We start from the raw sequence: 57671 nt of genomic DNA, 5'->3' as shown, positions 1-57671 counted from the left end.
CACGTAGACTGGCGCTTTCCTTGGGGAGGAGCCAGATGACCACGGTCTATTCGTTCACCGCGCAACCGCTCGGCGGCAGCGCGCCAGTGAGCCTCGAACACTACGCGGGCAAGGTCCTGCTGATCGTCAACACCGCGAGCGAATGCGGCTTCACGCCGCAGTACGCGGGCCTGCAAAAGCTCTACGACCAATACGCCTCGCGCGGCCTCGCGGTGCTCGGTTTTCCGTGCAACCAGTTCGGCAAGCAGGAGCCGGGCGACGCCACGCAGATCGGCGCGTTCTGCGAGAAGAACTTCGGCGTGACGTTTCCGATGTTCGAGAAGATCGACGTGAACGGCGCGAACGCGCATCCGCTCTACGACTGGCTCACCGGCGAGGCGCCGGGCCTGTTGGGGCTCGAGCGCATCAAGTGGAATTTCACGAAGTTTCTGGTCGACCGCAGCGGCAAGGTCGTCAAGCGCTATGCGCCGGTCACGAAGCCCGACGCCATCGCCGCCGACATCGAAAAACTGCTGTAACGCTGCGCCGGGCGGATCAAAGGATCGGCGCGAACAGGCGCGCGACGTGCATGGCGATCTTGCGCCACGCGGGCGCGTCGCGATACTCGCCGCGATCGATTTCCAGGCTCGCTTCGAAGTCGCGCAGCAGCATCGCTTCGACTTCCGAGGCGAAGCCGGCATGCACGGTCAGCACCATGATCTCGAAGTTCAGGCGGAACGAGCGGTTGTCCAGGTTCGCGCTGCCGATGGCGGCCGCCGTGTCGTCGATCAGCACGACCTTCTGGTGCAGGAAGCCGGGCTGGTAACGGAAGATGCGGATACCCGCGCGCACGGCGTCATAGGCGTAGAGCGTGGAGGCTTCGAACACTACAAAGTGGTCGCGGCGGCTCGGGATCAGGATGCGCACGTCCACGCCGCGCAGCGCGGCCAGACGCAGGGCGGCCAGCACGGCGGAATCGGGCACGAGGTAGGGCGTGGTGATCCAGATGCGCGTGTTCGCTGCGTTGATCGCTTCCACGAAAAAGAGCGAACAGGTCTCCTGACGATCGGCGGGGCCGGTGGGCATCACGAGGCAGGCCATGTCGTCGCCGTCGCGGGGCTTGGGCGCGGGCGCTTCGCTGCCCGGCAGTTCCTGGGTGACCCAGTACCAGTCCTCGGTGAACGCGAACTGGATGTTGGCCACCACGGGGCCGCGCACTTCGATGTGCGTGTCGCGCCACGGCGAAAGCGGTGGCTTCGCGCCCAGGTATTCGACGCCCACGTTATGGCCGCCGACGAACGCACGTTCGCCGTCGACGACGACGATCTTGCGGTGATTGCGGAAGTTGAGCTGGAAGCGGTTGACGAAGCGGCGTTTGGTCGAAAACGGATGCACTTCCACGCCGCCCGCGCGCAGTGCGCGCACGTAGCTCGCGGGCAGGTCGAAGCTGCCGATGCTGTCGTAGAGGAAATGCACGCGTACGCCGCGCGCGGTGCAGCCGAGCAGCAAGTCCTTGAGCATGTCGCCCAGGGCATCGGCGCGCACGATGAAGAACTGCACGATCACGTAGTGCCGGGCCTGCTCGATGGCGTCGAAGATCGCCGAGAACGTCGCCTCGCCATTCACGAGCGTACGCACCGTGTTGCCGGGCACGAGCGGCATGCCGCCCAGGTGCGAGAGCGTGCGGATCACGCGTGGATTGAGCGAGTCGGCGGCCCCGTGCGCTTCTGCGGCAAGGCGGTCGCCGGATGCGCTCCCTAAGTGCCCGAGACCGGGCGCGCGCGAGCGCAGCGTTTCATTGCGCAGCCGTCGGGCGTCCGCGTAGCCCGCGAACTTGCTGCGGCCCAGAAACAGGTAAGGGATGAGCGTGAGGTAAGGCATCGTCGCGAGCGAGACGGCCCACGCGATCGCGCCTTGGGAGGTACGGGTGACGAGGATGGCGTGACACGCCGCGATCAGTCCAAGCAGGTGGATGATCGCAAGCAGGGTGCCGAGGGTTGACCAGTCGAATCGCATAAAGACGCGGGACGCTCCTGAAGCCGGACGGCTGGCTTGAGTCGTAAGCTGTCAGCCTCAAGTCAAAAGGCCGGGAAGCGTCCATCTTACCGAAGCCCGCGCAACGGGGGCTGTCCCGGTAGCCGGCCGGGGCCGGTGGGGGGCATCGGACGCGCGCGCCGCCTCAACGGGCGACGCGCGAATCAGCGTGGCCGCCTGATTAAACCGGCAGGTCGCAGGCCTGGATCAGGAACACCTGATCGTCGCCTGCGCTCGTCGAGAGCCAGACGAGATCGAGGCCGCCAAACGCGGCTTCGACGTTTTCGCGCTCGTTGCCGATCTCGACCACGAGCACGCCGTCATCGGTGAGCCAGTTGCGCGCTTCCTTGATGATGCGGCGCACGATGTCCATGCCGTCCGCGCCGCCTGCGAGCGCCATCTCCGGCTCGTGGCGGTATTCGGGCGGCAGCGCCTCCATCGAACCTGCGTTGACGTAGGGCGGGTTGGTGATGATGACGTCGTAGCGGCGCTCGGCCAGCGGTGCGTACAGGTCGCCTTCAAACAGCGAAATGCGTGCGTCCAGCTCGTGCTCGTGCACGTTGCGCCTGGCCACTTCGAGCGCGGGCGCGGACAGGTCGACGGCGTCGATATCGGCGTTCGGGAAGGCGTGCGCCGCGAGGATCGCGAGGCTCGCCGAACCCGTGCAGAGTTCGAGCACGGCGGTGACCTGTTCGGGATCTTCCACGTACGGCTGCAGGCCGTCGGCCAGCAATTCGCCGATGAACGAACGCGGCACGATCACGCGTTCGTCGACATAAAAGCGCAGGCCGTGCATCCACGCTTCCTGCGTGATGTAGGCGGCGGGCACGCGCTCGGTGGCGCGGCGCTCGATCACGGCGAGCACCTTGTCGATTTCCTCGCTCGACAGGCGCGCGTCCAGGAACGGATCGAGCAGGTCAAGCGGCAGGTGCAGCGAGTGCAGGATCAGATACGCGGCTTCGTCATAGGCGTTGCTCGAGCCGTGGCCAAACGCAAGCTGTGCGGCCGAGAAACGCGAGACGCCGTAGCGCAGCAGGTCGCGCACGGTTGAAAACGTCGTGGAAAGCGGATGGGTCATGAATGGGACTCCAGCGTGAGCGCAGGGCGCTTACGCGATCAGTTGTTCGAGCACGCGGCGGTACACGTTCTTGAGCGGGTCGATGAACTTCACTTCGATGTGCTCATCGATCTTGTGGATGCTGCCGTTGGGCGGGCCGAATTCCACCACCTGCGGGCACATGCGCGCGATGAAACGGCCGTCGGAGGTGCCGCCCGTGGTGGAGAGTTCGGTGGTCACGCCGGTTTCGTCGAGGATGGCCGTCTCAAGCGCGTTCGAGAGCGCGCCGCGCGGCGTGAGGAAGGGCAGGCCGCTCACGCTCCAGTGCAGGTCGTATTCGAGGCCGTGCTTGTCGAGGATCGCATGCACGCGCTGTTGCAGGCCTTCGACGGTGCTGGCGGTCGAGAAGCGGAAGTTGAACAGCACGTCGGCGTGGCCGGGGATTACGTTGCTCGCGCCGGTGCCGCTGTGCAGGTTCGATACCTGCCAGGTGGTGGGCGGGAAGTATTCGTTGCCGTCGTCCCATTTTTCGGCGACGAGTTCGGCCAGCGCTGGGGCGAGCAGGTGCACGGGATTCTTCGCCAGGTGCGGATAGGCGATGTGGCCTTGCACGCCCTTGACGACGAGCTTGCCCGACATCGAGCCGCGGCGGCCGTTCTTCACGCAGTCGCCCAGCGTTGCCGACGAAGTGGGTTCGCCGACAATGCAGTAGTCCATCTTTTCGCCGCGCGCCTGGAGCGCCTCGACGACCTTGACCGTGCCGTCGGTCGCGGGGCCTTCTTCGTCGCTGGTGATGAGGAACGCAATCGCGCCGCGATGCTGGGGATGTGCGGCGACGAACTCTTCGCTGGCCACGACGAAGGCGGCGAGCGAGGTCTTCATGTCGGCGGCGCCGCGGCCGTAAAGGATCCCGTCGCGGTGATGAGGTTCGAACGGCGGCGAGCTCCATTGCTCGAGCGGGCCGGTCGGCACGACGTCGGTGTGGCCAGCGAAGGCGAGCAGCGGGCCGTCGGTGCCGGCCGTGCCGCGTTTGACGGCCCACAGGTTGGTCACGCCGTTGGATTCGATCGTTTCGCACGCGAAGCCGAGCGCGTTGAGGCGTTCGGTCATGATGCGCTGGCAGTGCTGGTCGTCGGGCGTCACGGACGCGCGCGCGATCAGGGCTTCGGTAAGGGCGAGGGTGGCGGACATGGATGGACCGGTTGCAAATGAAAATGCCGGCACCGCTGACGAATCAGGGGCCGGCAACAGCTTGTGATGGCGTTGATCTCCGACGTGCGTGGAACGCTCATCGGAGTCACGCGAACTTCAGGCAAAAATCGCTTCGAGCTGCTCGGCGGCGAAACCGAGCGCCTTCACGCGGCCGTTCACGGCGATCACCGGACGCTTGATGATCGACGGCTTATGGCTCATCAGCGCGATCGCGCCAGCAGTGGTGTCGGCTTCGGCCTTGTGCACCTCGGACAGGCCGCGCCAGGTCGTGCCGCGCTTGTTGATCAGCTGATCGAGCGACACGTCCTTGAGCCAGTCCTGCACCAGCGCGTTCGACACGCCGGCCTTCTTGAAGTCGTAAAACTCGAACTCGACGCCGTGCTCTTCCAGCCACACGCGGGCCTTCTTCACGGAGTCGCAGTTCGGAATGCCGTAGACGACGACGGTCTTTGAGGCCTTCGCCATCAGTCGCCTCGCAGCAGCTCGTTCAGGCCGACCTTGGCGCGGGTCTTGGCGTCGACCTTCTTGACGATCACGGCGCAGTACAGGCTGTGCGAGCCGTCCTTCGAGGGCAGGTTGCCGGCCACGACGACCGAGCCAGCCGGGATGCGGCCATACGAGATTTCGCCGGTTTCGCGGTCATAGATCTTGGTCGACTGGCCGAGGTACACGCCCATCGAGATGACCGAGTTTTCTTCGACGATCACGCCTTCCACGACTTCCGAGCGCGCGCCGATGAAGCAGTTGTCTTCGATGATGACCGGGTTGGCCTGCAGCGGCTCAAGCACGCCGCCGATGCCGACGCCACCCGAAAGGTGCACGTTCTTGCCGATCTGCGCGCACGAACCGACCGTCGCCCACGTGTCGACCATCGTGCCTTCGTCGACGTAAGCGCCGATGTTGGTGTACGACGGCATCAGCACGACGTTCTTGCCGATGAACGAGCCGCGGCGCGCGATGGCCGGCGGCACGACACGGAAGCCGCCTGCGGCGAAGTCTTCAGCGGTGTAGTTGGCGAACTTCGACGGCACCTTGTCGAAGAACTGCGTGAAGCCGCCTGCGGCCATCGGCGCGTTGTCTTCCAGGCGGAACGACAGCAGCACGGCCTTTTTCACCCACTGGTTGACGACCCAGTCGCCGTCCTTCTTCTCGGCGCAGCGCAGGGCGCCCTTGTCGAGTTCCGCGATCACGTGGGCGACGGCTTCACGCACGTCGTTCGGCGCGGACTTGGGCGAGAAGTCGGCGCGGTTTTCCCAGGCGGTGTCGATGATCTGCTGAAGTTGTTGCGACATGGTGGTGATTTCGTGAGAGTTCGGTGAAAAAGCGCGCCGCAAGGGCGCGATCGGCAAAGCGTGGCACGCGCGGCAAGGCGCGCGTGCGGGAGAGTGGTTCTGGCCGTTGATGCCATTCAGGCGGCTTGTGGCCGCTGACTAGCCGCTGTCTAGCCGTTAGCTTCGACGTTAGCTTCGAGCGAGCGGCAGAAGTCGACGATGCGCTGCGCGCCCTCGATGCACTCCTCGACGTCCGCGACGAGTGCGAGGCGCACAAAACCGGCGCCGGGATTCGTGCCGTGCGCTTCGCGCGCGAGATACGAGCCCGGCAGAACGGTCACATTATAGTCGGCGTAGAGGCGCTGGGCGAACGCGGCGTCCGACAGGCCCGTGCGCGCGACGTTGGCCCACAGGTAGAAGGCCGCGTCGGGCAGCTTCACGTCGAGCACGTCGGCGAGCATCGGCGTCACCGTCGAGAACTTCTGGACGTATTTCGCGCGGTTCTCGCGCACGTGCGCTTCGTCGCCCCAGGCCGCGATGCTAGCCGATTGCCAGACCGGCGACATCGCCGAGCCGTGATACGTGCGATAAAGCAGGAACTGCTTGAGGATCGCAGCGTCGCCCGCGACGAAGCCCGAGCGCATGCCCGGCGCGTTCGAGCGCTTGGACAGGCTCGACAGCATCACGAGGCGCTCGAAACCGCGGCCCAGCTGGTGCGCCGCTTCCAGTCCGCCAAGCGGCGGCCTGGTTTCGTCGAAATAGATCTCGGAATAGCATTCGTCGGACGCGATCACGAAGCCATACTTGTCGGACAGCGCGAACAGCTCGCGCCAGTCGTCGAGCGTGAGCACCGCACCCGTCGGATTGCCCGGCGAGCAGACGAACAGCAGTTGCGTGCGCGCCCAGACTTCCTCGGGCACCTGCGAATAATCGCAGGCGAAGTTGCGGGCCGGATCGCTATTCACGAAGTACGGCTCGCCGCCCGCAAGCAGCGCGGCGCCTTCATAGATCTGGTAGAACGGATTGGGGCAGAGTACGATCGCCCGCTTCGCCGGATCCTTTGCGCCCGCCGTCGGATCGACGACCGCCTGGGCGAGCGCGAACAGCGCTTCGCGCGAACCCGAGACCGGCAGCACCTGGGTGCTGGCGTCGATCGCGGGCAGGTCGTAGCGCTCGGTCACCCATTTCGCGATCGCCTCGCGCAGCGCGGGCGTGCCGCCCGTGGCCGGGTACACCGACAGGCCGTCGAGCGAAGCGACGATGGCTTCGCGAATCAGCGTGGGCGTCGGATGTTTCGGCTCGCCGATCCCGAAGCTGATGTGGCGCAGGCCGGCATTGGGCGTGACGTCCTTGAAGAGCACGCGCAGCTTTTCGAAGGGATAGGACTGGAGAGTGTCGAGTAGCGGATTCACTGGCTTGGCGGGCGGAGGCGAAAAACAGATGAAAAGCGTGGCAGCGCAGCAGCGTGGACGTGCATGAGCGCGGCGGGGCCGGAAACGGTCGCTGCGCAACTGCTGTGGCTGGAAAAGCGTGAATTATAACTTGGCGACGTCCGGACGTTGCGGGCCCGCCGGGCTCGCAAGTCAGGCCGGACGTGCGCTGGAGACAGAAAGGGCTAGAGATGCAATCGATGAAGGGGATCGCGCAAGCGACGTGGCGAACGTGGCGCAGCGCGCAGGGGGCGCAATGAACGCAAGCTTGAAGGCCGGCTGGCCTACGCTCGCCATCCTGATCGGCGCTTCGGTGTGGGGCGTGATCTGGTATCCGCTGCGCACGCTCGCCAGCTTTGGTCTGACCGGCACGGCGGCCGGTGCGGCCACGAGCGCGGCGGGTTGCCTGTTCGTGCTGCTGCTGCGCCGACGCTCGATTGCCACGGTGCGCTGGCACTGGATCCTGCCGATGCTGGGGCTCGCCGCAGGCGTGACCAACATCGGCTTCGTGTGGGGCGCGATCCACGGCGAAGTGATGCGCGTGCTGCTGCTGTTCTATCTGACGCCCGCATGGACGGCGATTTTCGCGCACTTCATCCTGCATGAGCGTCTGTCGTGGTCGGGCGCGGCGCTTGCCGGCCTGTCGCTGCTGGGCGCGGTGATGATGCTGTGGTCGCCGAAGCTCGGCGTGCCGCTGCCGGGCAGTGCGGCGGAGTGGGCGGGGCTGATCGCCGGGATGGGTTTCGCGATGAGCAACGTGCTGGTGGTCAAGACGAGCCGCGTCCTGCCGCAGATGAAACCGGAAATGCGCACCGCCGTGATCTTCGGCGGCGCGGCGATTTTCGGCGCACTGGCCTCGTGCTTCGAGCCGCTGCCTGTGCTTCACGCGGGCGAGCCGGTCGCGCAGGTCGTGTTGCTGGTGTTGGTGCTCGGCCTGCTGCTCAGTTCGAACAACATGCTCGTGCAGTACGGTCTCGCGCGCGTGCCCGCCAACCGGGCTTCGATCATCATGCTGTTCGAAATCGTTGTGACGGCGCTCTCGTCGTGGCTGCTGGCGGGCGAGACGCCGGGCCCGCGCGAATGGGCGGGCGGCGCGTGCATCGTGCTGGCTTCGCTGCTGTCGAGCTGGGTGCATCGCACGCAGGATGCGAAGCGCCAGGACGAGTCGCCCGCGCACGAAAGCGCCGATGCGAGCGCAATCGCCCACGCGCAGACCAGCCGGATCGACGAAGCCGCTGCCAACGCGCGCGATCGCACCGGAAACGACGCAAATGCAGCCGTCAACGCAGCCGCCAACGCCGACGAAAGTGCATCCCAGGAAGCCGACGCGCCCGAAAGCGACGCGAAAGACAGCGCCGCACCCAACGCCAGTCCGCGCAGCGGGCGGAATGGCTCGCGTGCGATGGTATGATTGCCGCTGATCCTCGCCGGCCGGGGCGCGCATGCAGTGAATGAAGCGCGTGGTGCGGCGAGCCGTGGCGGCTGCCCGAGATGCTTGATGTATGCCTGATGCGGCGCGCCGCGCCGTCGTGCGACCGGTCTGACGGTCGGCGGCGCGCGGCCTGCGACCAGCGGCGCGGGCGGTCCCGTTCACTCTCCCTATTCAAACAGCGATATCGCCGTGCGTCTGACCTCGATTAAACTCGCTGGCTTCAAATCATTCGTCGATCCCACGCATTTCCAGGTTCCGGGCCAGCTCGTTGGCGTGGTCGGGCCGAATGGCTGTGGCAAATCGAACATCATCGACGCCGTGCGCTGGGTGCTCGGCGAATCCCGTGCCTCCGAGCTGCGCGGCGAGTCGATGCAGGACGTCATCTTCAACGGTTCCACGGCGCGCAAGCCCGGTAGCCGCGCGAGCGTCGAACTCGTGTTCGACAACGCGGACGGCCGCGCCGCCGGCCAGTGGGGCCAGTATGCCGAGATTGCCGTCAAGCGCGTGCTCACGCGCGACGGCACCTCCAGCTACTACATCAACAATCTGCCGGCGCGCCGCCGCGACATTCAGGACATCTTCCTCGGCACGGGTCTTGGGCCGCGCGCTTACGCGATCATCGGTCAGGGCATGATTGCGCGCATCATCGAGGCCAAGCCCGAAGAGCTGCGCGTGTTCCTCGAAGAAGCCGCGGGCGTGTCGAAGTACAAGGAACGCCGCCGCGAAACCGAAAACCGCCTGCACGACACGCGCGAGAACCTGACGCGCGTCGAAGACATCGTGCGCGAACTGTCTGCGAATCTCGACAAGCTCGAAGGCCAGGCCGTGGTAGCGACGCGCTATCGCGAACTGCAGGCGGACGGCGAAGAAAAGCAGCGTCTGCTGTGGCTCTTGCGCAAGAACGAAGCGGCGGCCGAACAGCAACGCCAGCAACGCGCAATCGAGCAGGCGCAGATCGACCTCGAACGTCACACGGCGCAACTGCGCGAAGTCGAGGCGCAGCTCGAAACGCTGCGCGTCGCGCATTATTCGGCAAGCGACGCCATGCAGGGCGCGCAGGGCTCGCTTTACGAGGCGAACGCCGAGGTGAGCCGCCTCGAAGCCGAGATCAAGTTCATCGTCGAGTCGCGCAACCGCGTGCAGGCGCAGATCGCCGCGCTCACCGCGCAGCGCGAGCAATGGCAGGTGCAGGCGCAGAAGGCCCAGGACGACATCGAGGACGCCGAAGAGCAACTGGCGATGGGCGAGGAAAAAGCCGCCGTCGCCGAGGAAGAGGCCGCCGCGAAACAGGAAGCCTTGCCCGCGCTCGAAAACCGCTGGCGCGATGCGCAGTCGCAGCTCAACGAGGAGCGCGCGGGCATTGCGCGCACCGAGCAGGCGATCAAGCTTGAAGCTGCGCATCAGCGCAACGCCGACCAGATGCTCCAGCAGCTTCAGCAGCGCGAAGAGCGCCTGAAGTCGGAAGCGAGCGGGCTCGACGCGCCGGATGAAGTGCAGCTCGAAGAGCTGCGCATGCAGCTGGCGGAGCAGGAGGAGATCCAGCGCGACGCGCAGGATCGACTGAGCGACGCACAGGAAACCGTGCCGCGTCTCGATGCAGAGCGCCGTGCCGCGCACGAGCGTGTCAACTCGGAAAGCGCGCAGACCCACCAGCTCGAAGCGCGTCTCGCGGCGCTCAAGCAGCTGCAGGAAAACGTCCAGACCGAAGGCAAGATCCAGCCGTGGCTCGAGCGTCACGAACTGGGCGCGCTGCCGCGTCTGTGGAAGAAGCTGCACGTCGAAGCCGGTTGGGAAACGGCGCTCGAAGCCGTGCTGCGCGAGCGTCTCGCTGCTCTTGAGGTGTCGAACCTCGACTGGGTGAAGGCTTTCGCAAGCGATGCGCCGCCGGCCAAGCTCGCGTTCTATGCGCCGCCGCTCGCGGCTGCGACGCCTGTCGCGCCCGCGGGTTTCACGCCGCTGCTTTCGCTCGTGCGGATCGACGACGCCGGCCTGCGCGCCGTGCTGACCGAATGGCTCGGCACGACGTTCGTAGCGACGGATCTCGCCGATGGTCTCGCCAGACGCGCGCAGCTGCCGGAAGGCGGCGTGTTCGTGGTGAAGGCGGGCCATATGGTCACGCGCGTGGGCGTGCAGCTCTACGCCGCCGATTCCGAACAGGCCGGCATGCTGGCGCGCCAGCAGGAAATCGAAAACCTTACGCTGCAACTGCGCGCCCAGGCGCTGCTCGCCGACGAAGCGCGTACGGCCGTGGTGCGTGCCGAAGCGGCGCACACCCAGGCAGCGGCTCAGCTCGCCGAGCTGCGCCAGCAGGCTGAACGCGCGACGCAGCGCGTGCACGCCTTGCAGATGGACGTGCTCAAGCTCACGCAGGCGCACGAACGTTACACCGCGCGCAGCACGCAGATCCGCGAGGAGCGCGAAGAGATTCGTGCGCAGACCGAAGAGCAGCGCGCGCTGCGTGCGGAGTCGGAAGCGAATTTCGAGCGTCACGACACCGAACTGGCCGAATTGCAGGCGCGCTTCGAAGACAACCAGCTCGCGTTCGAAGCACTCGACGAAGAACTCGGCACGGCGCGCAACCAGGCGCGCGATCTCGAACGCGCTGCGGGCGATGCGCGCTTTGCGGCGCGCAACATGGCCAACCGCATTGAAGAGCTCAAACGCAACGTTCAGGTCGCGCACGACCAGAGCGAGCGCGTCGCCGCGTCGCTCGAAGACGCGCGCGCCGAACTCGAAACGATCAACGAGCAGACCGCGCACACGGGACTGCACGACGCGCTGGAAATTCGCGCGGAAAAGGAAGAAGCGCTGCGCAACGCACGTGCCGAACTCGACGATCTGAGCGCCAAACTGCGCGCCGCCGACGAGACGCGCCTGAACGCCGAACGCGCGCTGCAACCGCTGCGCGACCGCATCACCGAATTGCAGTTGAAGGAACAGGCCGCGCGCCTGAACGGCGAGCAGTACGTCGAACAGTTGCAGGCCGCGGGCGTTGACGAAGTCGCGCTGCAGGAAAAGCTCACGCCGGATCTCAAGGCGCCGTACCTGCAAGGCGAAGTCACGCGCATCAACAACGCGATCACGGCACTTGGCCCGGTCAACATGGCCGCGCTCGACGAACTGGCCGCCGCGAAGGAGCGCAAGACCTTCCTCGACGCGCAGTCGGCCGACCTGACGAGCGCCATCGAGACGCTGGAAGACGCGATCCGCAAGATCGACCAGGAAACGCGCACGCTGTTGCAAGGCACGTTCGACCAGGTGAATTACCATTTTGGCGAACTGTTCCCGCGTCTGTTCGGGGGCGGCCAGGCGAAGCTCATCATGACCGGCGACGAGATTCTCGACGCGGGCGTGCAGGTGATGGCGCAGCCGCCCGGCAAGAAGAATTCGACCATTCACCTGCTGTCGGGTGGCGAGAAGGCGCTCACGGCCACGGCGCTCGTGTTCGCGATGTTCCAGCTCAATCCGGCGCCGTTCTGTCTGCTCGACGAGGTGGACGCGCCGCTGGACGACGCCAATACGGAACGCTTCGCCAACCTCGTGCGCGCAATGTCCGACAAGACGCAGTTCCTCTTCATCTCGCACAACAAGATCGCGATGGAGATGGCGCAGCAGCTGATCGGCGTGACGATGCAGGAGCAGGGCGTGTCGCGCATCGTGGCCGTGGACATGGAAACGGCCGCGGGTTTCGCACAGAATATCGGCTGAGTCGGTTAAGCAGTCAGGACGTTTCAGGAACTTAAGGGACGGCGCGCGGTGCGCGTCCGGCAGCGCCTCATGAAGGCGCTGCCGGCGCAGCAGATGCCCGCGACGCCACGCTTGCGGCAGGCGCAAAGGCACAGGCCGATGCGTGCCGCCGGAAAAGAATTGCAGATGGAGCATGCATGGATCAGTTGACTCTCGGGTTGATCGGCGCGGGTGCCGTAGTCGTCGGGGGCGTGGTGGTGTACAACGCGTGGCAGGGCGCCAGGGTGCGCCGCCGTATGCCGCGTCCGATGCCCGAGGAAGCGGTCGAGACCGCCCAGCGCGACGAATTGCAGGAGCCGAGCCCGTTCATCGAACCGGCTCGCGCGCCTTCGCGGCGCGAGCCGTCGCTGGCGGGCGCCGCTGCCGAAGAGACCGCCGTGCGCGTGGAGCCGGGGTTCGGTACGGCTGCGCCGGCTGACACACCTGTCGATATCCAGGCCGAGAGCACCGTGCCGAACGGTTTCGCCCAAGCCGACGAAGCGGCGCACGCAGAGGGCGAGACGCCTGTTGCGACGTCGGCTGAGCACGCCGAGGCCGCGGCTGACGAAGCGGTCGAAGCCCCTGCACAGGCGGCTGCTGGCGAAGACGAGCGTGTCGAGCCGGTGCTGCCGGCCGCCACGACGATCTCGTCGGCGCCGCCGGCGATCGTCGATCGCCGCATCGATTGCATCGTGCCGATTCGCCTGGGCGGCGCGCTGCCCGGCGAGCGCGTGATTCCGCTCGCCCAGCGCCTGCGCCGCGCGGGCAGCAAGCCCGTCCACATTGAAGGCAAGCCGGAGGGCGGCGATAGCTGGGAGCTGCTGCAAAACGGCGTGCGCTATGAAGAACTGCGTGCGGCTGCGCAGCTCGCGAACCGCAGCGGCCCGCTCAACGAGCTGGAATTTTCGGAGTTCGTCGCGGGCGTGCATCAGTTCGCCGATGCGCTCGACGGCATGCCCGAGTTTCCGGACATGACCGAGACGGTCGCGATGGCGCGCGAGCTTGACGGCTTTGCGGCGCAATGCGACGCGCAGCTTTCGATCAACGTGCTCTCGGACGGCGCGCCGTGGTCGGCAAATTACGTGCAGGCAGTATCGGCGCAAGACGGGCTGCTGCTGTCGCGCGACGGCACGCGTTTCGTGAAGCTCGACGCGAAGCAGAGCCCGGTGTTCATGCTGCAATTTGGCGACACCAACTTCCTGCGCGACGACCTCACGTACAAGGGCGGCCAGATGATCACACTGATCCTCGATGTGCCGGTCGCCGACGAGGACATCCTGCCGTTCCGCCTGATGTGCGACTACGCGCGTTCGCTCGCCGAGCGCATTGGCGGGCGCGTGGTCGACGATCAACGCCGCCCGCTGCCGGAATCGGTGTTGCAGAACATCGACAAGCAGCTCATGACGCTCTACGCAAAGCTCGAACAGGCCGGCATTCCGGCGGGTTCGGCGGCGACGCGCCGGCTTTTCAGCCAGTAATCGAGCCGGTAAAAACAACCGGATTCGAATGCGCGCAAAAGGCGCGGTGCCAGCAAGGCATCGCGCCTTTTTGCTTTTGGGCGTCGGGCGGCCCGCCTGGGGCGCGAATGTAGCGAGCAGCGTATTCATCTGGCATCGAAGTGAGGCGCGGCATGCGTGTTGTGTTCCTTTCACGCTCGCATCTGGCGCTTGCCGGGTCAATGGCTTGCGGCCAACGTTAGCCGTTTGGCCAGGACGCTCGGAAGACGCGTTCGCAGGCGCACGAAGTTAGCCGTTCGGCCGATGCGACAGGCACGGCTTCCTGAGATAATCTGTCTCCTAAATCACTCGTCAGAAGCCGCAACCAGCATGGTCCAGCATCCCGTCCGCCCCCCCGAAGCAAACTCCGCGACCGAGCGCGCGGCGTGGCTGCGCGCCGAACTCGAGCGCGCCAATCACGCGTACTACGTGCTCGACCAGCCGGAATTGCCCGACGCGGAATACGACAAGCTGTTCCGCGAACTTCAGCAGATCGAGTCGGAGCATCCCGATCTGATTGCGCCGGATTCACCGACCCAGCGCGTGGGCGGCGAGGCCGCAGCAGGCTTCGAGCAGGTCGTCCATGACGTGCCGATGCTTTCGCTCAACAACGGTTTCGCCGACGAAGACATCGCCGCGTTCGACAAGCGCGTGCACGACACGCTCGGCAAGGCCGAGGGCGACGAAGTCGAATATGCCTGCGAACTCAAGTTCGACGGGCTGGCCATTTCGCTGCGTTATGTCGATGGCGTATTTGTGCAGGCTTCCACGCGCGGGGACGGCACGACGGGCGAGAATGTCACTGAAAACGTGCGCACGATCCGCTCGCTGCCGCTGCGCCTGAAGGGCAATCGCGTGCCGAAGGTGCTCGACGTGCGCGGCGAAGTGTTGATGTTCCGCCGCGATTTCGCGCGCATGAACGAGCGTCAGCGCGAGGCCGGCCAGAAGGAATTCGCCAATCCGCGTAACGCGGCGGCGGGCAGTCTGCGCCAGCTCGATTCGAAGATCACTGCGCAGCGTCCGCTGTCGTTCTTCGCCTATGGCATTGGCGTGCTCGAAGGCGAGCCGATGCCCGCCACGCATGGCGAACTGCTCGACTGGTACGCCGAAATGGGCCTGCCCGTGAATGGCGAGCGTGCGGTCGTGAAGGGTGCTCAAGGCCTGCTCGACTTCTTCCGTGCCGTGGGCGAGAAACGCGACGGGCTGCCGTATGACATCGACGGCGTGGTCTACAAGGTCAACCGTCGCGACGAGCAGGACGCGCTCGGCTTTGTCTCGCGCGCGCCGCGCTTTGCGCTGGCGCATAAATTCCCGGCACAGGAAGCCCTGACGACGCTGCTCGCTATCGACGTGCAGGTGGGCCGCACCGGCGCCATCACGCCGGTCGCGCGCCTTGAGCCGGTGTTCGTGGGCGGCGCGACCGTCACTAACGCCACGTTGCACAACGAAGACGAAGTGCGCCGCAAGGACATCCGTATCGGCGATACGGTGATCGTGCGCCGTGCAGGCGACGTGATCCCGGAAGTGGTGAGCGCGCTGCTCGAACGCCGTCCGGAAGACGCGCGCGAATTCGTCATGCCGACCGAATGCCCGGTGTGCGGTTCGCGTATTGAACGGTTGCCCGACGAGGCCATCGCGCGCTGCACGGGCGGACTGTTCTGTCCTGCACAACGCAAGCAGGCGCTCTGGCATTTCGCGCAGCGCCGTGCGCTGGACATCGACGGACTGGGCGAGAAGATCATCGACCAACTGGTCGATCAGAACCTCGTGCGTACGCCCGCGGATCTGTTCAACATCGGCTTCGCGACGCTCGCGGAACTCGACCGCATGGCTGACAAGTCGGCGCAAAACCTGCTCGATTCGCTGGAGAAGGCCAAATCGACCACGCTTGCGCGCTTCATCTACGCGCTGGGCATCCGTCAGGTGGGCGAATCCACCGCCAAGGATCTGGCCAGATACTTTGGCTCGCTCGACCCGATCATGGACGCGAGCATTGAACAGCTGCTCGAAGTGAAAGACGTGGGGCCGATCGTCGCGGAATCGATTCACCAGTTCTTTGCGGAAGAACATAACCGCACCGTAATCGAGCAACTGCGCGCGCCCGGCAAGGTCACATGGGTCGAAGGGCCGCCCGCGCCCAAGGCGCCGGTGGGCGTGCTCGCGGGCAAGACGGTCGTGCTCACGGGCACGCTGCCCACGCTCACGCGCGATGCGGCGAAGGAAATGCTGGAAGCGGCCGGCGCGAAGGTAGCCGGTTCGGTGTCGAAGAAGACCGATTACGTGGTGGCGGGCGCCGACGCGGGCAGCAAGCTCGCGAAAGCCGAGGAACTCGGCGTGCCGGTGCTCGACGAAGAAGGGTTGCACAAGCTCCTGGAGGGGCATTCAACATGATTCGCGAAATTCTCAGGATGGGCGATCCGCGCCTGCTCGGCATCGCCAGACCCGTCGATCATTTCGACACGCCGGAACTGCACGAGCTGATCGCCGACATGTTCGACACCATGCACGCCGCCAACGGTGCGGGTCTCGCCGCGCCGCAGATCGGCGTAGACCTGCAGGTGGTGATCTTCGGTTTCGAGCAGAACGAGCGCTATCCGGAAGCGCCGGCCGTGCCGCAAACGGTGTTGATCAACCCCGTCATCCATCCGTTGTCGCACGACATGGAAGAGGGCTGGGAAGGCTGTCTGTCGGTGCCGGGGATGCGCGGTGCGGTGAGCCGCTATTCGATGATCCGCTACAACGGTTACGACCAGTACGGCAAGCCAATCGAGCGCGTCGCGGAAGGCTTTCATGCGCGCGTGGTGCAGCACGAGTGCGATCATCTGATCGGCAAGCTGTATCCAATGAGGATTACCGATTTTTCGAAGTTCGGCTTCACCGAGGTGCTGTTCCCCGACCTCGATCCGAATAGCGACGACTGAAGCGGTAAACGACGAGAGCGACGAAAGCGTCGAGCCACGAAATTGACGCGCAAGAAAAATGGGAGCCAGCGGCTCCCATTTTTTTATGGCCCGGCGCAAGGTCGCGCCGGTGTCAGGTCGGCGGTCAGAATCCCTCGTCCGCCGACAGATAGCGCCATTGGCCTTGCGGCAGCGCGCCCAGCAGCACCTGGCCCATGCGCACGCGCTTGAGGCCCACCACATGCAGGCCGACCAGTTCGCACATGCGGCGGATCTGGCGCTTCTTGCCTTCACGCAGCACGAAACGCAACTGCTCGCCGTTCTGCCAGCTCACTTGCGCGGGCTTGAGCGGCACGTCGTCGAGCGACAGGCCGTGGCGCAGCTTCGAAAGCAGTTCGGCCGGGAAGTGCTGGTCGACTTCGGTTTCGATGTCGCCGTAGGTGACGCGTACGAGATATTCCTTGTCGATGTCCGAGCTTTCGCCGATCAGTTGCTTCGCGACGCGGCCATCCTGCGTGAGCACGAGCAGGCCGGTCGAATCGATGTCGAGGCGTCCGGCCGGGGCGAGCGTGCGCAGATGTTGCGCCGAGAAACGGATGCCCGAACGATCGCCTTCCCAGTGGTTCTCACCGTTGATCAGCGTGACGGCGGGCTCGTAGCCGTCTTCGGCCTGGCCGGAGACATAGCCGATCGGCTTGTGCAGCAGGATCGTCACCTGGCGCGCCTGGGCAGCGAGCGCGGCGGGATCGACTTCGATGCGCTGCTCGGGCGTGACCTTGGCGCCGAGCGTGTCCACCACGACGCCGTCGACGAAGACCCAGCCTTTCTCGATCCATTCATCGGCTTCGCGGCGCGAGCACAGGCCCAGCTCCGACATGCGCTTGGACAGGCGCAGTGCGTTGTCGCCGTCCACTTCCTCGCGCTGGGCGCGTTGCGGCGCGCCTTCGCGGCGCGGGGCCTTGTCGAAGGACTTGCCGGCCGGCTTGCTGTCGCCGAATTTGCGCGCAGGCGCGCTGTCGCGGTCGCTGCCGTAGGTCGACTTCACCGGACGGGCGAAACGGCGCTCGCCGCCATCTTCACGCGGGCCGAACGAACGGCGCTCGCCATCTTCACGACGCGCGGGACGACGATCGCCGCCATCTTCGCGCGCACGGAACGGGCGACGTTCGCCGCCTTCGTCGCGGCGCGGGAAGCTGCGTTCGCCGCCTTCTTCACGCGAGCGGAACGGGCGGCGTTCGCCACCTTCGTCTCGACGCGGAGGACGACGATCACCGCCATCTTCGCGAGCACGGAACGGACGGCGTTCACCCCCTTCATCACGACGCGGGAAGCTGCGTTCACCGCCTTCCTCACGCGAGCGGAACGGGCGGCGTTCGCCACCTTCGTCTCGACGCGGGAAACGGCGTTCGCCACCTTCATCACGCGAACCAAACGAACGGCGCTCGCCGCCATCTTCACGCGCACGGAACGGACGGCGTTCGCCGCTTTCGTCTCGGCGCGGGAAACGGCGCTCACCGCCATCTTCACGCGGGCCGAACGAACGACGCTCGCCGCCTTCGTCTCGACGCGGGAAACGGCGCTCACCGCCATCTTCACGCGGGCCGAACGAACGACGCTCACCACCTTCGTCGCGGCGCGGAGGACGACGATCACCGCCTTCTTCACGCGCACGGAACGGGCGGCGTTCGCCACCTTCATCGCGACGCGGGAAACGGCGCTCGCCACCCTCGTCACGCGAACCGAACGAGCGACGCTCGCCCCCTTCGTCACGACGCGGAGGACGACGATCGCCGCCCTCGTCACGCGAGCGGAACGGACGGCGTTCACCGCCTTCGTCGCGCGAACCGAACGAGCGACGCTCGCCGCCTTCATCGCGGCGCGGGAAACGGCGTTCGCCACCGTCCTCGCGCGACATCGGCTTGCCGGCGCGCACCGGCTTGCCGCCCGCGGGTTTGGAGGTCGCCGGACGCGCGTCAGCGGGCCGCGCCTCAGCCGGCCGTACCGGTTTGCGGGCGGTCGTGCTGCCGCGTCGGACGGGGGAGCGCTCCGGCGTGGCCGGGCGCGGGTGTTTGGCTGTGAGTTTGGCTCGCATGATTCAGGTAATTCGCTTTGACTTTCACACTGCTATCGCGCGCAGCAGTTCGGTTTCGACACGGATCTGCAGGCGGTTGTCGGAGAGACCCGAACCGTCCAGCAGGAATACGTCTTCGACGCGCTCGCCGAGCGTGTTGATCCGCGCCGCGTGGACGCCGACCCGGTGCTCGGCCAGCACGCGCGCGATCGAATAAAGAAGGCCCGGCCGGTCGTTGGCCGACACGGACAGGATGTAGTACTGGCCGCGCTCGTCGGCCCGCAGGTCGACGCGCGGCGTCACCGGGAAGGTGCGCGACAGTCGCGAGAGCCGTCCCTTCGACGGTTCCGGCAGCACGTGGCTTTCGGCCGCGAGGCGTTCTGCGAGTTCCTGTTCGACCAGGTTCGCGATGTCGCGGTAATGCACGTCGCCCTCGGTGTGGGCGACGATGAAATTGTCCAGCGCGTAGCCATGACGCGTCGTACTCACGCGGGCGTCGAGCACGGACAGGCCGCTGCGGTCGAAGTACGCGCACATCGTCGCGAACAGATCGGGACGATCCTTCGCGTAGACGAGCACCTGCAGCGCTTCGCCGATCGGCGAGGGCCGCGCGCGCACGACGGGCGAGGGCGTTTCCACATGCCGGTAGAGCACGCGCGTCTGCCAGGCGATATCGGCGGCGTCGTGACGCAGGAAATAGCCGACGTCGAGCTTGTCCCAGAGTGCGCGATGCGCGTTCTCCGGCACGGTTTCGAGGCGCAGCAGCGCGAGCGCCAGTTCCTGGCGCGTCTTGAGTTCCGAATGCGTATCGGGGCGCGCACCGCCGAGCACGGCCAGCGTCGACCGGTAGAGGTCTTCGAGCAGCTTGCCTTTCCAGTTGTTCCAGACCTTCGGGCTGGTGCCGCGAATGTCGGCCACGGTCAGCAGATATAGCGCCGACAGCCGCCGCTCCGAACCCACCAGATCGGCGAAACGCTTCACCACTTCGGGATCGCTCGTGTCCTGCTTCTGCGCGACCTGGCTCATGGTCAGATGCTGCTGGACGAGCCAGACGATCAGGTCGGCGTCTTCGTCCTCGATGCCGTGTTCGCGGCAAAAGCGCCGCGCGTCCGCCATGCCGAGCTGCGAGTGATCGCCGCCGCGCCCCTTGGCGATGTCGTGAAAGAGCGCTGCTACGTACAGCACCCAGGGCCGCTCGAAGTTGGCGATCAACTGGCTGCAGAACGGATATTCGTGCGCGTGTTCGGCCACGGCGAAGCGGCGGATGTTACGCAGCACCATCAGGATGTGCTGGTCGACCGTGTAGACGTGATAGAGGTCGTGCTGCATCTGTCCGACGATGCGGCGGAAATTCAGCAGGTAGCGGCCGAGCACGCTCGTCTGGTTCATCAGCCGCATGGCGTGCGTGATGCCGGCCGGCTGCTTCAGGATTTCCATGAAGAGGCGACGGTTTTCCGGATCGCGGCGCCACTCCAGACCCATCGTCTCGCGCGCGTTGTAGAGCGCGCGCATGGTGCGCGCCGACAGCCCCTTCACGCCGGGCACCTGCTCGTAGAGCAGGAAGGCTTCGAGGATCGTGTGCGGTTCGCGCTCGAACACGTCGTCGGTCACGATTTCGATCATGCCCTGTTTTTCGACGAAGTGTTCCGACAGCGTGCGCGTGATGCCGCTCGTGCTCGGGAAGAGCTGGGCTTCGATGTTCTGGATCAGGATGCTGGCCAGCTGGGTCACCGCTTTGGCGGCCCAGTAATAGCGCCGCATCAACTGCTCGCTGGCGCGCCGCGCGCTGCTGGCCTTGAAGCCGAAGCTTTCCGCAACGGGCGTCTGCAGGTCAAAAACGAGGATGTCCTGGCGACGTCCGGCGATCACGTGCAGACGCGCACGCAGCGCCTTCAGGAACGCCTCGTTGCGGCGCAGTTCGCGCGCTTCGCGCGTGGTGATGAGGCCGCGCTGGTCGAGTTCTTTCCAGCTGCTGCCGAATGCCGCGGCTTCCGTGATCCACAGGATCAGTTGCAGGTCGCGCAGGCCGCCGGGGCTTTCCTTGACGTTCGGTTCCAGTGCGTAGGGTGTGTCCTGGAAGCGCGCATGGCGCTGGCGCATTTCCAGCACCTTGGCCTGGAAGAACGCGCGCGGGTCCATGGCGTCCCGGTAGCGCTGGGCGAAGTCGCCGAACAGCGTGGTGCTGCCGGTGATACGGCGCGCTTCGAGCAGTGACGTGCGCACGGTCACGTCATTGGCCGCTTCTTCGAGGCATTGCGAGACGCTACGCACGCTGCTGCCGATTTCCAGCCCAAGATCCCAGGCGAGGCCGATAAAGCGCTCGATGCGTGCTTCGAGCGGCGTGAGCGCTTCGTCATCGGGCAACAGCACGAGGATGTCGACGTCGGAGAACGGCGCGAGTTCGCCCCGGCCGAAGCCACCCACGGCGACCAGCGCCAGCGACGCGGGCAGCTCGCACAGGTTCCAGGCGCGGCGCAATGTCTCGTCGGTGGTGCGGGCCAGCGCGCGCATCAGCGAATCGACGTTGGACGTGCTCTTGAAGCGTTCGAGCAACTCGGCCTTGGCGGCCTTGTAGTCGGACTTCAGCGACGACGTATCGGGTGCGGCGACGGCGAGAACGCTCATGGTCTGGTGATGGTGGCGCGGTTGGTCGGGCAATCTCTTGCGACGAGGGCGCTCGCAGGGCGAGCCTTTCGGGGTGGGGTGCCGCTTTGCCGGCATTTCGGCCGGTTTTCGCCGGGCCGCAGCCTTGTCATTCCCCGTGTCATTACGATAGTGCGGGTAATGCGCTGTCTGCTGCTGTGTCTGCTGTGTCTTGTGTTGCCTGTGCAGGCTTCCCGCGCGCTGCGGGAAGCCTTGAACCGCCTTCGTCTGGACACGGCCCGATTAAACGGGCAAATGGGCAAACGGGCCGCGAGCGGCGGTTCGGTCTTGCCAGCCGCTTTAAGCCGGCGCGCCCGCCGTCTGGGCGACGATCGCCGGCTTCGCGGGGGTGCCCGCCGAAACCGTCAGCACTTCGTAGCCGGTTTCCGTAACGAGCACGGTGTGCTCCCACTGCGCCGACAGGCTGCGATCCTTGGTCTTGACCGTCCATTGATCCGGCATGGTGCGGATTTCACGGCGGCCCGCGTTGATCATCGGCTCGATGGTGAAGATCATGCCGGGCAGCAGTTCCGCGCCCGTGCCGGGGCGGCCGTAGTGGAGCACCTGCGGCTCGTCGTGGAACACCGTGCCGATGCCGTGGCCGCAGTATTCGCGCACCACGCTATAGCCCTGGGCTTCCGCATAACGCTGGATCGCGTGGCCGATGTCGCCCAGATGGCCGCCCGGACGCACCTGGTCGATGCCGAGCCACATACATTCATAGGTGGTCTGCACGAGGCGCTTTGCGAGGATCGAGCCCTCGCCGACGATAAACATGCGGCTCGTGTCGCCGAAGTAGCCGTCCTTGATGACGGTGACGTCGATATTGAGCGTGTCGCCGTTCTTCAGCGCCTTGTCGCCCGGAATACCGTGACAGATCACGTCGTTGATCGACGTGCAGATTGCCTTCGGGTAGGGCGGATAGCCGGGCGGCTGGTAGTTCAGCGGCGCGGGCACCGTGCCTTGAACGTTGGTCATGTACTCGTGGCAGAGCCGGTCGATTTCGCCGGTCGTGACGCCCGCAACCACGAAGGGCGTAATGTAGTCGAGCACCTCGCTCGCCAGTCGGCAGGCGACGCGCATTTGCGCGATGTCGTGTTCGTTCTTGATCGAAATGGCCATGGTGTGCGCCCGAAAATGCAGTCGAATATCGAATTATCGCACCTTATCCCTACGGTCGCTGGCTTTTGAAAAGGCGCGTGCGAAAGCACGATCGAATCGATCGCTGGGTTGGCGGGCAGTTGACGGTCACTCGGCGGCCTTTGTCCGAGGGTATTAGCCGTCTTGAGGCATGCACACTTTGCGTGCTATACTCTTGGGCTAAGTCGCTCCCGTCCCGTTCGAAAATAGAATGGTTGCGTGTGGGTGGCTGGGCCTGATGTTGCTGCAGGCCATAAACAATGAATGGCAACGGTAGTGCAATTTGAAATCGCGAGCCGGCGCACCCAGGGTGTCGGGCGCGCCAGTCCCGGATCCTCATAAGGCGGGGCGGCGCACCGATACGGCAGTCGGCTTAAGAAACCAACCCTAGCGGAGAATTGAAACATGGCAGTTACCATGCGCCAAATGCTGGAAGCAGGTGTCCACTTCGGTCACCAGACGCGCTTCTGGAACCCGAAGATGGCCCCCTTCATTTTCGGTCATCGCAACAAGATTCACATCATCAACCTCGAAAAGACGCTGCCGATGTACAACGACGCACTGAAGTATGTGCGTCAGCTGGCATCGAACCGTGGCACGATCCTGTTCGTCGGCACGAAGCGTCAATCGCGTGACACGATCGCTGAAGAAGCGCAACGCGCTGGCATGCCGTTCGTGAACGCGCGCTGGCTCGGCGGTATGCTGACCAACTTCAAGACGCTGAAGGTTTCGATCAAGCGCCTGAAGGACATGGAAGCAGCAGTCGAGGCAGGCGAACTCGAAAAGATGAGCAAGAAGGAAGCGCTCCTGTTCGAACGCGAAATCGCCAAGCTGCAAAAGTCGATCGGCGGCGTGAAGGACATGGGCGGCATTCCGGACGCAATCTTCGTGGTTGACGTCGGCTACCACAAGATCGCTGTGACGGAAGCCAACAAGCTGGGCATCCCCGTCATCGCCGTGGTCGACACGAACCACTCGCCGGAAGGCATCGACTACGTCATCCCGGGTAACGACGACGCCAGCAAGGCAGTCGCCCTGTACACGCAAGGCGTGGCAGACGCGATCCTCGAAGGTCGTGCTAACTCGGTGAACGAAGTGGTCGCAGCCGCGCGCGGCAACGAAGGCGACGACGAGTTCGTCGAGGTCAGCCCGGAGGCGTAAGCTGCCCCCGGTGTCCGGCAAGAAAAGGGGGCTTTCCATAGGCCCCTTTTTTTTAAGCCGTGGCATTCGACGCCCGTCATATGGGCGGCACCGTAGTCCTGTAGAAGCAGCTGTAAAAAAGCGTTTCAGCACGGGCAAAAACGGAAACGAATTCCTGCCGGTTGCATCGAATCATGCGGCCGGCGCGTACCAGACAGACTCAAGGAGCGAATGATGGCGGCAATTACCGCAAGCATGGTGGCAGAACTGCGCGCGAAGACCGACGCGCCGATGATGGAATGCAAGAAGGCGCTGACGGAAGCCGACGGCGACCTCGCACGCGCTGAAGAACTCCTGCGCGTCAAGCTCGGCAACAAGGCGAGCAAGGCTGCATCGCGCGTGACGGCTGAAGGCGTGATCGCTTCGTTCATCGGCGGCAACGCTGGCGCCGTGGTTGAGCTGAACTGCGAAACCGACTTCGTCGCGAAGAACGACGACTTCCTCGCGTTCTCGAACACGGTGGCCGAACTGGTCGCAACGCAAAACCCGGCTGACGTCGCTGCCCTGTCGGCTCTGCCGCTGGAAGGCTCGACGGTCGACGCAGTGCGTCTGGCACTGGTCGGCAAGATCGGCGAAAACGTCTCGATCCGCCGCTTCGCGCGTTTCGAAACGGCTAACAAGCTGGCAGCGTACCTCCACGGCACGCGCATCGGCGTGCTGGTCGACTACACGGGCGCTGATGAGCAGGTCGGCAAGGACGTCGCAATGCACATCGCGGCAATGAAGCCGGTCTCGCTGTCGTCGGACGACGTGCCGGCCGAGCTGATCGCCAAGGAGCGCAGCATCGCCGAGCAGAAGGCTGCCGAATCGGGCAAGCCGGCTGAAATCGTCGCCAAGATGGTCGACGGTTCGGTTCAGAAGTACCTGAAGGAAGTCTCGCTGCTGAACCAGCCGTTCGTTAAGAACGACAAGCAGACGATCGAACAGATGCTGAAGGCTGCTAACAGCTCGGTGCAGAAGTTCGCGCTGTTCGTCGTCGGCGAAGGCATCGAGAAGCGTCAAGACGACTTCGCAGCCGAAGTGGCCGCGCAAGTCGCTGCTGCAAAGCAGCAATAAAGGCCGCGCAAGCCTTTAGCAAGTGTCAAAGCAGCAAGCTTCAAAGCAGTAAAAGCCGTACCGCAGTACCGTAGCAAGCCGCGGCGGTGTTTCACCGCCGCGGTGGGCAGCGTAGCGACGCCCGAATTAGCGACGCCGGGCATGGCGTAATACCGCCGTGCCTCGTGGCGCAAATCTTCGCTATTTCTGGTGGCGCTTGCCCCAAGCCGTATTTCACCCCTACAGTTTCAAGTTATTGCCCTGTTAGTGCCTTTTGCGCGCGATCCTGGATACCTCCATGCCCACACCCGCCTATAAACGCGTCCTGCTCAAACTTTCCGGCGAAGCCCTGATGGGCGATGATGCCTTCGGCATCAACCGCGCCACGATCGAACGTATGGTGGCAGACGTGGCCGAGGTCGTGCGCCTGGGCACCCAGCTCGCAGTCGTGATCGGCGGCGGCAACATTTTCCGCGGCGTCGCGGGCGGCGCGGCCGGTATGGATCGCGCAACCGCCGACTACATGGGTATGCTCGCGACCATGATGAACGCGCTCGCGCTGCAGGACGCCATGCGTCACGCCGGCATCGAAGCGCGCGTGCAGTCCGCGCTGCGTATGGATCAGGTGGTCGAGCCTTATATCCGCCCGCGCGCGATCCGTCAGCTCGAAGAGGGCAAGGTCGTGATCTTCGCGGCCGGTACGGGTAATCCGTTCTTCACGACCGACACTGCTGCCGCCCTGCGTGGCGCGGAAGTGGGCGCGGAAGTGGTGCTCAAGGCCACCAAGGTGGACGGCGTCTACTCGGCCGACCCCAAGAAGGATCCGACGGCCACGCGCTACTCGACGATCAGCTTCGACGAGGCAATCGGCCGCAACCTGCAGGTCATGGACGCCACGGCGTTCGCACTGTGCCGCGACCAGAAGCTGCCGATCCGGGTTTTTTCGATCGTCAAGCCGGGCGCGCTCAAGCGCATCATTCAGGGCGAAGACGAAGGCACGCTCGTCCACGTGTAAACTCTCGTCTCACGCGAGATCGATCTCGGGCCGCGCCGCCCACTATGCGCGCAGGCGGGCCCGTACCGTAATGAAGGTTCGGAGGTATCAAAATGGCTGTGGCTGACATCAAGAAGGGCGCTGAGCAGAAAATGCAGCGTTCGATCGACGCATTCAAGAGCGACCTGGCGAAGATCCGCACGGGCCGCGCACACACCGGTCTGCTCGACCACATTCAGGTCGATTACTACGGTTCGCCCGTGCCCATCTCGCAGGTCGCGAACATGACGCTCGTCGATGCACGCACGATCGGCGTCCAGGCCTGGGAAAAGAAGATGGTTCCGGTGATCGAAAAAGCGATCCGCGACTCGGAGCTCGGCCTGAACCCGGCAACGCACGGCGACCTGATCCGCGTGCCGATGCCCGCACTGACCGAAGAGCGCCGCAAGGAACTCACCAAGGTCGTCAAGAACGAAGGCGAAACGGCCAAGGTCGCCGTGCGTAACCTGCGTCGCGACGCCAACGAGCAACTGAAGAAGCTCGTCAAGGACAAGGAAATCTCGGAAGACGACGAGCGCCGCGGCAGCGACGACGTCCAGAAGCTGACGGATCGCTTCGTGGCCGAAATCGACAAGCTCGTCCAGACGAAGGAAGCGGAAATCATGACGGTCTGAGGCCGCAAGGCTTCCAGTCCCGCCAGGGTTTTCTTTCCTTATTGCAGTCTTAGTCCGACGGCCATGACCTATACCAGCTCAACCGTTCACGTGCCCGACGTGGCGGCCGTACCGCGCCACATCGCGATCATCATGGACGGCAACGGCCGCTGGGCAACGCAGCGCCGCCTGCCGCGCGTCGCTGGCCATACGCGCGGCGTGGACGCCGTGCGTTCGGTCGTCGAGGCGTGCGTCGCGCGCGGCGTCGAGTTCGTCACGCTGTTCGCTTTCAGTTCCGAGAACTGGCGGCGTCCGACCGACGAAGTCTCCTTCCTGATGCGTCTGTTCGTCACCGCGCTCGAGCGCGAAGTGGCGCGCCTGCACGCGAACGGCATTCGCCTGCGCGTAGTAGGCGATCTGTCGATGTTCAATGAACGCATCCAGGACCTGATTCGCCGCGCGGAAACCAAAACCGCGCGCAACACCCGTCTCACGCTGACGATCGCCGCGAATTACGGCGGTCGCTGGGACATCATGCAGGCCACGCGCAAGCTGGTCGAAGCGTCGGTGGCGGCAGGCGAAGCGGTGCCGGTGACCGAAGACACGGTCAGCCAGTATCTCGCCATGAACTACGCGCCGGAGCCGGATCTCTTCATCCGCACCGGCGGCGAGCAGCGCGTGAGCAATTTCCTGCTCTGGCAGCTCGCATACGCAGAATTTTATTTCACCGACACGTATTGGCCGGATTTCGATGCGGACGCGCTGAACCGCGCCATCGAGTCCTACACCGATCGTGAGCGCCGCTTCGGCCGTACGAGCGCCCAGCTCGTCAAACAAAACCAGAACGCCGACTCGCTTTCATGCTAAAGACCCGTGTCATCACGGCGATCGTCCTGCTGGCCGTCTTCCTGCCGGTTACGCTGTTCGCGCCGGTGGCCGCCTTTGGCGCGCTGATCGGCCTCGTGGTGGTGTTCGCCGCGTGGGAATGGGCGCGCCTGCTCAAGGCCGGCAAGGTCGGCTCGATCGTCTACGCGGCCATCGCCGCCGTTCTCGTCTTTGCCAGCACCCGGCTGGAATCCGCTCGGCCGCTTTACCAGGCGGCGGGCATTTTCTGGCTCGTCGCCGGCCCTTATGTGCTGGCCCGCAAGCCGGTGCTGGCCGCAGGCGCCTGGCGCGCTTTCCTGCTGGCCGCCGGCTTCATCCTCTTTGCCGCCTGCTGGCATGCGCTCGTCGCCGCCCGCGCGCTGGGCGTGAGCTTCGTACTCTCGCTTCTGCTCGTGGTCTGGCTGGCCGATATCGGCGCATACTTCTCGGGCAAGGCATTCGGAAAGCATAAACTGGCTCCCGCGATCAGTCCCGGCAAGACCTGGGAAGGCGCCGTGGGCGGCTGGGCCGCCGTGATGGTCGTGTCGGTCGCCGCGCTCGTGCTGCAAGCGTTCGAGCCCACCTTGTATTCGGCGCTGGCTGCCCAGTTGGGCGTTGGCCGTGCGCTCTTCGTGCTGACGGTGCTGGTCGCGTTCAGCGTGATCGGCGATCTGTTCGAGTCGATGCTCAAGCGCCAGGCCGGCGTGAAGGATTCGAGCGGCCTGCTGCCCGGTCACGGCGGCGTCCTCGACCGCATCGACGCGCTGTTGCCGGTCTTGCCGCTGGCCATGCTGCTGCTCGGCTAACGCCAAACGCGCCCGGTTAGAGAAATGAAAATGCAAAAACGACTCACCCTGCTCGGTTCCACGGGCTCGATCGGAGACAGCACGCTTGACGTGGTCGCACGTCATCCGGATTGCTTCTCCGTCTACGCGCTCACGGCGCACCGCAACGGCGACAAGCTCGTCGATCAATGTCTGCGTTTCGCGCCCGAAGTGGCCGTGGTCGGCGACGCCGCAACGGCCCAGGACGTCGAGCAAAAGCTGCGCGCGGCCGGTTCGAAAACGGTCGTGACCTACGGCCCGCAGGCGCTCATCGACGTCTCGAAGAGCGATAGCTGCGATACGGTGGTGGCGGCCATCGTCGGCGCGGCAGGCCTTGAGCCTTCGCTCGCGGCGGCGAGAGCCGGCAAGCGCATCCTGCTCGCCAACAAGGAAGCGCTCGTGATGTCGGGCGACATCTTCATGGACACGGTGCGCGACAGCGGCGCCGTGCTGTTGCCGCTCGACAGCGAACACAACGCCGTGTTCCAGTGCATGCCGCACGACGGCGCGCATGGCGGCGTCACGAAGATCATCCTGACCGCCTCGGGTGGCCCGTTCCGCACGCGCGAGCCGTCCACGCTCGTGGACGTGACGCCGGAGCAGGCCTGCAAGCACCCGAACTGGTCGATGGGCCGCAAGATTTCGGTCGATTCGGCGACGATGATGAACAAGGGCCTCGAAGTGATCGAGGCGCATTACCTGTTCGATCTACCGGGCGATCGCATCGATGTGCTGATCCATCCGCAGAGCGTGATCCACTCGATGGTCTCGTACGCGGACGGTTCGGTGCTCGCGCAACTGGGCAACCCCGACATGCGCACGCCGATCGCGCATGCGATGGCGTATCCGGATCGTATCGATTCGGGCGTGGCGCAGCTCGATCTCGCGCAGGTCGCGACGCTCAATTTCGAGAAGCCGGACTACCAGCGCTTCCCGTGCCTCGCGCTGGCGATGAAGGCGCTGGCCGAGGGCGGCGTGGCGAGTGCGACGCTCAACGCGGCGAACGAAGTCGCCGTGGAAGCGTTCCTGAACCGTCGTATCGGCTTCATGGCGATCGCGCAGACGGTCGACGCCGTGCTGAACGCGCTGCAAAACCGCAGCGCCACCAGCCTCGACGTCGTGCTCGAAGCCGACGCAGCCGCGCGCCGCGCGGCCAACAAGATCATCGACAGCCTGCCAGTGCCGGCCTGAGGCGTTTCAGCCTTTCGGGCCCCGCCCGGGACAACGGCGCAGCGACGGCGGCGTCCCGGCGGCTCACAAGATCCGGCCTGATGGCGAGGCCGCTCCCCGCACTGGCGCGCTGCTTCCCGCATAGGAGGCGCATATGAATCTGCTCACCGAACTGGTGGCTTTTGTCGTAGCGATCGGCATTCTTGTCGTCGTCCACGAATATGGGCACTACAGTGTCGCGCGCTTGTGCGGCGTCAAGGTTCTGCGATTTTCCATCGGTTTCGGGCGTCCGCTTCTGCAGTGGGTCAGCAAGAAGACCGGCACTGAGTGGACTATCTCGGCGCTGCCGCTCGGCGGCTACGTCAAGATGCTCGACGAGCGCGAATTCGCCGACCGTCCCGGTGCCGCGAGTGCCATTTCCCCCGACGATCTTCCGCATGCCTTCAACCGTCAATCGGTCGGCAAGCGCATTGCGATCGTCGCCGCGGGCCCCATCGCTAATTTCATTCTTGCCATTGCATTGCTCGCGGTCGTGTATGCGAGCGGTGTCACTGAGCCCGCTGCGGTCGTAGCCGCACCGCCTGCACAGTCCGTCGCGGCGCGCGCAGGTTTCCTGGGCGGCGAAACCGTGTTGTCCATCAGTGCGGCCAACGGCAACGGCATGGAGCCGGTGCGCTCGTGGGCCGACCTGCGCTGGAAGCTGCTCAATGCGGCATTCGACCATCGCCATGTGGTGCTGGCCGCGCGTGACGCACATTCCGCTAGCGCAAGTTCCGACTACTCGCTCGACCTTTCGCGCCTCGACAGCAAGGATCTGGACGACGACTTCATGTCGCGGATCGGCTTCGAACCGGGTGGCGGTACGCTGCGCATCGCGGGCGTGGAAGCGGGTAGCGCGGCTCAGCAGGCGGGCCTGCAAAAGGGCGATCGCCTGAGCGCCATCGACGGCCGGCCCGTTGACAGCGCAAGCAGTTTTATCGCGTATGTGAAAGCGCACGCGGGCAAGCCAGTGCAGTTGCAGATCCAGCGCGGCGGTGCGGCGGCGAGCGGGGTTAAAGACTCCGGCAAGGACACGAGCAAGGAAGACGAACAGGGCGCCGCACAGAACAGCGCACAGAGCACGCCGTCCAGCGTGCAAACGCTGACGGTCGCCGTCACGCCCGCCGTGCAACGCGACGAAGAAACCGGCGAGCAGGTGGGGCGTATCGGTGCGGCGCTTGCCGCGCAGGGGCCGTCGGTGGAAGTGCGTTACGGGCCGCTCGAAAGTGCGCGCATGGGTGCGCATCGCACGTGGGACATCGGCGTGTATTCGCTGAGGATGTTCGGGCGCATGCTCACCGGCGAGGCCTCGCTGAAGAATCTTTCGGGGCCGGTGACGATTGCTGACTATGCGGGCAAGAGTGCAAGACTGGGGCCGTCGGCTTTCCTTTCCTTTCTCGCCCTTGTCAGTATTAGCCTCGGAGTACTCAACCTGCTCCCAATTCCGGTATTGGACGGGGGCCATCTGTTATATTATGCGGTTGAAGCCGTAACGGGCAAAACCGTCTCGGATCGCTGGCAGATGGTGCTTCAGCGGGCGGGACTTGCCTGCATCGTCGCGCTGTCGGCGATCGCGTTGTTCAACGACCTGGCTCGGTTAATCCATTTTTAAAGATGTCTGGCGGCGTCCGTGGGCGGGCCGCCTGATCTGATGCAGCTATACACACTGGGGAAGCACGTTGTTTAGACCTCATCGCTTGGTTCCAAAAACGGTTGCGGCCGCGGCGCTTGCCGCACAGGGGCTTGTGGCCCACGCTGCAACGGCACCGTTCGTGGTACAGGACATCCGTATCGAAGGGCTGCAACGCGTAGAGCCGGGCACGGTGTTCGCGTACCTGCCGATCAAGCAGGGCGATACGTTCACCGACGACAAAGCCTCCGAAGCCATTCGCGCATTGTATGCGACCGGCTTCTTCAACGACGTGCGCATCGCCAGCGAAGGCGGCGTGGTCGTCGTGCAGGTGCAGGAACGCCCCGCGATCGGCACGATCGATTTCGCCGGCATTCACGAGTTCGACAAGGACAACCTCACCAAGGCGCTGCGCGCAGTCGGTCTCTCGCAAGGCCGCTACTACGACAAGGCGCTGGTCGACAAGGCCGAGCAGGAACTCAAGCGCCAGTACCTCACGCGCGGTTTCTACGCTGCCGAAGTCACGACCACGGTCACGCCGATCGACCGCAATCGCGTCGGTCTGCTGTTCTCGGTCGTTGAAGGCCCGAGCGCGAAGATCCGTCAGATCAACTTTATCGGCAACAAGACGTACAGCACTGGCACGCTGCTGAGCGAAATGCAGCTGTCCACGCCGAACTGGTTCTCGTGGTACACGAAGAACGACCTCTACTCGAAGGAAAAGCTCACGGGCGACCTCGAGAACGTGCGTTCGTACTACCTGAATCACGGCTACCTCGAGTTCAACATCGACTCGACGCAGGTCTCGATCTCGCCCGACAAGAAGGACATGTACCTCACGATCGGGCTGCACGAGGGCGAGCCGTACAAGATCTCGGGCATTCACCTCGCCGGCAACCTGCTCGACCGCGAGGCGGAGCTCAACAAGCTGGTCAAGATCAAGGCAGGCGATCGCTTCTCGGCTGAAAAGCTCCAGGCGGCGACCAAGGCCATCGTCGACAAGCTCGGCGAATACGGCTATGCGTTCGCGACCGTCAACGCGCTGCCGCAGATCAACCAGGCGAATCACACCGTCGACCTGACGCTTCAGGTCGATCCGAGCCGCCGCGTCTACGTGCGCCGCATCAACGTGGTGGGCAACACCCGCACGCGCGACGAAGTCGTGCGCCGCGAAATGCGTCAGCTCGAAAGCTCGTGGTTCGATTCGAGTCGCCTCGCGCTCTCGAAGGATCGTATCAACCGTCTCGGCTACTTCACCGACGTCGACGTGACCACGGTACCCGTGGAAGGCACGGCCGACCAGGTGGACGTGGACGTCAAGGTCACCGAAAAGCCGACCGGCGCGATCACGCTGGGCGCGGGTTTCTCGTCGACCGACAAGGTGGTGCTCTCTGCAGGCGTCTCGCAGGACAACGTGTTCGGTTCGGGCACGTCGCTGTCGGTGAACGTCAACACCGCGAAGTCGTACCGCACGCTGGCTGTGACGCAGGTCGATCCGTACTTCACGGTGGACGGCATCAAGCGCATCACCGACGTCTACTACCGTACGTATCAGCCGCTGTACTACTCGACCGATTCGAGCTTCAAGATCATCACGGCGGGCGGCGACCTGAAGTTCGGCATTCCGTTCTCGGAAGTCGACACGGTGTTCTTCGGCATCGGCTTCGAACAGGATCGTCTCGACGTCGACGACGCCACGCCGCAGGCCTACAAGGACTACGTGTCCGCGTTCGGCCGTGTGTCGAACAACGTGCCGCTGACGATCGGCTGGTCGCGCGACGCGCGTGACAGCGCGCTGATTCCGAGCCGCGGCTACTTCCTGCAGGCGAACGCCGAATACGGCACGCCCGTCGGGTCGACGCAGTATTACAAGACCGATGTGCAGGCACAGTACTATTACTCGTTCGCCCGCGGCTTCGTGCTGGGCCTGAACTTCCAGGCTGGCTACGGTAATGGTCTGGGCGGCAAGCCGTACCCGATCTTCAAGAACTACTACGCCGGCGGTATCGGTTCGGTGCGTGGTTATGAGCCGAGCTCGCTGGGCCCGCGCGACAAGACGACGAACGACCCGATCGGCGGCTCGAAGATGGTGGTCGGCAACATCGAAGTCACGTTCCCGCTGCCGGGTACGGGCTATGACCGCACGCTGCGCGTCTTCACCTTCCTCGACGGTGGTAACGTCTGGGGCGACGAAGGCACGAGCATCGGCTCGAACGGTCTGCGTTACGCCTACGGTGTGGGTCTCGCGTGGATTTCACCGATCGGCCCGCTCAAGCTCAGCCTGGGCTTCCCGGTCACGAAGCACGAAGGCGACCAGTACCAGAAGTTCCAGTTCCAGATCGGTACGGCGTTCTGACGGGACGCGCAGGAACAGGCATTTACAGAAACGAGAGGATAACTTTGCTAACGGGTATGTTTTCCAGGCGGACGATCGGGGCCATGACGCTGTCGCTGGCGATGCTCGCTTTCGGCACGGGCGCGGCCCATGCGCAGGAAGCGAAGATCGCGGCGGTCAACTCCGACCGCATCCTGCGCGAATCCGCCCCCGCGAAGGCTGCGCAGACCAAGCTCGAAGCCGAGTTCGCGAAGCGCGACAAGGACTTGCAGGACATGGCGCAGCGTCTGAAGACGATGTCGGACTCGCTCGACAAGACCGGGCCCAGCCTGTCGGTGGCGGATCGCGCGCAGAAGCAGCGCGATCTGTCGCAGCTCGACAGCGACTTTCAGCGCAAGCAGCGTGAGTTCCGCGAAGACCTGAATCAGCGCCGCAACGAAGAACTCGCGGCAGTGCTGGATCGCGCGAACAAGGTCATCAAGCAGATCGCTGAGCAGCAGCATTACGATCTGATCGTGCAGGAAGCGGTGTACGTGAGTCCGCGCATCGACATCACCGATCAGGTGCTGAAGGCGCTGGCCTCCGGCGCTACCGGTAGCAACTAAGGCAGGAGCAGCACGCGCATGGCATTTACGCTTGAGGCAATCGCCGGGCAGTTCGGCGGCGAGGTGGTGGGCGATGCGACGCACCGCGTCGGTTCGCTCGCGCCGCTCGACCAGGCGGGTCCGCAGCAACTGGCTTTCCTGGCCAACCCCAAGTATCTCTCGCAGGTCGAAACGACCCGCGCGGGCGCGGTTTTGATCAGCCCGGACGATCTGGCGAAACTCGCATCGCGCGAGGGCCGCAACTTCATCGTCACACCCAATCCGTATGCTTACTTCGCGCGCGTGGCGCAGGCGTTCATCGACCTGGCCGCCCCGAAGGTGCAGCCGGGCGTGCATCCCAGCGCCCACGTCGATGCGACGGCCAGGGTTGCGGCAAGCGCCGTGATCGGCCCGAACGTGACGGTGGAAGCGGGTGCGGTGATCGGCGAGAACGTCCGTCTGGACGCCAACGTCGTGATCGGCCGCGGCACCCAGGTGGGCGAGGGCTCGCACCTCTATCCGGGCGTGACCGTCTACTACGGCTGCAAGATCGGCGCGCGCGCCATCGTGCACGCAGGTGCGGTGATTGGCTCGGACGGCTTCGGCTTTGCCCCCGATTTCACGGGCCAGGGCGACGAGCGCACGGGTAGCTGGGTCAAGATTCCGCAGGTCGGCGGCGTGTCGATCGGGCCGGATGTCGAAATCGGCGCGAACACCACGATCGATCGCGGCGCAATGGCCGACACGATCATCGAGGAGTGCGTGAAGATCGACAACCTCGTGCAGATCGGCCACAACTGCCGCATCGGCGCGTACACGGTGATCGCGGGCTGCGCGGGCATTGCAGGCAGCACCACGATCGGCAAGCATTGCATGATCGGCGGCGCGGTCGGCGTTGCCGGCCACGTCACGCTGGGCGACTACGTGATTGTCACGGCGAAGTCGGGCGTGTCGAAGTCGCTGCCGAAGGCTGGCATCTACACAAGCGCGTTCCCGGCCGTCGAGCACGGCGACTGGAACAAGAGCGCCGCGCTGCTTCGCAACATCGACAAGCTGCGCGACCGCATCCGGGCGCTCGAAGCTGCCGTCGCTCAAAAACCGCAGGGCGACGCATAAGAACCAGATCCGGTGTCGCGGCTCTCGCGCCGCGTGCCGGGTCGAACCTCGGGCGACGCGATCCGGGCCGGGAGCCCGGGCCGCGTGCCCCGGGGGAATCCGCATGCACGAAGTCGCGCGCGCGGCGCATACTGCGCCTGGGCGCGAACCACAGGGGTACGTCTGGCCTGCACGGCTACCGCCGGGCAAGGGCAGGCGCTTCGGGCAACGCAATCGAAAGTGACACGCAATTCCTGCGTGAGCAGAAACACCATGAACATCGAAAAACTCAACTTCGACATCCACAAGATCCTCACGCTGCTCCCGCACCGTTATCCGTTCCTGATGGTGGACCGGGTCCTCGATCTCGAGCCGCACAAGAGCATCAAGGCGTTGAAGAATGTGACGATCAACGAGCCCTTTTTCACGGGCCACTTCCCGCAGCGTCCGGTCATGCCCGGCGTGATGATTCTCGAAGCGCTGGCGCAGACCGCCGCGCTGCTCACGTTCTCGGAAGAAGAGCAGGATTTTGAGAACACGCTGTACTACTTTGTCGGCATCGACGGTGCGCGCTTCAAGCGCGTGGTCGAACCGGGCGACCAGCTCATGCTGAACGTGACGTTCGAGCGCTATATGCGTGGTATCTGGAAGTTCAAGGCGCAAGCCGACGTGGACGGCGTGGTCGCCTGCGAGGCGGAACTCATGTGCACCGTCAAGAAAATGGACGCGGCGCAGTAAGCTGCGCCGTCGCATGCCGCAGCGCGCCTGTCGGCGCCTCGGCACGACAACAGAATCGGAGAGCATGACGAATGAGCAGGATCCATCCCACTGCGATCGTCGAGCCAGGCGCGCAAGTCGACGAATCGGTCGAGATCGGCCCGTATGCGGTGATCGGTGCGAATGTCACCATCGGCGCGCGGTCGCAGGTCGGCTCGCATAGCGTGCTGGAAGGCCACACGACGATCGGCGAAGACAATTCGATCGGTCATTACGCCTCGATCGGCGGCCGCCCGCAGGACATGAAGTACCGCGGCGAGCCGACGAAGCTCGTGATCGGCAACCGCAACACGATCCGCGAATTCACGACGCTGCATACGGGTACGGTGCAGGACACCGGCATCACGTCGATCGGCGACGACTGCTGGATCATGGCCTACGTGCACGTCGGCCACGACTGCCGTATCGGCAACAACATCATCATGTCGAGCAACGCGCAGCTTGCGGGCCACGTGATCGTCGACGATCACGCGATCATCGGCGGCATGACGGGCGTGCACCAGTTCGTGCGCATCGGCGCGCACGCGATGGTGGGCGGCGCGTCGGCGCTCGTGCAGGACGTGCCGCCGTTCGTGATCGCCGCAGGCAACAAGGCGGTGCCGCACGGTATCAACGTCGAAGGCCTGCGCCGCCGCGGTTTTTCGGCCGACGCGATTTCGGCGTTGCGCGCAGCCTACCGCACGCTGTACAAGAACAGCCTGTCGCTCGAAGAAGCCAAGCTGCAACTCGCCGAACTCGCGCAGGCGGGCGGCGATGGCGACGAGCACGTGAAGGCGCTGCTCAACTTTGTCGAGCAGTCGCAACGCGGCATCATTCGCTAAACGATGGCGTTGCAAACTCATCCGTTGCGCCTCGCGATGGTCGCCGGCGAACCGTCCGGCGACCTGCTCGCATCGTCGCTGCTCAAGGGGCTTGTCAGCAAGCTGCCGGATACTGCGCAGTACTACGGAATCGGCGGCCCGCGCATGCAGGCCGAGGGTTTCGATGCGCACTGGCCGATGGACAAGCTCACGGTGCGCGGCTACGTCGAGGCGCTCAAGCATATTCCCGAAATCCTGCGCATTCGCCGCGAGCTCAAGCATCAGCTGCTTGCGGAACAGCCTGACGTCTTTATCGGCGTCGATGCGCCGGACTTCAACTTTGGCCTCGAACATTCGTTGCGCGAAGCCGGCATTCCTACGATCCATTTCGTCTGCCCGTCGATCTGGGCGTGGCGGGGCGGTCGCATCAAGAAGATCCAGAAGTCCGTGGATCACATGCTCTGCGTCTTCCCGTTCGAAACGGCGATCCTGGAGAAAGCTGGCGTGGCCGCGTCCTACGTGGGCCACCCGCTCGCCGACGATATTCCGCTTGAACCGGACGTGCCCGGTGCGCGCCGTGCATTGGGTCTGCCCGATAGCGGCCCGATTATCGCGGTGCTGCCGGGCAGCCGTCGCTCCGAGATCAACCTGATCGGCCCGACCTTCTTCGACGCCATGCAGATCATGCAGCAGCGCGAACCGGGCCTGCGCTTCGTGATGCCGGCGGCGACGCCGGCGATCCATGCGCAGTTGCAGGAGCTGGCGAGCCAGCACCAGGGTCTCGCGCTCACGATCGTCGATGGTCAGTCGCAGCTCGCGATGACGGCCGCCGATGCGATCCTCGTGAAGAGCGGTACGGTTACGCTCGAAGCGGCGCTGCTCAAGAAGCCGATGGTGATTTCGTACAAGGTGCCCTGGCTCACGGGCCAGATCATGCGCCGTCAGGCCTATCTGCCGTACGTTGGGCTGCCGAATATCCTCGCGGGGCGTTTTGTGGTGCCGGAGATTCTCCAGCATTTCGCTACGCCCGAAGCGCTCGCGGACGCCACGCTCACGCAGTTGCACGACGAAGCGAACCGGCGCACCCTGACCGAAGTGTTCACGCAGATGCATCACGCGCTGCGCCAGAATACCCAGGAGCGTGCGGCCGAAGTGGTGGCGCGTGTCGTGGAAAGCCGCAAGGGGCGGGCATGAGCGAAGGGACTGTCAAACGCCCGAAGGCCGCGCCGAAAGGTTCCCCCAAGGCCGCCGCAAAGCCGAAGGCGCCTTCGCAGGCTGCGCAAAAGCGCGCCATGCGTCTGCAGCTTGCAGAACAAGCGGGCCTGCTGTTCGAGTCGCCCGAAGACGTCATTTGCGGTGTGGACGAAGCAGGGCGCGGGCCGCTGGCCGGCCCAGTCGTCGCTGCCGCAGTGATTCTCGATCCGGCGCGTCCGATTGCCGGTCTCGACGATTCCAAGGCGCTCACCGCGAAGTCGCGCGATGCGCTCTATGACCTCATCGTCGAGCGCTCGCTTGCGTGGTGCGTAGCGGAAGCGAGCGTCAAGGAAATCGACACGCTCAACATCCTGCACGCGACCATGCTGGCGATGCGCCGCGCGGTCGAAGGCCTGAGCATCACGCCGACGCTCGCGAAGATCGACGGCAACCGCTGCCCGGTGCTGCCAGTGCGCAGCGAAGCCGTGATTGGCGGCGATGCACTGGTGCCCGCGATTTCGGCGGCGTCGATCATCGCGAAGGTCACGCGCGACCGCATGCTGCTGGAACTGCACATGGCGTTTCCCGCCTACGGGTTCGATGCGCATGCGGGTTACGGCACGCCGCAGCATCTGGCGGCGCTGCGCGCACATGGCCCGTGCGCGCATCATCGGCGCTCGTTCGCGCCGGTGCGCGAAGCGTATGAGCTGCACGGCGTTATCGTGTCAGCTTGACCCATGCCGATGCGCCTGCCGAACTCATCCGGCGCCGCCTCGTGCGGCGCCGTTTTCCTTTGTGTTTCCTTTTTGTTGATTCTTTTCTGAACCGTCAGGCCCGCCCGTGAAAGCCATTACCTCGCGCGACAATCCGCTCTACAAGCGCCTGAAGGCGCTGGCCGGCTCGACGCACCAACAGCGGCGCGCCCATCAGGCCCTGCTCGAAGGTTTCCACCTTGCGAGCGCCTGGCTCGATGGCGGCGGTCAGCCCGAATACTGCGTCGTCACCGAAGGCGCGCTTGCGCACGAAGAAGCGCAGGACATCGTCGCGCGCGTCGACGAGCGCCGCGTCATTACGCTGCCCGATGCGCTGTTCGGCCAGTTGTCGAACGTCGTGCACGGCGCGGGCATGCTGCTGCTCGTGGACATGCCCGAAGCGACGCTGCCGCAGCGCGTCGAATCGACGTGTCTCGTGCTCGACGGATTGCAGGACGCCGGCAATGTCGGCTCGATCCTGCGCAGCGCGGCGGCGGCGGGCATCGACAAGGTGTTCTGCACGCCCGGCACGGCCTATGCGTGGTCGTCGAAGGTGCTGCGCTCGGCAATGGGCGCGCATTTCCTGCTGCGCGTCTACGAGAACGTCGAGCCGCAAACGCTGATCGACATGCTCGGCGTGTCGGTCGTCATCACCGATTCGCATGGCGCCCAGGCCATCGACGAAGCGAACCTGACGGGGCAGGTTGCATGGGTTTTCGGCAACGAAGGCGCGGGCGTTTCGCAGGTGTGGCGCGATGCGGCGGCGCTGCGCGTGACGATTCCGCAGCCGGGCGGCATGGAGTCGCTCAACGTCGCGGCGGCAGCTGCCGTGTGTGTCTTCGAGCAATGCCGGCAGCAACGTCACGCGCGCTGAGTTGAGGCGCTCCAGCGCGCTCCTTCAAGCAAAAAGGCCTGCATATGCAGGCCTATTTTGTTGCAAACCGTGAATCAGTACGCCGGTTTGTCGATGCGGATTTCCTGCAGGATCGTCGTGGCGATTTCCTCGATCGACTTGTGCGTCGAGGAGAGCCACTTGATGCCTTCGCGGCGCATCATCGCTTCGGCTTCGTTCACCTCGTAACGGCAGTTTTCCAGCGCCGCGTACTTGCTGCCCGGACGCCGCTCGTTACGGATTTCCGTGAGACGCTGCGGATCGATCGACAGCCCGAAAATCTTCGAGCGGTGCGGCAGCAGCGAATTGGGCATCTTGCCGCGCTCGAAATCGTCGGGAATCAGCGGGTAGTTCGCGGCCTTCACGCCGTACTGCATCGCAAGATAAAGGCTGGTCGGCGTCTTGCCGCTGCGCGACACGCCCACGAGGATCACATCGGCATCGGCGAGATTGCGGTCGGACTGGCCGTCGTCGTGCGCGAGCGAAAAGTTGATCGCCTCGATGCGGTTCTTGTATTCATCGGTGTCCGCGTTCTGGTGGCCGCGGCCCATCGCGTGGCTCGACTTGAGCTCCAGTTCCTGTTCCAGCGGCTCGACGAAGGTCTGGAACATGTCGAGCACGAGCGCATTGGCGCGCTTGACGATCTCGTTCGAGCTGCTGTCCACGAGCGTCGTGAAGACGATCGGGCGGCGGCCTTCCTGCACCGCGGCCTCGTTGATCTTCTCGGCGGTGGCGTAAGCCTTGTCGGACGAATCGACGAAGGGCACGCGCACGAGGCGGAATTTCTGGTCGAACTGCGACAGGATCGAATGCGCGAACGTTTCGGCAGTGATCCCGGTACCGTCGGAGACGATGAATACGGTAGGCGGCATCGGTTGAGGCTGGGTACGTGAGCTGCTGGTGCGCTCGTGACGGGTGAAAAGCCCGGTAGGCGCTGGGCGGACCGCTGTGGGACGATTCCGAGGCGCGTTTCTCGCCGACTGACACATTTTCCGTAGTCGGCACGGTAGAATAGCGGCAACCTGTTGGATAAGCAATTGCAGTGCATCGGCGCCAAACCGCAGTCCATCGTGGCTCAAACTGGCGTTAACTTGCAGCGATTCTGTGTAACTTCCTGCAATCGCGCGCATCTCCCTGCTTTTCCTCATGCCGGCTTCAGCCCTTGCGGGCCACGGCGATTGCTTCTCCAACAGGTTGCGCAAGACGCGAAATCGCCCCCAATGGGTGACTCGTGTTCGAGCCCACTTGCGCAGCCGTGAATTTTTTTCACACTTAGGGGCTTGTATGACTAACACCGTTGCCAAGGATCAGGCTTATGTAGTGCCTTTCGAGCAGTTGCGGATGACCGACGTTGAGATCGTGGGCGGCAAGAACGCCTCGCTCGGCGAAATGATCAGCCAGTTGGCTGAGGCTGGCGTGCGTGTGCCCACGGGTTTCGCGACGACTGCGCTCGCCTTCCGCGACTTCCTGAAACACAACAACCTGACCGAACGGATCGCCGCTCGTCTGGAAACGCTCGACGTCGATGATGTCAAGGCGCTGGCTGAAGCCGGCAAGGAAATCCGCCAGTGGATCGTCGACGCGCCGCTGCAGCCGCAGCTGGAAGCAGACATCCGCGCCGGTTTTGCAACGCTCCAGGCCAGCTCGCCGAGCGAACTGTCGTTCGCGGTGCGTTCGTCGGCTACGGCAGAAGATCTGCCCGACGCTTCGTTCGCCGGTCAACAGGAAAGCTACCTGAACGTGGTGGGCATCGAGGACGTACTCGACCGTCTCAAGCACGTGTTCGCGTCGCTCTACAATGACCGCGCCATTTCCTATCGCGTCCACAAGGGCTTCACCCACGCTGAAGTCGCACTGTCGGCCGGCGTGCAGCGCATGGTTCGTTCGGATCGCGGCTCCGCAGGCGTGATGTTCACGCTGGACACGGAATCGGGCTTCAAGGACGCCGTCTTCATCACGTCGAGCTACGGCCTGGGCGAAACGGTCGTGCAGGGCGCCGTGAACCCGGACGAGTTCTACGTCTTCAAGACGACGCTTGCACAAGGCAAGGCGCCGATCATCCGCCGCTCGATCGGCTCGAAGCTCATCAAGATGGAATTCACGCAGCCGGGCGAGCCGGGCCGCGTGAAGACGATCGACGTCTCGCACGAGCAGCGCAACCGCTTCTCGATCACCGACGAAGACGTGATCGAACTGGCGAAGTACGCCGTCATCATCGAAAAGCACTACCAGCGTCCGATGGACATTGAGTGGGGCAAGGACGGTCTCGACGGCAAGATCTTCATTCTCCAGGCGCGTCCGGAGACGGTGAAGAGCCAGGCCGCGGGCAAGGTCGAGCAGCGCTTCAAGCTCAAGGGCCAGTCGCAGGTTCTGGCAACGGGCCGTGCAATCGGTCAGAAGATCGGCGCCGGCCGCGTGAAGGTGATTCACGATCCGTCCGAAATGGAACGTGTGCAGCCGGGCGACGTGCTGGTCGCGGACATGACCGACCCGAACTGGGAGCCGGTGATGAAGCGCGCCGCTGCCATCGTCACGAACCGTGGCGGTCGTACCTGCCACGCGGCGATCATCGCGCGTGAACTGGGCGTGCCGGCAGTCGTGGGCTGCGGCGATGCAACCGACGTGCTGAAGGACGGCGCGCTGGTGACGGTGTCGTGCGCTGAAGGCGACGAAGGCCGCATCTATGACGGTCTGCTGGAAACCGAAGTCAGCGAAGTCCAGCGTGGCGAGCTGCCGTCGATTCCGGTCAAGATCATGATGAACGTCGGCAACCCGCAACTCGCGTTCGACTTCTCGCAGCTGCCGAACGCCGGTGTGGGCCTCGCGCGTCTCGAATTCATCATCAACAACAACATCGGCGTTCACCCGAAGGCGATTCTCGAGTACCCGAACATCGACGCCGACCTGAAGAAGGCGGTTGAGAGCGTTGCGCGTGGCCACGCGTCGCCGCGTGCGTTCTACGTCGACAAGCTGACCGAAGGCATCGCCACGATCGGTGCGGCGTTCTATCCGAAGCCTGTCATCGTGCGTATGTCGGACTTCAAGTCGAACGAGTACAAGAAGCTGATCGGCGGTTCGCGTTACGAGCCGGACGAAGAAAACCCGATGCTGGGTTTCCGTGGCGCGTCGCGTTACATCGCCGACGACTTCGCGCAAGCGTTCGAAATGGAGTGCCTGGCGCTCAAGCGCGTGCGTGAAGAGATGGGCCTCACGAACGTCGAGATCATGGTGCCGTTCGTGCGTACGCTCAAGCAGGCAGAGCGCGTCGTCGCGCTGCTCGCGAAGTACGGCCTGAAGCGCGGCGAAAACGGCCTGCGCCTGATCATGATGTGCGAAGTGCCGACCAACGCGATTCTCGCCGAAGAGTTCCTGCAGTACTTCGACGGCTTCTCGATCGGCTCGAACGACCTCACGCAGCTCACGCTCGGCCTCGACCGGGACTCGGGCATGGAACTGCTGGCCGCCGACTTCGACGAACGCGACCCGGCCGTCAAGTTCCTGCTCAAGCGCGCGATCGAAACCTGCCTGCGCCTGAACAAGTACGTCGGCATCTGCGGTCAGGGCCCGTCCGATCATCCGGACTTCGCCCAGTGGCTCGCGGAAGAAGGCATCGCCTCGATTTCGCTGAACCCCGACACGGTGGTCGAAACGTGGCAGGCGCTTGCCAAGGCGCAGGCGAAGTAACGAAGCCATGCCGAGGGCGGCGCGAGCCGTCCCGCCGCCTGCGCGCGCAGCTTGATGCAGCTTGCATGGCGCTGCCGCACGCAGCGTAAAACAGTGTCAGCTTCGTGCTATAACACCCCGGTCTATCCGGGGTGTTTTACTTTGGGAGGTCGACGTGGGCCCGCATGGTTTGTTCTGGTGGATCGGCGCGGGTGTGCTGATCGTGGCCGAGCTGATGACCGGCACCTTCTATCTGCTGATGATCGCGCTGGGCTTTCTGGCGGGCGTGGCGGCGTTCGAGCTCGACGCACCGCTCGACGTGCAGTTTGCGATCGCTGCGGTCGTAGCGCTGGTCGCCGTGATCGCGCTGCGGCGTTCGCGCTTTGGGCGCAAGCGCCGCATGGTCGATGCATCGACCGATCCTGGCGTGAATCTCGACATCGGCTCGACGTTGACCGTCGCCGCGTGGCATGAGGGCCGTGCGCGCACGATGTATCGCGGCGCCGAATGGGACGTCGAACTCGCGCCCGGCGAGCCCGAAGACGCCCATCTCTATCAGATCAAGGCCGTGCGCGGCAGTTGCCTCATCGTGGCGGACGCGCACCACGCTTGAATCGGATCCACGTTGTAACAGTCGAAGAAAAAGGGGAAGCGCATGCAAGTACCAGTCGTCGGGCTGATTCTGCTCGTGATCGTCATTGTCCTGATCTCGAAGACCGTCAAGATCGTGCCGCAGCAGCACGCGTGGGTGCTGGAGCGGCTGGGCCGCTATCACGGCACGCTCACGCCGGGGCTCACGATCGTGCTGCCGTTCATCGATCGCGTCGCCTACAAGCACGTGCTCAAGGAAATTCCCCTCGATGTGCCCAGTCAGATCTGCATTACGCGTGACAACACGCAGTTGCAGGTGGACGGCGTGCTGTATTTCCAGGTGACCGACCCGATGAAGGCGTCGTATGGATCGAGCAACTTTGTGTTCGCCATCACCCAGTTGTCGCAGACCACGCTGCGCTCGGTGATCGGCAAGCTCGAACTTGACAAGACTTTCGAAGAACGCGATTTCATCAACCACAGCGTGGTGTCGTCGCTCGACGAGGCGGCGTCCAACTGGGGCGTGAAGGTGCTGCGCTACGAGATCAAGGATCTCACGCCGCCCAAGGAAATTCTCCACGCGATGCAGGCGCAGATCACCGCCGAGCGTGAAAAGCGTGCGCTGATCGCGGCGTCGGAAGGGCGCAAGCAGGAGCAGATCAATCTCGCTGCGGGCGCGCGCGAGGCGGCGATCCAGAAGTCGGAAGGCGAGAAGCAGGCCGCGATCAATCAGGCGCAAGGCCAGGCGGCGGCGATTCTGGCGGTGGCCGAGGCCAATGCAACGGCGATCCAGAAGATCGGTAATTCGATTCAGGCGCAGGGCGGCATGGACGCAGTCAACCTCAAGGTCGCCGAGCAATATGTGACGGCCTTCGGCAACCTGGCGAAGCAGGGCAATACGCTGATCGTGCCGGGCAATATGAGCGACCTGAGTTCGATGATCGCGTCGGCGCTGACGATCGTGAACCGCACGGGCATGAAGGAAACCCAGATGACCCGCGATACGGCCAAGGGCGCCTGAGGCGGGGCCGCGTGCCGGATTGCGCGCGATAGAACGACAAAAGGGCGGCTGGAGCCGCCCTTTTTTATGCCTGAAGAGTGCGCCCGCTCAGGTCGGGTTGCGCATCAGGCGCGCTTTTTCGCGCTGCCAGTCGCGCTGCTTTTCGGTTTCGCGCTTGTCGTGCAGCTTCTTGCCCTTCGCCAGGCCAATCTCGCACTTCACGCGGCCGCCCTTGTAGTGGAAGTTCAGCGGCACGAGCGTGAAGCCGCGCTGCTCGACCTTGCCGATCAGCTTGTCGATTTCCTCGCGGTGCAGCAGCAGCTTGCGGGTGCGAGTCGCGTCGGGGTGGATGTGGGTCGAGGCTTCGGGCAGCGGGCTGATGTGCGTGCCGATCAGGTAAAGCTCGCCGTCCTTGATGATGACGTAGGCTTCCTTGATGTTGGCCCGCCCGGCGCGCATCGCCTTGACCTCCCATCCTTCGAGCACGAGCCCCGCCTCGTGGCGCTCTTCGATGAAGTAATCGAAGAAGGCTTTTCTGTTGTCGATGATGCTCATAGGAAAATGGGAAACGCCCAACTCGTTTAAAATTACGATTTTAGCAAAGCGGGCCAGCGAAAGCCCGTGGCGCCTTCACCCTTGCATCGCATTGCGCAATTTATGGCGGATGTCCAGAAAACCGTGTTGATTCGCCATTCGGCGGAACAGATGTTCGACCTCGTGACCGACGTCGACGACTATCCCAACTTCCTGCCGTGGTGCGGCGGCGTCGAGGTTCGCCGCAAGGACGAAACCGGCATGGAGGCGAAAATCGATATCAACTTCAAGGGCATCAAGCAGCACTTCGCCACGCGTAACGTGCAGAAGCGCCCCGAACGTATCGATATGGAGTTCACCGACGGCCCTTTCAAGAAGTTCACGGGCTCGTGGCGCTTCACGCCGCTGCGCGCGGACGCCTGCAAGATCGAGTTCGCGCTGCACTACGAGTTTTCTAACATCATTCTCGAAAAGATCATCGGGCCGGTGTTCCATCACATCGCGAACACGTTTGTCGATTCGTTCGTCAAGCGCGCCGATCAGCGCTACGGCAAGGCCTGATCATGAGCGCGAATCCATCCTCGACTACGCTTTGCGTCGACGTCTGTTACGCGCTGCCGGATGCACAAACGGTGCTCGGCGTGCAGTTACCGGCCGGTTCGACCGTCCAGCAGGCCATCGATGCCAGCGGCATATTGACGCGCCACCCCGAGATCGATCTGACGAAACTGAAGGTGGGCGTGTACGGCAAGCTCAAGCCGCTTGACGCCGAACTCGCCGATCACGACCGCGTGGAGATCTACCGTCCGCTGGTGGTCGATCCCAAACTCGCGCGCCAGCGCCGCGTCGATAAAACCCGCAAGGCGGGTTCGATCGAAGGGCGCAAATGGCAGAACAAGGATTCGCGCTGATCCGCTCTGGAATCAGCGCCTGAGTGTCCTCGCTTAGCTGGTCGCGCGGCGTCGTTCGGTGCCGCTCTTGTCGCTTTTCTCTGCGTGGCCAATATGGCCAATTCCTGGCAGATCGCCTTCCGGCACGATGCCGTCGCCGTGGATCGTGTCCTCCGGGCCGCCCGCATGCTGACGCACCGACCAGCTCACACCGACCACCAGCAGCACGATCGCCGCGATCTCCAGCCCGCGCGGCAGCCGATGGTCGTACACGAAGCCGTAGAGCAGGGCGAACAGCGTCTCGAACACGATCATCTGGCCTGACAGCGTGAGCGGCAGGCGCTTGGCGGCGGCGTTCCACAGGCCGTTGCCAAACCACGAAGCACCAATCGCCAGCACGAGATTGAGCTGCCAGAAGGTCGTCCAGCGACCATCGGCGACGGTGGTCTGTGCGGTGCCCGCAGGCAGGACGAGAATGCCGAGCCACAGCAGGCCGCCCAGCGCGCCCGTCACGACGCCCCACAGCACCGACCACTCGTTGCCGCTGAAGTGCGCATTGCGTTGCAGGTAGCGCGAATTCTCCACGGCGAACCACGTCCAGCAGATCAGCGCGCCCACCGCGCAGCCGATTCCCGCGATCTTCGTCAGCGTGCTGGCGGAGTCGCCGGCGCTGGCGGACGCCGTGAACACATCGACGTTAATGCAGACAATCCCCGCCGCGATCATTGCCAGCGGCCACACGAGCTTCGAGAGTGGCACCGCGCCATGATCGGCGCGCCCGAGCAGCGTGACCGTGACCGGCAGCACGCCGACGATCAGCGACGCCGGGGCAATGCCCACGAGGTGAATGGCGCTTGCCAGAAAGAGGTAGTAGAGCAGGTTGCCCATCAGCGCCAGTTTGACGAGCGCGATCACGTCCTCTCGCGTCAGCCGCGGCCACACGCGCTTGAGCATCGGCAGCAGGGCGGCCAGCGACACGAGCCCATACATCACGTAGCGTCCGGCGCTCAGGAGCAGGGGCGAAAAGTCCGCCAGTTGCCGGGGCACCACGAACACCGTTCCCCACAAAGCTCCGGCCAGCACGCCGTACAACACACCACGCTGCATTTCCCTTGCCTCCGCAAATCGGTTATTCCAGTTCAGTCGGGCGCAGCTTAACGGTGCGGGGCGGGTGGCGTCTTGTTCAATCCTGCACCGCGCACCGATTTGAGGCATGTATGGGATCCGCCGTGGCGCGCCGCCGATATGCGGATCGAATCGAAATTCGGGCCGGAAACCTGGGCCCGACGGTGCTCCGCGGCAGTGCCCAAACGGCACAAAAATCCCGAAATCGGCGCTAAGCTACTGTACGCACTGATGATTTCCAGGGCGCTATCCCGTATAATCTGCTTTTGCGCCTATAGGATTTGCCATGCGTCTGATCCAGAAAGCACTCACGTTCGATGACGTGCTCCTCGTTCCCGCCTTCTCCGACGTTCTCCCGCGCGACACCAGCCTGAAGACCCGGCTGACCCGCAACATCTCCCTGAACATTCCGCTCGTCTCGGCCGCGATGGACACCGTCACGGAAGGGCGTCTTGCTATCGCCATGGCGCAGCAGGGCGGCGTCGGTATCGTTCACAAGAACCTCACGCCCGCCGAACAGGCGCGTGAAGTCGCGAAGGTGAAGCGTTTCGAATCGGGCGTCGTGCGCGATCCGATCACCGTGCCGCCGCAGATGAAGGTCGCGGACGTCATCGCCCTGTCGCAGCAGCATGGCATCTCGGGCTTCCCGGTCGTGGAAGGCGCGCAACTCGTCGGTATCGTCACGAACCGCGACCTGCGTTTCGAGACCCGTCTGGACGAGCCGGTGCGCTCGATCATGACGCCGCGCGAGCGCCTCGTCACCGTCAAGGAAGGCACGCCGCTCGCCGAAGCCAAGTCGCTCATGCACAGCCACCGCCTCGAGCGCGTGCTGGTCGTCAACGACGCGTTCGAACTGCGCGGCCTGATGACCGTCAAGGACATCACCAAGCAGACCGAGCACCCGGCCGCCTGTAAGGACGAGCACGGCAAGCTGCGCGCAGGCGCGGCAGTCGGCGTCGGCCCGGACAACGAAGAGCGCGTCGAGCTGCTGGTGCAGGCTGGCGTCGACGTCATCGTCGTCGATACGGCGCACGGTCACAGCAAGGGCGTGCTGGAGCGCGTTCGCTGGGTCAAGCAGAACTTCCCGCATGTCGAAGTCATCGGCGGCAATATCGCCACGGCTGATGCCGCGCGCGCCCTCGTCGAATACGGCGCGGACGGCGTGAAGGTCGGTATCGGCCCGGGCTCGATCTGCACGACGCGTATCGTCGCAGGCGTGGGCGTGCCGCAGATCACGGCCATTTCGAATGTCGCCGAAGCGCTCAAGGGCACCGGCGTGCCGTGCATCGCCGACGGCGGCGTGCGTTACTCGGGCGACGTCTCGAAGGCGCTGGCAGCAGGCGCGAATGCCGTGATGATGGGCAGCATGTTCGCCGGCACCGAAGAATCGCCGGGCGACGTGTTCCTGTTCCAGGGCCGTCAGTACAAGTCGTACCGCGGCATGGGTTCGGTTGGCGCGATGAAGGACGGCGCGGCTGACCGCTACTTCCAGGACAACTCGGCGAACATCGACAAGCTCGTGCCGGAAGGCATCGAAGGCCGCGTCGCCTACAAGGGCCCTATCAACGCGATCCTGTTCCAGATGATCGGCGGCGTGCGCGCCTCGATGGGCTACTGCGGTTGCCGCACGATCGACGAACTGCACGCCAAGGCGGAGTTCGTGCAGATCACGGGCGCGGGCCTGAACGAATCGCACGTGCATGACGTGCAGATCACCAAGGAAGCGCCCAACTACCACGTGGACTAAGCCTCGATGAAGCCGCTGCTGCGCGTAGTGCTGATTGTCGATGCGTTGATATTGCTGGGGTTCGGCGTGCTGTTTCTCCTCACGCCCTGGACCTCGCTCTACGACGCGCTGCAACTGGTGCAGGCGCAGCCGGCGCTCATCGGACAGGCGTTCGGTGTGGTGCTGCTTGGTTTTGCGTGGCTCGCGCTGCGCGCCGCTTTCGACGGCGCGCTGACTGCCACGGTCGGCCGCACGGTGGGGCACGTCAACTGGATCGCCGGCGTGCTGATGCTGGCCTGGCTGATCGGGCTTCACAAGCCGCAGCTTACGGGCTTCGGCCAGCTGGTGGCCGGTGCGGTGGGAGTCTGCCTGATCATCGTTGGATTGGGCGGTGCGCGCCTCGCGGGCGTGGTGAAGCTGCGCGACAAGGCGCTGGCGCTCGAAGCCGCCGCACAACAACGTGAGGCGCGACTCGCGGCCAAGGCAAAACGCGATGAGCCGGTGGTGTATGCGAAACCGGTTTTCTCGCATGTGGCTGCCGGGCCGGTTGTTGAGTCAGTTGCTGAGCCAGTTGTCGGGCCGCGTGTCGAGCCAGTCACGCCGGCTCCTTCGCCTGTGGTTACACCGGTCGTGACGTCTCGCACGACAGTGCAGGCTGAACGGGCGGAAGAAGCCGAACAGGCGCGCCAGGCTGCCCGCGACGAAGCGGCCGACGCGCAGCGGCCACCGCTGCGAGGTTGAGGTGGGATGCGCGTCGACGCCAACCGTGCGACGCGACAACCGCCAGATTGCGCCCGAGCCGCGCTGCACCGGCCCCCCGGTTTTGCCGCGCCAATGCGCAGGCGCCCAGAGCGCCAATGAATTCACGCCGCGTGTGAGGCTTTGAGCCAGTGCGCGGCTTTCTGTATCCGTTCTTTTTTAGGTCTCGTCCGCTGCCATGCACGACAAAATCCTGATTCTCGACTTCGGTTCGCAAGTCACCCAGCTGATCGCGCGCCGCGTGCGCGAAGCCAACGTCTACTCGGAAATCCATCCGTACGACGTCGACGACGCGTTCATCCGTGAATTCGCGCCGAAGGGCATCATCCTTTCGGGCGGCCCGAACTCGGTTACCGAAACCGACACGCCGCGCGCACCGCAAGCCGTATTCGAACTGGGCGTGCCGGTGCTGGGCATCTGCTACGGCATGCAGACGATGGCTGAACAACTCGGCGGCAAGGTCGATGGCGGCCACCTGCGTGAATTCGGCTACGCCGAAGTGCGCGCGCGCAACCATACGAGCTTCCTCGACGGCATCGAAGACTTCCGCACGGCCGAAGGCCACGGCATGCTCAAGGTGTGGATGAGCCACGGCGACAAGGTCATCGAAATGCCGGCCGGCTTCCAGCTGATGGCATCGACCGAATCGTGCCCGATCGCAGCGATGGCCGACGAAGCGCGCCACTTCTACGGCCTGCAATGGCACCCGGAAGTCACGCACACCGTGCAGGGCCGCGCGATGCTCGAACGCTTCGTGCTGGGCATCTGCGGCGCGAAGGCCGACTGGGAAATGGGCCACTACATCGACGAAGCCGTCGAAGCGATCCGCAAGCAGGTTGGCAGCGAGCACGTCATCCTGGGCCTGTCTGGCGGCGTGGATTCGTCGGTGGCAGCGGCGCTGCTGCATCGCGCGATTGGCGACCAGCTGACCTGCGTGTTCGTCGATCACGGCCTGCTGCGCCTGAACGAAGCCGAGCAGGTGATGTCGATGTTCGCGGACAACCTTGGCGTCAAGGTGATTCACGTCGACGCGAGCGAAGCGTTCATGTCGAAGCTGGCGGGCGTGACCGATCCGGAAGCGAAGCGCAAGATCATCGGCGCGGAATTCGTCGAAGTGTTCCAGACCGAAGCCGGCAAGCTCACGGACGCGAAGTGGCTGGCGCAAGGCACGATCTACCCGGACGTGATCGAATCGGCGGGCAAGGGCAAGAAGGGCGCGCACACGATCAAGAGCCACCACAACGTGGGCGGCCTGCCGGAAACGCTGAACCTGAAGCTGCTCGAGCCGCTGCGCGAGCTGTTCAAGGACGAAGTGCGTGAACTGGGCGTGAAGCTGGGTCTGCCGCATGAGATGGTGTATCGCCATCCGTTCCCGGGCCCGGGCCTGGGCGTGCGTATCCTCGGCGAAGTGAAGCGCGATTTCGCAGACCTGCTGCGCCGCGCCGACGCGATCTTCATTGAGACGCTGCGCAACACCATCGACAAGGAAACCGGCAAGTCGTGGTACGAACTGACGAGCCAGGCGTTCGCGGTGTTCCTGCCGGTGAAGAGTGTGGGCGTGATGGGCGATGGCCGCACGTATGAGTACGTCGTCGCGCTGCGTGCGGTGCAGACGCTGGACTTCATGACGGCGCACTGGGCGCATCTGCCGCATGAGCTGCTCGGTCACGTGTCGAACCGCATCATCAATGAAGTGCGCGGCATTAACCGTGTCGTGTATGACATCTCGGGCAAGCCGCCTGCGACGATTGAGTGGGAGTAATCCCGCTTCGTTCGATGCCTTAAAGCATCGGCGATAAAAGGAACCCGCGCACAGATCTTGATCTGGCGCGGGTTTTTTATTGCCTGCGACTGGACGCGATGATATACGATATGTATATCATCTATGGAGCCGGAAATGAGTCGAATTCTGGTGGATCTCACCGATGCGCAGGTGGAAGAACTCGCCGCGCTGGTGAAGGCCGAGCATCGCTCGCGGGCGGCCATCATCCGTGAGGCGATCGAACACTACATCACGGAGCGCAAGCGCTCGGCGGGTGCTGAGGTGTTCGGGCTCTGGAAGGAGCGGCAGGTCGATGGCGTCGCCTATCAACGGGAGTTGCGCGAGGAATGGTAAAGGCCCTTTTCGATACGAATATCCTGATCGACTACCTGAGTGGAATTCGCGCGGCGAAGAAGGAACTCGCGCTATACGAATATCGCGCCATCAGCATGATCACGTGGATGGAAGTGCTGGTTGGCGCGACCCGGGAGGAGGAGGCTGCGTTACGCGGCTGGCTGGCTTCGTTCGAAGTGCTCGACCTCGATAACCGCGTCGCGGATCGCGCAATCGAACTCAGGAAGCGCAAAAAGGTGCGTCTGCCGGACGCTATCGTATGGGCGACGGCGCAAGTGCATTCGCTCCTGCTGGTCTCGCGCAATACGAAAGATTTTCCCCACGACGAACCGGGCATCCGGGTGCCCTACAAGGTGTAGCGCAGGTTTAGCGCGCTCGTTTCGTCTATCTCGTTGTGGCGCCATTTTGGGTACTTTCAGACACCCAAAACGCAATCATCCCTCATCTGAGCGACCCAAATGAGATAAAATTGCGAATCCGCATTGGACTTATCCCCAGCGAGCCGCTTCACGCTTGATTCACGCTCCGCTCACGCCTCCAACGGCATCGCGCTCGTCCCCTTGAGTTCATCGAGGCACACAATCGAATGCACGCTGCTGACGCCAGGCGCCCGCATGAGCGTGTCGAGCAGGAATTCGGATAGCGCCTTGAGATCGCGCGCCACCACCTTCAGTACATAGTCGATATCGCCGGTCACGGAATAGCACTCCTGCACCTGCGGCAGCGTTGCGATGAGCTCCTTGAATTTCACGAGCTCGCGCATGTGCCCGCGCTCCATCGTCACCTGAATGAACGCGACCACGCCAAAGCCGAGCGCCTGCGGGTCGAGGCGCGCCTCATAGCGCTTGATGACGCCCAGCTCTTCCAGGCGCCGATGGCGCCGCAAGGTCTGCGCGGGTGAGAGCTTCACGGCCGCGGCCAGTTCGAGATTGGAGGCGCGTCCGTGCTCTTGCAGCGCGGCGAGGAGCCGCAGATCGATGGGGTCGAGGGCGAGTGTCTGCACTTTTCTTGCTCGGGATGAGTTCAATGCGAAATGAAATTGTACCAATCAGGGTTTGCCTGCGTATCAGATGAAATCATATTTTTCCTCGTCGCCTATACACTGGGCGCACCTGGCAAGGCGGCCAGCCACCACTGGCGGCCTTGGGAGCGCGCCAGCGCATCAAGTTGTGCGCGCAATATTATTTCGCGCGGCCGTGCAAGGGACTGATCCACAAGACGGTTCCTTGCTGACGCATCGATAAAGAAGAGACAGGAAGAGACATGGTTTCCACAACATCAGGCAACCGCGGCGACGAGAACGGTCATCTCAAGCGCGGACTCAAGAATCGTCACATCCAGTTGATTGCGCTTGGGGGCGCGATCGGCACGGGGCTGTTCCTCGGCATCGCACAGACGATCCAGACGGCCGGCCCGTCGGTGCTGCTCGGTTATGCGATTGCAGGCATCGTCGCGTTCTTCATCATGCGGCAGCTCGGCGAGATGGTCGTCGACGAGCCCGTCGCCGGTTCGTTCAGCTATTTCGCCGATAAGTACTTCGGCCCGTTCGCAGGCTTTCTGTCCGGCTGGAACTACTGGGTGCTCTACGTGCTCGTGAGCATGGCCGAGCTGTCGGCGGTCGGCATCTACATGCACTACTGGTGGCCGAACCTGCCCACCTGGGTATCGGCGCTCGGCTTTTTCGTCGTCATCAACGGCATCAACCTGGCGAGCGTGAAGTCGTACGGCGAGCTCGAATTCTGGTTCGCGATCATCAAGGTGCTGGCGATCGTCGGTATGATCGCGTTCGGCGGCTGGTTGCTGGTCTCGGGCAATGCCGGGCCGCAAGCCGGGATCTCGAACCTCTGGGCGCATGGCGGCTTCTTCCCGCACGGCGTGTCGGGGCTCGTGATGTCGATGGCGGTCGTGATGTTCTCGTTCGGCGGGCTGGAGCTGGTCGGCATCACCGCAGCAGAAGCCGACGATCCTTCGCACACCATTCCGCGCGCCACCAATCAGGTGATCTATCGCATCCTGATTTTCTACGTCGGCGCATTGGGCGTACTGCTTTCGCTTTATCCGTGGGAAAAGGTCGTGTCCGGCGGCAGCCCGTTCGTGCTGATCTTCCACGCGATGAACAGCAACTTCGTGGCGCACGTGCTCAACGTGGTCGTGCTCACGGCCGCACTGTCCGTGTACAACAGCGGCGTGTACTGCAACAGCCGCATGCTCTACGGTCTGGCGCAGCAGGGTAACGCGCCCAGGGCGCTGCTCAAGGTGAATCGCCGGGGCATTCCGTTGACGGCGCTCGCCGTGACGGCGGTGGCCACGGCGGCCTGCGTGGTCATCAACTACTTCATGCCGGGCAAGGCCTTCGAACTGCTGATGGGCCTCGTGGTATCGGCGCTCATCATCAACTGGGCGATGATCAGCCTGATTCACCTGAAGTTCCGCCGCGAGAAGGCGCGTCTTAACGAGACGACGACGTTCCGCAGCCTTGGCTATCCGCTCACGAATTACCTGTGTCTCGCGTTCCTCGCGGGTATTCTCGTGGTGATGTACCTGATCCCGGATCTGCGCATTTCCGTGTGGCTGATTCCGGTGTGGCTGGCGGTGCTCGGCGGCGCGTACTGGTTCTGGCGTCGCGGTGCGGCGCCCGCGCTGCAAGGCGGCGTGCAGACGCGCTAAGTCCGCATCCGGCGGCAGATGGGGCGAGAGGGCATGCAAGCCCTCGCCCCATGAAAGCGCATCAGGCGCTTATCATCCGTATTCCAGCAACTTTCCCGTAACCGACAAGCTAAGGCCATGTTCGAACATATCGATGCCTATCCCGGCGACCCGATCCTCTCGCTCAACGAGAACTTTCAGAAAGATCCGCGGCAGAACAAGGTCAATCTGAGCATTGGCATCTATTTCGACGATGAAGGCCGCCTGCCGGTGATGAAGGCGGTTCACGAAGCGGAAGCTGCGCTCCTGAACGAGCCGGGCGCGAAGCCCTATCTGCCGATGGCCGGTTTCGCCCAGTATCGCGATGCGGTGCAGGCGCTGGTGTTTGGCGCTGAATGCCCGTCGCGCGCGGCAGGGCGTGTGGCCACGGTACAGACGCTCGGCGGTTCGGGCGCGCTCAAGGTCGGCGCCGATTTCATCAAGCGCTATTTCCCGCAAAGCCAGGTGTGGGTGAGCGACCCGACGTGGGAAAACCATCGTTTCATCTTCGAGCGCGCGGGTTTCGAGGTGAACACCTATCCGTACTACGACGAAGCGACCGGTGGCCTGAAGTTCGACGCGATGCTCGCCGCGATCGACGCGCTGCCGGCGAAGAGCGTGGTGCTGCTGCACGCGTGCTGCCATAACCCGACCGGTGTCGACCTGAACGACGCCCAGTGGGTGCAACTGATCGATGTGCTGCAAAAGCGCGATCTGCTGCCGTTCGTCGATATGGCGTATCAGGGCTTCGGCGCGGGTCTCGACGCCGATGCGTTCGCAGTGCGCGAGCTGGGCCGCCGCGGCGTGCCTGCGCTGGTCGCGAATTCGTTCTCGAAGAACTTCTCGCTGTACGGCGAGCGTTGCGGCGGTCTGCACGTGATCTGCGAAGACGCGGCTGCGGCCGACCGCGTGCTGGGCCAGTTGACGGGCTCGGTGCGCTCGAACTACAGCAACCCGCCGACGCACGGCGCAAAGCTCGTCACGCGCGTGCTGACGACGCCGGCGCTGCGCCAATCGTGGGAAAGCGAGCTGGCGGCCATGTGCGAGCGTATCGCGCGCATGCGTGTGGCGATTCACGACGGCCTGAAGGCGCACGTGAGCGGCGAAGCGCTGTCGCGTTACATCAAGCAGCGCGGCATGTTCACGTACACGGGCCTGAGCGCGGAGCAGGTCGATCGCCTCAAGGAAGAGTTCGGCGTGTACATCCTGCGCTCGGGCCGCATGTGCGTGGCGGGCCTGAACGAGAAGAACGTGAGCATCGTGGTCGATGCCGTGGGCAAGGTGCTGAAGGACTAAGTCCCGTCTGACCGACTGAAACTGAAGCGGCGTCCGATCGTATTCGACCGGGCGCTGCTTCAGAAGCGCATTCCCGTCCCGATTCCGCATACTCCGGCTGATCCGCCACTGCCTCCCGCCGCTCCACAAAAGACGCTGCACCCGGCCAGACTTGCGCCGAGAAGCACGCTGAAAAGCACGTAGATCGCTCCCGTACGGCACTGACGCACCATCCATCCGAGCCGTGATGGATCGCGCTGCGAACGCCGAAGCACCTTTCGCATCGACGGGAAGCAAAAAAATGAAGAAGATTTCATCGTTGCCTGCGCAAGTAAGGGAAGGGCGCCAACGCGCGTCGGCTGGCGGCTGATCGAGCGAACTTACTCCCGCCTCGCACGCGCGCCAATCAGACGAATCCGGCTTTATACGGGGATCTCAGGGCCGTGCGCCGCATGCGCTTCGCATCAAATCCAGCGCCTGTCAACGTGTAAGACCTCCACGTCGTCCATGTCAGACGAGCGCGGTCTTCCAGGTGTTACCCTGATAGAATGCCGTGGCCGCAACGTAGTGGATTGCTGATGAAATTGCTTGATGCCCTCGTCGAACAACGGATTGCCGCCGCAGCCGCGCGCGGTGACCTCGACGGGTTGCCCGGCGCCGGAGCGCCCCAGGAACTCGACGACGACCTCATCGTGCCCGAAGAAGTGCGCGTCGCGAACCGCATCCTGAAGAACGCCGGTTTTGTGCCGCCTGCGCTCGAACAGCTGCGCGCGCTGCGCGATCTCGAGGAAGAACTCGCCAAGGTCGGCGACAAGGCCGCGCAGTGCCGTCTGCGCGCGCGCCTGCTCGCCCTCGATATGGCGCTGGAATCGCTGCGCGGCGGCCCGATGGTCGTGCCGCACGAATATCGCCGCCGCATCGCCGAGCGTCTGTCCGAGCGTGCCGCGAGCGCGCAGGGCTTCGCGGCCGGCGCCGCTTGAGTACGAGCGCCATGACGCCGTCCGGCGACCCGCGCGCGTTCAGCGCGACTTCAGAAGCCGCAGCGCAAGCACCGCTGGAGGCGGCTTCCTGCGCACCTGAAGCGCCTCCCCAACCCGATCCCATCAGTGACCGCGACCGCCATTTCATGCGCCTCGCGCAGGCCGCCGCCGACGAAGCGCGCGCGGCCGGCGAAGTGCCGGTCGGCGCGGTGCTGGTGCGCGGCGACGAAGTCATCGCGACGGGTTTCAATCATCCGATTGGCGCGCACGACCCTTCGGCCCATGCCGAGATGGCCGCGCTGCGTGCTGGCGGCGCTGCACTGGGTAACTACCGCTTGCCCGGCTGCGAGCTTTATGTGACCCTGGAACCGTGCCTGATGTGTGCGGGCGCGATCATGCACGCACGGATCTCGCGCGTCGTGTACGGCGCGCGCGACCCCAAGACGGGCGCATGTGGCAGCGTCGTCGATGCGTTCTCGAACGAGCAGCTCAACCACCATACGAGCGTGGTGGGCGGGGTGCTGGAGACCGAGTGTGGCGATGCGCTGCGCTCGTTTTTTGCCGAGCGCCGCCGTGCGAGCCGCGAAGCACGCCGTGCCGCCGCCGAAGCGGGCGGCGCCGATCCCAACTGATCCATCCCGCCACGTCGCGCCGCGCAGCCAGATGGCGCCTGGTGGAATTCGAACTCATCGAACATGACCACCCATCGCACCATCGAACTGATTGCGCCGTCGGGCTATCCCCATGATCCGGAAGCCGTGCATCGCGGCATCGCGCGGCTGCGCGCGCAGGGGCATCGCGTCGAGAACATCGAGGCAACCGAGCGCCGGTTCCAGCGCTTCGCCGGCACCGACGGCCAGCGCGCCGCCGAACTGAACCGTCTCGCCGATCCCTCGCGCGCGTTGCCCGATATCGCGCTGGCGGTGCGTGGCGGCTATGGCGCGGTGCGCATCCTGCACGGGCTCGATTACGAGGGCCTGCAAGCGCGCCTGAGCGGGCAGCCGATTGCGCTCGTCGGCCACAGCGATTTCACCGCCATCCAGCTCGCGCTCTATGCACGCGCGGGGCTCACGACCTTCGGCGGCCCGATGCTGCTTA

General features: G+C 64.3%; 51 protein-coding genes (1 of these 51 cut by a window edge). 37 read left to right on the top strand and 14 right to left on the bottom strand.

Annotated features, from left to right (window positions below):
- Positions 1-35: 35 nt before the first annotated feature.
- Positions 36-518 carry a glutathione peroxidase gene (locus BBA01S_RS01255; protein ID WP_027814843.1) on the top strand — a complete coding sequence of 161 codons (483 nt, stop codon included), beginning with the start codon at positions 36-38 and terminating at the stop codon, positions 516-518.
- A 16-nt stretch (positions 519-534) separates the two neighbouring features.
- Here BBA01S_RS01255 and cls read toward each other — a convergent pair whose 3' ends face one another.
- From cls to dapC, 6 genes are all read right to left on the bottom strand, one after another.
- Positions 535-1995 (bottom strand): cardiolipin synthase, encoded by a 1461-nt coding sequence (gene cls, locus BBA01S_RS01250; protein WP_027814842.1) that lies wholly within the window; start codon positions 1993-1995, stop codon positions 535-537.
- Positions 1996-2194: 199 nt separating this feature from the next.
- Positions 2195-3091 (bottom strand): 50S ribosomal protein L3 N(5)-glutamine methyltransferase, encoded by an 897-nt coding sequence (gene prmB / locus BBA01S_RS01245; RefSeq protein ID WP_027814841.1) that lies wholly within the window; start codon positions 3089-3091, stop codon positions 2195-2197.
- Between the two features lie 30 nt (positions 3092-3121).
- Positions 3122-4261 carry a succinyl-diaminopimelate desuccinylase gene (gene dapE / locus BBA01S_RS01240; RefSeq protein WP_027814840.1) on the bottom strand — a complete coding sequence of 380 codons (1140 nt, stop codon included), beginning with the start codon at positions 4259-4261 and terminating at the stop codon, positions 3122-3124.
- 117 nt (positions 4262-4378) lie between these two features.
- Positions 4379-4747 carry an arsenate reductase gene (locus BBA01S_RS01235; RefSeq protein WP_027814839.1) on the bottom strand — a complete coding sequence of 123 codons (369 nt, stop codon included), beginning with the start codon at positions 4745-4747 and terminating at the stop codon, positions 4379-4381.
- Entirely contained in the window at positions 4747-5574 is an 828-nt protein-coding gene (dapD, locus tag BBA01S_RS01230) for a 2,3,4,5-tetrahydropyridine-2,6-dicarboxylate N-succinyltransferase (RefSeq protein WP_027814838.1), read from the bottom strand. The genes BBA01S_RS01235 and dapD overlap by 1 nt, the downstream gene beginning before the upstream one ends.
- A gap of 149 nt (positions 5575-5723) precedes the next feature.
- Positions 5724-6965 (bottom strand): succinyldiaminopimelate transaminase, encoded by a 1242-nt coding sequence (gene dapC, locus BBA01S_RS01225; protein ID WP_027814837.1) that lies wholly within the window; start codon positions 6963-6965, stop codon positions 5724-5726.
- A gap of 274 nt (positions 6966-7239) precedes the next feature.
- On the opposite strand from dapC, the gene BBA01S_RS39645 reads away from it, so the two are divergent.
- The 5 genes from BBA01S_RS39645 (at position 7240) to def (ending at position 16558) form a co-directional block, all read left to right on the top strand.
- Positions 7240-8394, top strand: a complete 1155-nt coding sequence (locus BBA01S_RS39645) for a DMT family transporter (protein WP_084161744.1) — start codon at positions 7240-7242, stop codon at positions 8392-8394.
- Between the two features lie 210 nt (positions 8395-8604).
- Complete coding sequence (gene smc, locus BBA01S_RS01215; protein ID WP_027814836.1) at positions 8605-12123, top strand: chromosome segregation protein SMC; 3519 nt, start codon at positions 8605-8607, stop codon at positions 12121-12123.
- Positions 12124-12299: 176 nt separating this feature from the next.
- On the top strand, positions 12300-13619 hold the full coding sequence (locus BBA01S_RS01210) for a cell division protein ZipA C-terminal FtsZ-binding domain-containing protein (protein ID WP_027814835.1): 1320 nt from the start codon (positions 12300-12302) through the stop codon (positions 13617-13619).
- A 348-nt stretch (positions 13620-13967) separates the two neighbouring features.
- Positions 13968-16028: an NAD-dependent DNA ligase LigA gene (gene ligA, locus BBA01S_RS01205; protein ID WP_027814834.1), complete on the top strand. Its 2061-nt coding sequence runs from the start codon at positions 13968-13970 to the stop codon at positions 16026-16028.
- Positions 16025-16558, top strand: a complete 534-nt coding sequence (gene def, locus BBA01S_RS01200; RefSeq protein WP_027814833.1) for a peptide deformylase — start codon at positions 16025-16027, stop codon at positions 16556-16558. Before ligA ends, def begins: the two co-directional genes overlap by 4 nt.
- A gap of 124 nt (positions 16559-16682) precedes the next feature.
- On the opposite strand, the gene BBA01S_RS48535 is transcribed toward def, so the two are convergent.
- The 4 genes from BBA01S_RS48535 to map form a co-directional block, all read right to left on the bottom strand.
- Positions 16683-17582 (bottom strand): pseudouridine synthase, encoded by a 900-nt coding sequence (locus tag BBA01S_RS48535; RefSeq protein ID WP_322787802.1) that lies wholly within the window; start codon positions 17580-17582, stop codon positions 16683-16685.
- The gene (locus BBA01S_RS48530) at positions 17579-18436 is read right to left on the bottom strand and encodes a hypothetical protein (protein ID WP_322787801.1); all 858 of its coding nucleotides are present in this window, start codon (positions 18434-18436) and stop codon (positions 17579-17581) included. The genes BBA01S_RS48535 and BBA01S_RS48530 overlap by 4 nt, the downstream gene beginning before the upstream one ends.
- 217 nt (positions 18437-18653) lie before the next feature.
- Positions 18654-21233 (bottom strand): [protein-PII] uridylyltransferase, encoded by a 2580-nt coding sequence (locus BBA01S_RS01185; protein ID WP_027814830.1) that lies wholly within the window; start codon positions 21231-21233, stop codon positions 18654-18656.
- Between the two features lie 318 nt (positions 21234-21551).
- Complete coding sequence (gene map / locus BBA01S_RS01180; protein WP_027814829.1) at positions 21552-22373, bottom strand: type I methionyl aminopeptidase; 822 nt, start codon at positions 22371-22373, stop codon at positions 21552-21554.
- Between the two features lie 423 nt (positions 22374-22796).
- Here map and rpsB point away from each other — a divergent pair, with 423 nt between their 5' ends.
- The 16 genes from rpsB (at position 22797) to BBA01S_RS01100 (ending at position 39211) form a co-directional block, all read left to right on the top strand.
- Positions 22797-23552 carry a 30S ribosomal protein S2 gene (gene rpsB / locus BBA01S_RS01175; RefSeq protein WP_027814828.1) on the top strand — a complete coding sequence of 252 codons (756 nt, stop codon included), beginning with the start codon at positions 22797-22799 and terminating at the stop codon, positions 23550-23552.
- Positions 23553-23765: 213 nt separating this feature from the next.
- Positions 23766-24647 (top strand): translation elongation factor Ts, encoded by an 882-nt coding sequence (gene tsf / locus BBA01S_RS01170; RefSeq protein ID WP_027814827.1) that lies wholly within the window; start codon positions 23766-23768, stop codon positions 24645-24647.
- A 277-nt stretch (positions 24648-24924) separates the two neighbouring features.
- Positions 24925-25641 carry a UMP kinase gene (gene pyrH / locus BBA01S_RS01165; protein ID WP_027814826.1) on the top strand — a complete coding sequence of 239 codons (717 nt, stop codon included), beginning with the start codon at positions 24925-24927 and terminating at the stop codon, positions 25639-25641.
- A gap of 92 nt (positions 25642-25733) precedes the next feature.
- Positions 25734-26294 (top strand): ribosome recycling factor, encoded by a 561-nt coding sequence (frr, locus tag BBA01S_RS01160; RefSeq protein WP_027814825.1) that lies wholly within the window; start codon positions 25734-25736, stop codon positions 26292-26294.
- A 63-nt stretch (positions 26295-26357) separates the two neighbouring features.
- Positions 26358-27140, top strand: a complete 783-nt coding sequence (gene uppS / locus BBA01S_RS01155) for a polyprenyl diphosphate synthase (protein ID WP_027814824.1) — start codon at positions 26358-26360, stop codon at positions 27138-27140.
- Positions 27134-27943, top strand: coding sequence for a phosphatidate cytidylyltransferase (locus tag BBA01S_RS01150; RefSeq protein ID WP_027814823.1), 810 nt, complete (start codon positions 27134-27136; stop codon positions 27941-27943). Before uppS ends, BBA01S_RS01150 begins: the two co-directional genes overlap by 7 nt.
- Positions 27944-27973: 30 nt before the next feature.
- Positions 27974-29152: a 1-deoxy-D-xylulose-5-phosphate reductoisomerase gene (locus BBA01S_RS01145; RefSeq protein WP_027814822.1), complete on the top strand. Its 1179-nt coding sequence runs from the start codon at positions 27974-27976 to the stop codon at positions 29150-29152.
- A 133-nt stretch (positions 29153-29285) separates the two neighbouring features.
- Complete coding sequence (gene rseP / locus BBA01S_RS01140) at positions 29286-30782, top strand: RIP metalloprotease RseP (RefSeq protein ID WP_027814821.1); 1497 nt, start codon at positions 29286-29288, stop codon at positions 30780-30782.
- 67 nt (positions 30783-30849) lie between these two features.
- Positions 30850-33156: an outer membrane protein assembly factor BamA gene (gene bamA, locus BBA01S_RS01135; protein ID WP_027814820.1), complete on the top strand. Its 2307-nt coding sequence runs from the start codon at positions 30850-30852 to the stop codon at positions 33154-33156.
- Positions 33157-33200: 44 nt separating this feature from the next.
- Positions 33201-33740 carry an OmpH family outer membrane protein gene (locus tag BBA01S_RS01130; protein WP_027814819.1) on the top strand — a complete coding sequence of 180 codons (540 nt, stop codon included), beginning with the start codon at positions 33201-33203 and terminating at the stop codon, positions 33738-33740.
- Positions 33741-33758: 18 nt separating this feature from the next.
- Complete coding sequence (gene lpxD, locus BBA01S_RS01125; RefSeq protein WP_027814818.1) at positions 33759-34835, top strand: UDP-3-O-(3-hydroxymyristoyl)glucosamine N-acyltransferase; 1077 nt, start codon at positions 33759-33761, stop codon at positions 34833-34835.
- A 252-nt stretch (positions 34836-35087) separates the two neighbouring features.
- Complete coding sequence (gene fabZ, locus BBA01S_RS01120; RefSeq protein ID WP_027814817.1) at positions 35088-35552, top strand: 3-hydroxyacyl-ACP dehydratase FabZ; 465 nt, start codon at positions 35088-35090, stop codon at positions 35550-35552.
- Between the two features lie 71 nt (positions 35553-35623).
- Positions 35624-36412 carry an acyl-ACP--UDP-N-acetylglucosamine O-acyltransferase gene (gene lpxA / locus BBA01S_RS01115; RefSeq protein ID WP_027814816.1) on the top strand — a complete coding sequence of 263 codons (789 nt, stop codon included), beginning with the start codon at positions 35624-35626 and terminating at the stop codon, positions 36410-36412.
- 3 nt (positions 36413-36415) lie between these two features.
- Positions 36416-37585: a lipid-A-disaccharide synthase gene (gene lpxB / locus BBA01S_RS01110; protein WP_027814815.1), complete on the top strand. Its 1170-nt coding sequence runs from the start codon at positions 36416-36418 to the stop codon at positions 37583-37585.
- Positions 37582-38319, top strand: coding sequence for a ribonuclease HII (gene rnhB / locus BBA01S_RS01105; protein WP_084161682.1), 738 nt, complete (start codon positions 37582-37584; stop codon positions 38317-38319). The genes lpxB and rnhB overlap by 4 nt, the downstream gene beginning before the upstream one ends.
- A 106-nt stretch (positions 38320-38425) precedes the next feature.
- Positions 38426-39211 carry a TrmH family RNA methyltransferase gene (locus BBA01S_RS01100; RefSeq protein ID WP_027814813.1) on the top strand — a complete coding sequence of 262 codons (786 nt, stop codon included), beginning with the start codon at positions 38426-38428 and terminating at the stop codon, positions 39209-39211.
- A gap of 74 nt (positions 39212-39285) precedes the next feature.
- On the opposite strand, the gene ppsR is transcribed toward BBA01S_RS01100, so the two are convergent.
- Positions 39286-40101 carry a posphoenolpyruvate synthetase regulatory kinase/phosphorylase PpsR gene (gene ppsR, locus BBA01S_RS01095; protein WP_027814812.1) on the bottom strand — a complete coding sequence of 272 codons (816 nt, stop codon included), beginning with the start codon at positions 40099-40101 and terminating at the stop codon, positions 39286-39288.
- Between the two features lie 412 nt (positions 40102-40513).
- Here ppsR and ppsA point away from each other — a divergent pair, with 412 nt between their 5' ends.
- From ppsA to BBA01S_RS01075, 3 genes are all read left to right on the top strand, one after another.
- Entirely contained in the window at positions 40514-42913 is a 2400-nt protein-coding gene (ppsA, locus tag BBA01S_RS01090; RefSeq protein WP_042295567.1) for a phosphoenolpyruvate synthase, read from the top strand.
- A gap of 154 nt (positions 42914-43067) precedes the next feature.
- Positions 43068-43505 (top strand): NfeD family protein, encoded by a 438-nt coding sequence (locus BBA01S_RS39640; protein ID WP_084161679.1) that lies wholly within the window; start codon positions 43068-43070, stop codon positions 43503-43505.
- Positions 43506-43547: 42 nt separating this feature from the next.
- On the top strand, positions 43548-44504 hold the full coding sequence (locus BBA01S_RS01075; RefSeq protein WP_027814810.1) for an SPFH domain-containing protein: 957 nt from the start codon (positions 43548-43550) through the stop codon (positions 44502-44504).
- 87 nt (positions 44505-44591) lie between these two features.
- On the opposite strand, the gene smpB is transcribed toward BBA01S_RS01075, so the two are convergent.
- The gene (gene smpB / locus BBA01S_RS01070) at positions 44592-45038 is read right to left on the bottom strand and encodes an SsrA-binding protein SmpB (RefSeq protein ID WP_027814809.1); all 447 of its coding nucleotides are present in this window, start codon (positions 45036-45038) and stop codon (positions 44592-44594) included.
- Between the two features lie 102 nt (positions 45039-45140).
- Here smpB and BBA01S_RS01065 point away from each other — a divergent pair, with 102 nt between their 5' ends.
- Both BBA01S_RS01065 and BBA01S_RS01060 read left to right on the top strand, forming a co-directional pair.
- Positions 45141-45578: a type II toxin-antitoxin system RatA family toxin gene (locus BBA01S_RS01065; protein WP_027814808.1), complete on the top strand. Its 438-nt coding sequence runs from the start codon at positions 45141-45143 to the stop codon at positions 45576-45578.
- 2 nt (positions 45579-45580) lie between these two features.
- A complete protein-coding gene (locus BBA01S_RS01060; RefSeq protein ID WP_042295565.1) occupies positions 45581-45928 on the top strand; it encodes an RnfH family protein in 348 nt (115 codons plus the stop codon).
- A gap of 33 nt (positions 45929-45961) precedes the next feature.
- On the opposite strand, the gene BBA01S_RS39635 is transcribed toward BBA01S_RS01060, so the two are convergent.
- Complete coding sequence (locus BBA01S_RS39635; RefSeq protein WP_084161676.1) at positions 45962-47014, bottom strand: DMT family transporter; 1053 nt, start codon at positions 47012-47014, stop codon at positions 45962-45964.
- 304 nt (positions 47015-47318) lie between these two features.
- Here BBA01S_RS39635 and guaB point away from each other — a divergent pair, with 304 nt between their 5' ends.
- From guaB to BBA01S_RS01030, 5 genes are all read left to right on the top strand, one after another.
- The gene (gene guaB / locus BBA01S_RS01050; RefSeq protein ID WP_027814806.1) at positions 47319-48779 is read left to right on the top strand and encodes an IMP dehydrogenase; all 1461 of its coding nucleotides are present in this window, start codon (positions 47319-47321) and stop codon (positions 48777-48779) included.
- 6 nt (positions 48780-48785) lie between these two features.
- The gene (locus BBA01S_RS01045; RefSeq protein ID WP_027814805.1) at positions 48786-49499 is read left to right on the top strand and encodes a hypothetical protein; all 714 of its coding nucleotides are present in this window, start codon (positions 48786-48788) and stop codon (positions 49497-49499) included.
- Between the two features lie 196 nt (positions 49500-49695).
- On the top strand, positions 49696-51279 hold the full coding sequence (gene guaA, locus BBA01S_RS01040; RefSeq protein WP_027814804.1) for a glutamine-hydrolyzing GMP synthase: 1584 nt from the start codon (positions 49696-49698) through the stop codon (positions 51277-51279).
- Positions 51280-51414: 135 nt separating this feature from the next.
- On the top strand, positions 51415-51633 hold the full coding sequence (locus tag BBA01S_RS01035; RefSeq protein WP_027814803.1) for a ribbon-helix-helix domain-containing protein: 219 nt from the start codon (positions 51415-51417) through the stop codon (positions 51631-51633).
- Positions 51627-51992: a type II toxin-antitoxin system VapC family toxin gene (locus BBA01S_RS01030; RefSeq protein ID WP_027814802.1), complete on the top strand. Its 366-nt coding sequence runs from the start codon at positions 51627-51629 to the stop codon at positions 51990-51992. The genes BBA01S_RS01035 and BBA01S_RS01030 overlap by 7 nt, the downstream gene beginning before the upstream one ends.
- A 170-nt stretch (positions 51993-52162) precedes the next feature.
- On the opposite strand, the gene BBA01S_RS01025 is transcribed toward BBA01S_RS01030, so the two are convergent.
- Positions 52163-52636: an Lrp/AsnC family transcriptional regulator gene (locus BBA01S_RS01025; RefSeq protein WP_027814801.1), complete on the bottom strand. Its 474-nt coding sequence runs from the start codon at positions 52634-52636 to the stop codon at positions 52163-52165.
- Between the two features lie 260 nt (positions 52637-52896).
- Between BBA01S_RS01025 and BBA01S_RS01020 the strand changes: the two genes are divergently transcribed.
- The 5 genes from BBA01S_RS01020 to ldcA all read left to right on the top strand — a co-directional run.
- Positions 52897-54300 carry an amino acid permease gene (locus BBA01S_RS01020; protein WP_027814800.1) on the top strand — a complete coding sequence of 468 codons (1404 nt, stop codon included), beginning with the start codon at positions 52897-52899 and terminating at the stop codon, positions 54298-54300.
- A 117-nt stretch (positions 54301-54417) separates the two neighbouring features.
- Complete coding sequence (locus BBA01S_RS01015) at positions 54418-55614, top strand: amino acid aminotransferase (protein WP_027814799.1); 1197 nt, start codon at positions 54418-54420, stop codon at positions 55612-55614.
- A 557-nt stretch (positions 55615-56171) separates the two neighbouring features.
- Positions 56172-56573, top strand: a complete 402-nt coding sequence (locus tag BBA01S_RS01010) for a DnaJ family domain-containing protein (protein WP_027814798.1) — start codon at positions 56172-56174, stop codon at positions 56571-56573.
- An 11-nt stretch (positions 56574-56584) separates the two neighbouring features.
- Positions 56585-57205 (top strand): tRNA adenosine(34) deaminase TadA, encoded by a 621-nt coding sequence (gene tadA / locus BBA01S_RS01005; RefSeq protein WP_052391644.1) that lies wholly within the window; start codon positions 56585-56587, stop codon positions 57203-57205.
- Positions 57206-57268: 63 nt separating this feature from the next.
- On the top strand, positions 57269-57671 hold the beginning of the coding sequence (gene ldcA, locus BBA01S_RS01000) for a muramoyltetrapeptide carboxypeptidase (RefSeq protein ID WP_027814796.1). 524 nt of this gene lie beyond the right edge of the window; 403 of the gene's 927 nt are visible here — the first part of the coding sequence; its start codon is at positions 57269-57271; its stop codon lies beyond the right edge, outside the window.

Origin of the sequence: Paraburkholderia bannensis NBRC 103871 (assembly GCF_000685015.1) — a bacterium.
In the GTDB taxonomy this organism is placed as follows: Bacteria; Pseudomonadota; Gammaproteobacteria; order Burkholderiales; family Burkholderiaceae; genus Paraburkholderia; species Paraburkholderia bannensis.
This window is presented reverse-complemented; position numbering and strand designations above follow the sequence as displayed.

Bases quoted from the DNA above. Each gene is read 5' to 3' on its own strand.
- BBA01S_RS01075 (WP_027814810.1), top strand. From the start codon at position 43,548: ATGCAAGTACCAGTCGTCGGGCTGATTCTGCTCGTGATCGTCATTGTC.
- BBA01S_RS01185 (WP_027814830.1), bottom strand. From the start codon at position 21,233: ATGAGCGTTCTCGCCGTCGCCGCACCCGATACGTCGTCGCTGAAGTCC.
- BBA01S_RS01030 (WP_027814802.1), top strand. From the start codon at position 51,627: ATGGTAAAGGCCCTTTTCGATACGAATATCCTGATCGACTACCTGAGT.
- guaA (WP_027814804.1), top strand. From the start codon at position 49,696: ATGCACGACAAAATCCTGATTCTCGACTTCGGTTCGCAAGTCACCCAG.
- tadA (WP_052391644.1), top strand. From the start codon at position 56,585: ATGACGCCGTCCGGCGACCCGCGCGCGTTCAGCGCGACTTCAGAAGCC.
- smpB (WP_027814809.1), bottom strand. From the start codon at position 45,038: ATGAGCATCATCGACAACAGAAAAGCCTTCTTCGATTACTTCATCGAA.
- rnhB (WP_084161682.1), top strand. From the start codon at position 37,582: ATGAGCGAAGGGACTGTCAAACGCCCGAAGGCCGCGCCGAAAGGTTCC.
- pyrH (WP_027814826.1), top strand. From the start codon at position 24,925: ATGCCCACACCCGCCTATAAACGCGTCCTGCTCAAACTTTCCGGCGAA.
- cls (WP_027814842.1), bottom strand. From the start codon at position 1,995: ATGCGATTCGACTGGTCAACCCTCGGCACCCTGCTTGCGATCATCCAC.
- BBA01S_RS01015 (WP_027814799.1), top strand. From the start codon at position 54,418: ATGTTCGAACATATCGATGCCTATCCCGGCGACCCGATCCTCTCGCTC.
- lpxA (WP_027814816.1), top strand. From the start codon at position 35,624: ATGAGCAGGATCCATCCCACTGCGATCGTCGAGCCAGGCGCGCAAGTC.
- guaB (WP_027814806.1), top strand. From the start codon at position 47,319: ATGCGTCTGATCCAGAAAGCACTCACGTTCGATGACGTGCTCCTCGTT.
- BBA01S_RS01255 (WP_027814843.1), top strand. From the start codon at position 36: ATGACCACGGTCTATTCGTTCACCGCGCAACCGCTCGGCGGCAGCGCG.
- dapD (WP_027814838.1), bottom strand. From the start codon at position 5,574: ATGTCGCAACAACTTCAGCAGATCATCGACACCGCCTGGGAAAACCGC.
- prmB (WP_027814841.1), bottom strand. From the start codon at position 3,091: ATGACCCATCCGCTTTCCACGACGTTTTCAACCGTGCGCGACCTGCTG.
- BBA01S_RS01210 (WP_027814835.1), top strand. From the start codon at position 12,300: ATGGATCAGTTGACTCTCGGGTTGATCGGCGCGGGTGCCGTAGTCGTC.
- BBA01S_RS39635 (WP_084161676.1), bottom strand. From the start codon at position 47,014: ATGCAGCGTGGTGTGTTGTACGGCGTGCTGGCCGGAGCTTTGTGGGGA.
- BBA01S_RS01010 (WP_027814798.1), top strand. From the start codon at position 56,172: ATGAAATTGCTTGATGCCCTCGTCGAACAACGGATTGCCGCCGCAGCC.
- BBA01S_RS01035 (WP_027814803.1), top strand. From the start codon at position 51,415: ATGAGTCGAATTCTGGTGGATCTCACCGATGCGCAGGTGGAAGAACTC.
- BBA01S_RS01045 (WP_027814805.1), top strand. From the start codon at position 48,786: ATGAAGCCGCTGCTGCGCGTAGTGCTGATTGTCGATGCGTTGATATTG.
- dapE (WP_027814840.1), bottom strand. From the start codon at position 4,261: ATGTCCGCCACCCTCGCCCTTACCGAAGCCCTGATCGCGCGCGCGTCC.
- uppS (WP_027814824.1), top strand. From the start codon at position 26,358: ATGACCTATACCAGCTCAACCGTTCACGTGCCCGACGTGGCGGCCGTA.
- BBA01S_RS01060 (WP_042295565.1), top strand. From the start codon at position 45,581: ATGAGCGCGAATCCATCCTCGACTACGCTTTGCGTCGACGTCTGTTAC.
- lpxD (WP_027814818.1), top strand. From the start codon at position 33,759: ATGGCATTTACGCTTGAGGCAATCGCCGGGCAGTTCGGCGGCGAGGTG.
- BBA01S_RS01150 (WP_027814823.1), top strand. From the start codon at position 27,134: ATGCTAAAGACCCGTGTCATCACGGCGATCGTCCTGCTGGCCGTCTTC.
- BBA01S_RS39645 (WP_084161744.1), top strand. From the start codon at position 7,240: ATGAACGCAAGCTTGAAGGCCGGCTGGCCTACGCTCGCCATCCTGATC.
- BBA01S_RS01235 (WP_027814839.1), bottom strand. From the start codon at position 4,747: ATGGCGAAGGCCTCAAAGACCGTCGTCGTCTACGGCATTCCGAACTGC.
- BBA01S_RS01145 (WP_027814822.1), top strand. From the start codon at position 27,974: ATGCAAAAACGACTCACCCTGCTCGGTTCCACGGGCTCGATCGGAGAC.
- BBA01S_RS01065 (WP_027814808.1), top strand. From the start codon at position 45,141: ATGGCGGATGTCCAGAAAACCGTGTTGATTCGCCATTCGGCGGAACAG.
- rpsB (WP_027814828.1), top strand. From the start codon at position 22,797: ATGGCAGTTACCATGCGCCAAATGCTGGAAGCAGGTGTCCACTTCGGT.
- rseP (WP_027814821.1), top strand. From the start codon at position 29,286: ATGAATCTGCTCACCGAACTGGTGGCTTTTGTCGTAGCGATCGGCATT.
- ppsR (WP_027814812.1), bottom strand. From the start codon at position 40,101: ATGCCGCCTACCGTATTCATCGTCTCCGACGGTACCGGGATCACTGCC.
- tsf (WP_027814827.1), top strand. From the start codon at position 23,766: ATGGCGGCAATTACCGCAAGCATGGTGGCAGAACTGCGCGCGAAGACC.
- fabZ (WP_027814817.1), top strand. From the start codon at position 35,088: ATGAACATCGAAAAACTCAACTTCGACATCCACAAGATCCTCACGCTG.
- frr (WP_027814825.1), top strand. From the start codon at position 25,734: ATGGCTGTGGCTGACATCAAGAAGGGCGCTGAGCAGAAAATGCAGCGT.
- lpxB (WP_027814815.1), top strand. From the start codon at position 36,416: ATGGCGTTGCAAACTCATCCGTTGCGCCTCGCGATGGTCGCCGGCGAA.
- map (WP_027814829.1), bottom strand. From the start codon at position 22,373: ATGGCCATTTCGATCAAGAACGAACACGACATCGCGCAAATGCGCGTC.
- def (WP_027814833.1), top strand. From the start codon at position 16,025: ATGATTCGCGAAATTCTCAGGATGGGCGATCCGCGCCTGCTCGGCATC.
- ligA (WP_027814834.1), top strand. From the start codon at position 13,968: ATGGTCCAGCATCCCGTCCGCCCCCCCGAAGCAAACTCCGCGACCGAG.
- BBA01S_RS01020 (WP_027814800.1), top strand. From the start codon at position 52,897: ATGGTTTCCACAACATCAGGCAACCGCGGCGACGAGAACGGTCATCTC.
- ppsA (WP_042295567.1), top strand. From the start codon at position 40,514: ATGACTAACACCGTTGCCAAGGATCAGGCTTATGTAGTGCCTTTCGAG.